The 56,176-nt window shown below is 69.0% G+C and carries 56 protein-coding genes and 1 tRNA gene (2 of these 57 running past the window's edge); 28 read left to right on the top strand and 29 right to left on the bottom strand.

The window, feature by feature from the left end; all coding sequences use genetic code 11:
- Positions 1-407, bottom strand: the 5' portion of a protein-coding gene (locus tag WBG06_RS06555) for an SDR family NAD(P)-dependent oxidoreductase (RefSeq protein WP_336735756.1). It extends 331 nt beyond the left edge of the window; only the first 407 of its 738 coding nucleotides appear in the window; its start codon is at positions 405-407; its stop codon lies beyond the left edge, outside the window.
- A gap of 75 nt (positions 408-482) precedes the next feature.
- On the opposite strand from WBG06_RS06555, the gene meaB reads away from it, so the two are divergent.
- The gene (meaB, locus tag WBG06_RS06550) at positions 483-1,481 is read left to right on the top strand and encodes a methylmalonyl Co-A mutase-associated GTPase MeaB (protein ID WP_442945411.1); all 999 of its coding nucleotides are present in this window, start codon (positions 483-485) and stop codon (positions 1,479-1,481) included.
- Between the two features lie 12 nt (positions 1,482-1,493).
- Positions 1,494-2,684 carry an amidohydrolase gene (locus tag WBG06_RS06545; RefSeq protein ID WP_336735754.1) on the top strand — a complete coding sequence of 397 codons (1,191 nt, stop codon included), beginning with the start codon at positions 1,494-1,496 and terminating at the stop codon, positions 2,682-2,684.
- A gap of 5 nt (positions 2,685-2,689) precedes the next feature.
- On the opposite strand, the gene WBG06_RS06540 is transcribed toward WBG06_RS06545, so the two are convergent.
- The 4 genes from WBG06_RS06540 to WBG06_RS06525 form a co-directional block, all read right to left on the bottom strand.
- Positions 2,690-3,973, bottom strand: coding sequence for an ABC transporter permease (locus tag WBG06_RS06540; protein ID WP_336735753.1), 1,284 nt, complete (start codon positions 3,971-3,973; stop codon positions 2,690-2,692).
- A 1-nt stretch (position 3,974) separates the two neighbouring features.
- Complete coding sequence (locus WBG06_RS06535; RefSeq protein ID WP_336735752.1) at positions 3,975-5,249, bottom strand: ABC transporter permease; 1,275 nt, start codon at positions 5,247-5,249, stop codon at positions 3,975-3,977.
- On the bottom strand, positions 5,246-6,760 hold the full coding sequence (locus WBG06_RS06530) for an ABC transporter ATP-binding protein (protein WP_336735751.1): 1,515 nt from the start codon (positions 6,758-6,760) through the stop codon (positions 5,246-5,248). The genes WBG06_RS06535 and WBG06_RS06530 overlap by 4 nt, the downstream gene beginning before the upstream one ends.
- Before the next feature lie 111 nt (positions 6,761-6,871).
- Positions 6,872-7,960: a BMP family lipoprotein gene (locus tag WBG06_RS06525; RefSeq protein ID WP_336735750.1), complete on the bottom strand. Its 1,089-nt coding sequence runs from the start codon at positions 7,958-7,960 to the stop codon at positions 6,872-6,874.
- A 180-nt stretch (positions 7,961-8,140) separates the two neighbouring features.
- On the opposite strand from WBG06_RS06525, the gene WBG06_RS06520 reads away from it, so the two are divergent.
- The 3 genes from WBG06_RS06520 to WBG06_RS06510 all read left to right on the top strand — a co-directional run bounded on the left by WBG06_RS06520 (position 8,141) and on the right by WBG06_RS06510 (position 11,144).
- The gene (locus WBG06_RS06520; RefSeq protein ID WP_336735749.1) at positions 8,141-8,554 is read left to right on the top strand and encodes a cytidine deaminase; all 414 of its coding nucleotides are present in this window, start codon (positions 8,141-8,143) and stop codon (positions 8,552-8,554) included.
- A gap of 59 nt (positions 8,555-8,613) precedes the next feature.
- Positions 8,614-9,897 carry a thymidine phosphorylase gene (locus WBG06_RS06515; protein ID WP_336735748.1) on the top strand — a complete coding sequence of 428 codons (1,284 nt, stop codon included), beginning with the start codon at positions 8,614-8,616 and terminating at the stop codon, positions 9,895-9,897.
- A 203-nt stretch (positions 9,898-10,100) separates the two neighbouring features.
- A complete protein-coding gene (locus WBG06_RS06510) occupies positions 10,101-11,144 on the top strand; it encodes a S66 family peptidase (protein WP_336735747.1) in 1,044 nt (347 codons plus the stop codon).
- Between the two features lie 23 nt (positions 11,145-11,167).
- Here WBG06_RS06510 and WBG06_RS06505 read toward each other — a convergent pair whose 3' ends face one another.
- Positions 11,168-11,623 carry a MaoC family dehydratase gene (locus tag WBG06_RS06505; protein ID WP_336735746.1) on the bottom strand — a complete coding sequence of 152 codons (456 nt, stop codon included), beginning with the start codon at positions 11,621-11,623 and terminating at the stop codon, positions 11,168-11,170.
- A gap of 35 nt (positions 11,624-11,658) precedes the next feature.
- Between WBG06_RS06505 and WBG06_RS06500 the strand changes: the two genes are divergently transcribed.
- Positions 11,659-12,738, top strand: a complete 1,080-nt coding sequence (locus tag WBG06_RS06500) for an adenosine deaminase (RefSeq protein ID WP_336735745.1) — start codon at positions 11,659-11,661, stop codon at positions 12,736-12,738.
- On the opposite strand, the gene WBG06_RS06495 is transcribed toward WBG06_RS06500, so the two are convergent.
- Positions 12,713-13,324 carry a uridine kinase family protein gene (locus WBG06_RS06495; protein WP_336735744.1) on the bottom strand — a complete coding sequence of 204 codons (612 nt, stop codon included), beginning with the start codon at positions 13,322-13,324 and terminating at the stop codon, positions 12,713-12,715. The genes WBG06_RS06500 and WBG06_RS06495 overlap by 26 nt on opposite strands.
- A gap of 53 nt (positions 13,325-13,377) precedes the next feature.
- Complete coding sequence (gene deoC / locus WBG06_RS06490) at positions 13,378-14,046, bottom strand: deoxyribose-phosphate aldolase (protein ID WP_336735743.1); 669 nt, start codon at positions 14,044-14,046, stop codon at positions 13,378-13,380.
- 92 nt (positions 14,047-14,138) lie between these two features.
- On the opposite strand from deoC, the gene WBG06_RS06485 reads away from it, so the two are divergent.
- The gene (locus WBG06_RS06485; protein ID WP_336735742.1) at positions 14,139-14,705 is read left to right on the top strand and encodes a hypothetical protein; all 567 of its coding nucleotides are present in this window, start codon (positions 14,139-14,141) and stop codon (positions 14,703-14,705) included.
- Between the two features lie 13 nt (positions 14,706-14,718).
- Here WBG06_RS06485 and WBG06_RS06480 read toward each other — a convergent pair whose 3' ends face one another.
- The 3 genes from WBG06_RS06480 to WBG06_RS06470 are packed head-to-tail and all read right to left on the bottom strand — an operon-like array spanning position 14,719 to position 17,684.
- Positions 14,719-16,368 carry a phospho-sugar mutase gene (locus tag WBG06_RS06480; RefSeq protein ID WP_336735741.1) on the bottom strand — a complete coding sequence of 550 codons (1,650 nt, stop codon included), beginning with the start codon at positions 16,366-16,368 and terminating at the stop codon, positions 14,719-14,721.
- A gap of 34 nt (positions 16,369-16,402) precedes the next feature.
- Positions 16,403-17,200, bottom strand: a complete 798-nt coding sequence (locus WBG06_RS06475) for a purine-nucleoside phosphorylase (RefSeq protein ID WP_336735740.1) — start codon at positions 17,198-17,200, stop codon at positions 16,403-16,405.
- 31 nt (positions 17,201-17,231) lie between these two features.
- Positions 17,232-17,684, bottom strand: coding sequence for a gamma-glutamylcyclotransferase family protein (locus WBG06_RS06470; RefSeq protein ID WP_336735739.1), 453 nt, complete (start codon positions 17,682-17,684; stop codon positions 17,232-17,234).
- Between the two features lie 72 nt (positions 17,685-17,756).
- Between WBG06_RS06470 and lpdA the strand changes: the two genes are divergently transcribed.
- The 3 genes from lpdA (at position 17,757) to WBG06_RS06455 (ending at position 21,276) form a co-directional block, all read left to right on the top strand.
- Positions 17,757-19,160 carry a dihydrolipoyl dehydrogenase gene (lpdA, locus tag WBG06_RS06465; RefSeq protein ID WP_336735738.1) on the top strand — a complete coding sequence of 468 codons (1,404 nt, stop codon included), beginning with the start codon at positions 17,757-17,759 and terminating at the stop codon, positions 19,158-19,160.
- Between the two features lie 146 nt (positions 19,161-19,306).
- Positions 19,307-19,840, top strand: coding sequence for a DinB family protein (locus WBG06_RS06460; protein ID WP_336735737.1), 534 nt, complete (start codon positions 19,307-19,309; stop codon positions 19,838-19,840).
- A gap of 35 nt (positions 19,841-19,875) precedes the next feature.
- Positions 19,876-21,276 (top strand): NAD(P)H-quinone dehydrogenase, encoded by a 1,401-nt coding sequence (locus WBG06_RS06455; RefSeq protein WP_336735736.1) that lies wholly within the window; start codon positions 19,876-19,878, stop codon positions 21,274-21,276.
- 278 nt (positions 21,277-21,554) lie between these two features.
- Here the strand turns inward: WBG06_RS06455 and WBG06_RS06450 are convergent, their stop codons facing one another.
- Positions 21,555-24,932 (bottom strand): pyruvate carboxylase, encoded by a 3,378-nt coding sequence (locus WBG06_RS06450; RefSeq protein WP_336735735.1) that lies wholly within the window; start codon positions 24,930-24,932, stop codon positions 21,555-21,557.
- Positions 24,933-25,069: 137 nt separating this feature from the next.
- Between WBG06_RS06450 and WBG06_RS06445 the strand changes: the two genes are divergently transcribed.
- Positions 25,070-25,990, top strand: coding sequence for a hypothetical protein (locus WBG06_RS06445; RefSeq protein WP_336735734.1), 921 nt, complete (start codon positions 25,070-25,072; stop codon positions 25,988-25,990).
- 4 nt (positions 25,991-25,994) lie between these two features.
- Here the strand turns inward: WBG06_RS06445 and WBG06_RS06440 are convergent, their stop codons facing one another.
- From WBG06_RS06440 to WBG06_RS06430, 3 genes are all read right to left on the bottom strand, one after another.
- Positions 25,995-26,660, bottom strand: a complete 666-nt coding sequence (locus WBG06_RS06440; protein WP_336735733.1) for a hypothetical protein — start codon at positions 26,658-26,660, stop codon at positions 25,995-25,997.
- The gene (locus WBG06_RS06435) at positions 26,660-27,829 is read right to left on the bottom strand and encodes a hypothetical protein (protein ID WP_336735732.1); all 1,170 of its coding nucleotides are present in this window, start codon (positions 27,827-27,829) and stop codon (positions 26,660-26,662) included. The genes WBG06_RS06440 and WBG06_RS06435 overlap by 1 nt, the downstream gene beginning before the upstream one ends.
- A 93-nt stretch (positions 27,830-27,922) precedes the next feature.
- Positions 27,923-28,810, bottom strand: a complete 888-nt coding sequence (locus tag WBG06_RS06430; RefSeq protein ID WP_336735731.1) for a LysR family transcriptional regulator — start codon at positions 28,808-28,810, stop codon at positions 27,923-27,925.
- Positions 28,811-28,924: 114 nt separating this feature from the next.
- On the opposite strand from WBG06_RS06430, the gene WBG06_RS06425 reads away from it, so the two are divergent.
- Together WBG06_RS06425 and WBG06_RS06420 are read left to right on the top strand one after the other, a co-directional pair.
- The gene (locus WBG06_RS06425; RefSeq protein WP_336735730.1) at positions 28,925-30,298 is read left to right on the top strand and encodes an MFS transporter; all 1,374 of its coding nucleotides are present in this window, start codon (positions 28,925-28,927) and stop codon (positions 30,296-30,298) included.
- On the top strand, positions 30,295-31,080 hold the full coding sequence (locus tag WBG06_RS06420) for a 3-hydroxybutyrate dehydrogenase (protein WP_336735729.1): 786 nt from the start codon (positions 30,295-30,297) through the stop codon (positions 31,078-31,080). The genes WBG06_RS06425 and WBG06_RS06420 overlap by 4 nt, the downstream gene beginning before the upstream one ends.
- A gap of 16 nt (positions 31,081-31,096) precedes the next feature.
- Here WBG06_RS06420 and WBG06_RS06415 read toward each other — a convergent pair whose 3' ends face one another.
- The 3 genes from WBG06_RS06415 to WBG06_RS06405 all read right to left on the bottom strand — a co-directional run bounded on the left by WBG06_RS06415 (position 31,097) and on the right by WBG06_RS06405 (position 33,337).
- Complete coding sequence (locus WBG06_RS06415) at positions 31,097-31,786, bottom strand: hypothetical protein (RefSeq protein ID WP_336735728.1); 690 nt, start codon at positions 31,784-31,786, stop codon at positions 31,097-31,099.
- A complete protein-coding gene (locus tag WBG06_RS06410; protein WP_336735727.1) occupies positions 31,787-32,290 on the bottom strand; it encodes a hypothetical protein in 504 nt (167 codons plus the stop codon).
- 117 nt (positions 32,291-32,407) lie between these two features.
- Entirely contained in the window at positions 32,408-33,337 is a 930-nt protein-coding gene (locus WBG06_RS06405) for an NAD-dependent epimerase/dehydratase family protein (protein ID WP_336735726.1), read from the bottom strand.
- Positions 33,338-33,507: 170 nt separating this feature from the next.
- On the opposite strand from WBG06_RS06405, the gene WBG06_RS06400 reads away from it, so the two are divergent.
- Positions 33,508-34,206 (top strand): TetR/AcrR family transcriptional regulator, encoded by a 699-nt coding sequence (locus WBG06_RS06400; RefSeq protein WP_336735724.1) that lies wholly within the window; start codon positions 33,508-33,510, stop codon positions 34,204-34,206.
- A 104-nt stretch (positions 34,207-34,310) separates the two neighbouring features.
- Here WBG06_RS06400 and WBG06_RS06395 read toward each other — a convergent pair whose 3' ends face one another.
- Both WBG06_RS06395 and WBG06_RS06390 read right to left on the bottom strand, forming a co-directional pair.
- The gene (locus tag WBG06_RS06395) at positions 34,311-36,074 is read right to left on the bottom strand and encodes an acetyl/propionyl/methylcrotonyl-CoA carboxylase subunit alpha (RefSeq protein WP_336735723.1); all 1,764 of its coding nucleotides are present in this window, start codon (positions 36,072-36,074) and stop codon (positions 34,311-34,313) included.
- Between the two features lie 81 nt (positions 36,075-36,155).
- Positions 36,156-37,118: an N-acetylglucosamine kinase gene (locus WBG06_RS06390; RefSeq protein ID WP_336735722.1), complete on the bottom strand. Its 963-nt coding sequence runs from the start codon at positions 37,116-37,118 to the stop codon at positions 36,156-36,158.
- A 112-nt stretch (positions 37,119-37,230) separates the two neighbouring features.
- Here WBG06_RS06390 and WBG06_RS06385 point away from each other — a divergent pair, with 112 nt between their 5' ends.
- The 6 genes from WBG06_RS06385 to WBG06_RS06360 all read left to right on the top strand — a co-directional run bounded on the left by WBG06_RS06385 (position 37,231) and on the right by WBG06_RS06360 (position 43,400).
- A complete protein-coding gene (locus tag WBG06_RS06385) occupies positions 37,231-38,010 on the top strand; it encodes an SIS domain-containing protein (protein WP_336735721.1) in 780 nt (259 codons plus the stop codon).
- Positions 38,011-38,060: 50 nt separating this feature from the next.
- Complete coding sequence (gene ngcE, locus WBG06_RS06380; protein ID WP_336735720.1) at positions 38,061-39,473, top strand: N-acetylglucosamine/diacetylchitobiose ABC transporter substrate-binding protein; 1,413 nt, start codon at positions 38,061-38,063, stop codon at positions 39,471-39,473.
- A 25-nt stretch (positions 39,474-39,498) separates the two neighbouring features.
- Complete coding sequence (locus tag WBG06_RS06375) at positions 39,499-40,521, top strand: carbohydrate ABC transporter permease (protein WP_336735719.1); 1,023 nt, start codon at positions 39,499-39,501, stop codon at positions 40,519-40,521.
- Positions 40,518-41,408, top strand: coding sequence for a carbohydrate ABC transporter permease (locus tag WBG06_RS06370; protein ID WP_336735718.1), 891 nt, complete (start codon positions 40,518-40,520; stop codon positions 41,406-41,408). Before WBG06_RS06375 ends, WBG06_RS06370 begins: the two co-directional genes overlap by 4 nt.
- A gap of 124 nt (positions 41,409-41,532) precedes the next feature.
- Positions 41,533-42,711 carry an acyl-CoA dehydrogenase family protein gene (locus tag WBG06_RS06365; protein WP_336735717.1) on the top strand — a complete coding sequence of 393 codons (1,179 nt, stop codon included), beginning with the start codon at positions 41,533-41,535 and terminating at the stop codon, positions 42,709-42,711.
- An 80-nt stretch (positions 42,712-42,791) separates the two neighbouring features.
- A complete protein-coding gene (locus WBG06_RS06360; protein ID WP_336735716.1) occupies positions 42,792-43,400 on the top strand; it encodes a GtrA family protein in 609 nt (202 codons plus the stop codon).
- On the opposite strand, the gene WBG06_RS06355 is transcribed toward WBG06_RS06360, so the two are convergent.
- Positions 43,357-43,956: a Maf family protein gene (locus tag WBG06_RS06355; RefSeq protein WP_336735715.1), complete on the bottom strand. Its 600-nt coding sequence runs from the start codon at positions 43,954-43,956 to the stop codon at positions 43,357-43,359. The genes WBG06_RS06360 and WBG06_RS06355 overlap by 44 nt on opposite strands.
- Before the next feature lie 93 nt (positions 43,957-44,049).
- Here WBG06_RS06355 and WBG06_RS06350 point away from each other — a divergent pair, with 93 nt between their 5' ends.
- From WBG06_RS06350 to WBG06_RS06340, 3 genes are all read left to right on the top strand, one after another.
- Positions 44,050-44,484, top strand: a complete 435-nt coding sequence (locus WBG06_RS06350) for a DUF805 domain-containing protein (protein WP_336735713.1) — start codon at positions 44,050-44,052, stop codon at positions 44,482-44,484.
- Positions 44,485-44,534: 50 nt separating this feature from the next.
- A tRNA-Leu gene (locus WBG06_RS06345) sits at positions 44,535-44,616 on the top strand.
- A gap of 110 nt (positions 44,617-44,726) precedes the next feature.
- On the top strand, positions 44,727-45,128 hold the full coding sequence (locus WBG06_RS06340; RefSeq protein WP_336735712.1) for a hypothetical protein: 402 nt from the start codon (positions 44,727-44,729) through the stop codon (positions 45,126-45,128).
- Between the two features lie 2 nt (positions 45,129-45,130).
- On the opposite strand, the gene bcp is transcribed toward WBG06_RS06340, so the two are convergent.
- Positions 45,131-45,601: a thioredoxin-dependent thiol peroxidase gene (bcp, locus tag WBG06_RS06335; protein ID WP_336735711.1), complete on the bottom strand. Its 471-nt coding sequence runs from the start codon at positions 45,599-45,601 to the stop codon at positions 45,131-45,133.
- Between the two features lie 81 nt (positions 45,602-45,682).
- Here bcp and WBG06_RS06330 point away from each other — a divergent pair, with 81 nt between their 5' ends.
- Together WBG06_RS06330 and WBG06_RS06325 are read left to right on the top strand one after the other, a co-directional pair.
- A complete protein-coding gene (locus WBG06_RS06330) occupies positions 45,683-45,940 on the top strand; it encodes a DUF3618 domain-containing protein (protein WP_336735710.1) in 258 nt (85 codons plus the stop codon).
- Between the two features lie 28 nt (positions 45,941-45,968).
- Complete coding sequence (locus WBG06_RS06325; RefSeq protein ID WP_442945410.1) at positions 45,969-46,295, top strand: GroES family chaperonin; 327 nt, start codon at positions 45,969-45,971, stop codon at positions 46,293-46,295.
- Here the strand turns inward: WBG06_RS06325 and WBG06_RS06320 are convergent.
- The 4 genes from WBG06_RS06320 to WBG06_RS06305 form a co-directional block, all read right to left on the bottom strand.
- Positions 46,292-46,897, bottom strand: coding sequence for a class F sortase (locus WBG06_RS06320; protein WP_336735708.1), 606 nt, complete (start codon positions 46,895-46,897; stop codon positions 46,292-46,294). The two genes, WBG06_RS06325 and WBG06_RS06320, sit on opposite strands and share 4 nt — an antisense overlap.
- A complete protein-coding gene (locus WBG06_RS06315) occupies positions 46,890-48,131 on the bottom strand; it encodes a hypothetical protein (RefSeq protein ID WP_336735707.1) in 1,242 nt (413 codons plus the stop codon). The genes WBG06_RS06320 and WBG06_RS06315 overlap by 8 nt, the downstream gene beginning before the upstream one ends.
- Before the next feature lie 103 nt (positions 48,132-48,234).
- Entirely contained in the window at positions 48,235-49,086 is an 852-nt protein-coding gene (locus WBG06_RS06310) for a GmrSD restriction endonuclease domain-containing protein (RefSeq protein ID WP_336735706.1), read from the bottom strand.
- Positions 49,087-49,306: 220 nt separating this feature from the next.
- Positions 49,307-50,632, bottom strand: coding sequence for a hypothetical protein (locus WBG06_RS06305; protein ID WP_336735705.1), 1,326 nt, complete (start codon positions 50,630-50,632; stop codon positions 49,307-49,309).
- Positions 50,633-51,067: 435 nt separating this feature from the next.
- Here WBG06_RS06305 and WBG06_RS06300 point away from each other — a divergent pair, with 435 nt between their 5' ends.
- Both WBG06_RS06300 and WBG06_RS06295 read left to right on the top strand, forming a co-directional pair.
- Positions 51,068-51,739, top strand: a complete 672-nt coding sequence (locus tag WBG06_RS06300; RefSeq protein WP_336735704.1) for a biliverdin-producing heme oxygenase — start codon at positions 51,068-51,070, stop codon at positions 51,737-51,739.
- Between the two features lie 14 nt (positions 51,740-51,753).
- A complete protein-coding gene (locus WBG06_RS06295; RefSeq protein ID WP_336735703.1) occupies positions 51,754-52,323 on the top strand; it encodes a TetR/AcrR family transcriptional regulator in 570 nt (189 codons plus the stop codon).
- A 249-nt stretch (positions 52,324-52,572) separates the two neighbouring features.
- On the opposite strand, the gene WBG06_RS06290 is transcribed toward WBG06_RS06295, so the two are convergent.
- The 3 genes from WBG06_RS06290 to WBG06_RS06280 all read right to left on the bottom strand — a co-directional run bounded on the left by WBG06_RS06290 (position 52,573) and on the right by WBG06_RS06280 (position 55,610).
- A complete protein-coding gene (locus WBG06_RS06290) occupies positions 52,573-53,763 on the bottom strand; it encodes an MFS transporter (RefSeq protein ID WP_336735702.1) in 1,191 nt (396 codons plus the stop codon).
- 508 nt (positions 53,764-54,271) lie between these two features.
- Positions 54,272-54,427: a hypothetical protein gene (locus WBG06_RS06285; protein ID WP_336735701.1), complete on the bottom strand. Its 156-nt coding sequence runs from the start codon at positions 54,425-54,427 to the stop codon at positions 54,272-54,274.
- 337 nt (positions 54,428-54,764) lie between these two features.
- Positions 54,765-55,610 carry a hypothetical protein gene (locus WBG06_RS06280; RefSeq protein ID WP_336735700.1) on the bottom strand — a complete coding sequence of 282 codons (846 nt, stop codon included), beginning with the start codon at positions 55,608-55,610 and terminating at the stop codon, positions 54,765-54,767.
- A 210-nt stretch (positions 55,611-55,820) separates the two neighbouring features.
- Between WBG06_RS06280 and WBG06_RS06275 the strand changes: the two genes are divergently transcribed.
- Positions 55,821-56,176, top strand: partial view of a helix-turn-helix domain-containing protein gene (locus WBG06_RS06275; RefSeq protein WP_336735699.1) — the beginning only. 484 nt of this gene lie beyond the right edge of the window; only the first 356 of its 840 coding nucleotides appear in the window; its start codon is at positions 55,821-55,823; its stop codon lies beyond the right edge, outside the window.

The raw sequence follows: 56,176 nt of genomic DNA, 5'->3' as shown, positions 1-56,176 counted from the left end.
ATCGCGACGATCCGGCCGCCCGGCCTGGCCAGCCGGGGGAGCAGCGCCTCGACCGGGAGCACCGCGGTGAGCACGTTGAGCCGGTAGTCGGCCGCCCAGTCGCGCGCCAGTGCCTCCAGGTCGTCGCCGCTCGCGGGCGTGTTGCCGCCGGCGTTGAGCACGAGCACGTCCAAGCGGTCCGGGCAGGCACTCGCCAGGGCACGGACGTCGCCCGGGTCGGCGCAGTCCGCGACGACGTACGTCACCTGGTCGGCGCCGACGGTGGCGTTGATCTCCGTGGCCGCCGTCTCCAGGGTCTCCGCTCGACGTCCGACGATGGTCACCGCGAGCCCGTCGGCCGCCAGCCGCTCGGCGATCGCACGTCCGAGTCCGGTTCCGCCGCCGGTCACCACTGCTGTTCTCGTCATCTCGGTCACGGTGGTCGAGCGTACTGGCGCCCGCCAGGCTCGCTGGTCGAGTCGGAACGCTTGGGGCTCGACGAGTTGGCTAAGGTGCTGGCCATGCCAGGGCCCGACGTACAAGACCTTCTCGACGGCATCCGCGACGGCAAGCGGGCGGCGGTGTCACGGGCGATCACCGTGGTGGAGTCGACCAAGCCCCAGCACCGCGAGATCGCGCGCGAGCTGCTCACCAAGCTCCCCGCGGGCGACACCGTGCGGGTCGGGATCTCCGGCGTCCCCGGCGTCGGCAAGTCGACCTTCATCGAGGCGCTCGGCAGCCGGCTGACCGCCAACGGCCTCAAGGTGGGGGTGCTGGCCGTCGACCCGTCCTCCGTACGCACCGGCGGCTCCGTCCTCGGTGACAAGACCCGCATGGCCCGGCTCTCCGTGGACCCCCACGCCTTCATCCGGCCCTCTCCGAGCGCCGGCACCCTCGGCGGAGTCGCCCGGGCGACCGTGCAGGCGATGGCGGTGCTGGAGGCCGCCGGCTACGACGTGGTGCTGGTCGAGACGGTCGGCGTCGGGCAGTCCGAGGTGACCGTGGCGGGGATGGTGGACACCTTCCTGTTCCTCACCATCGCGCGCACCGGCGACCAGCTGCAGGGGATCAAGAAGGGCATCCTGGAGATCTCCGACGTGATCGCGGTCAACAAGGCCGACCCCGACGACCCGGCTCGCGCCCAGGAGGCGCGGGCGGCCGCGCGGGAGCTCGCCGGCGCGCTCCGACTGGTGCGCTCGCGTGAGGAGTGGGCCCCGCCGGTGATCACCGCGTCGGCGCTCCACGACGAGGGGGTGGACGCGGTCTGGGAGCAGGTGATGGCCCATCGCGCCCATCTCGGCCAGGACGGGCTCCGTACGAAGCGCGCCGAGCAGCAGCTCGACTTCACCTGGGCACTCGTCCGTGACGAGCTCGACCAGCGGCTCAAGCACTCTGCGGGCGTGAAAGCGATCCGTGACGAGGTGCGTGCCGAGGTGCTCTCGGGCGAGCTTCCGGCGACCGTGGCCGCGGACCGGATCCTGGCCGCCTACGACAGGGATTAGTCTGGCCAGACCATGGATCCTGCTGCCTTCCTCGCCGAGCGAGTCGATGCCTACGACGCCGAGCTGACCGACCTGCGCCGGGACATCCACGCGCACCCGGAGCTCTCCTGGCAGGAGCATCGCACCACCGAGCTGATCGCCGAGCGGCTGGAGAAGGCGGGCTGGCAGGTCGACCGCCCGTCCGCGACCGGCCTGATCGCCGACCTGGGCGGCGCCGGGAAGGGCTCGACGGTCGTCGCGCTCCGCGGTGACATGGATGCGCTTCCCGTCGAGGACGTCACCACCGACATCTGGGCGAGCACCGTCCCCGGTGTCGCCCACGCCTGCGGCCACGACGTGCACACCACGGCCCTGCTCGGTGCCGGTCTCGCCCTGGCCGATCTGTATCGGGAGTCACCGCTGCCGGGCGGCGTACGCCTGCTCTTCCAGCCAGCCGAAGAGGTCATGCCCGGCGGGGCGCTGCACCTGATGAGCCTGGGCGCGCTCGACGACGTGGAGCGGATCTTCGCGCTGCACTGCGACCCAACCGTGGACGTCGGACGGGTCGGGCTCCGTTCCGGCTCGCTGACCAGCGCCTCCGACGTGATCGACGTGCATCTGAGCGGCACCGGCGGCCACACCTCGCGCCCGCACCTGACCGGCGACCTGGTCTTCGCGCTCGCGAAGGTGACCACCGAGCTGCCGGTGATCCTGAGCCGGCGGATGGACCCCCGAGCCGGCATCAGCGTGGTGTGGGGCAAGGTCTCGGCCGGCCTCGCCCACAACGTGATCCCTGCCCACGGCTCGGTCGGTGGGACCGTACGCATCCTCGACAGCGACGCCTGGAGCGAGGTCGAGCACGTGGTGCGCGAGGTCGTCGCCGAGATCATCGCGCCCTACGGCGTGACGGCTGCCGTCGACTACACCCGCGGCGTACCGCCGGTGAGCAACGACGAGACCTCCCACCAGATCCTCGTGGACACGGTCCGGGACGTACTCGGCGAGCGGGGCGCGGTCGTCTCCGCGCAGAGCCTCGGGGGCGAGGACTTCGGGTGGTATCAGGAGCAGGTCCCGGGGTCGATGTTCCGTCTCGGCGTACGCACTCCCGGCGGTCCGACCTATGACCTTCACCAGGGCGACCTGCGCATCGACGAGCGTGCGGTGGGCGTCGGCGCCAAGGTCCTGGCCGCCGCCGCCCACCGCACGTTGAGCACGCCGAGCTAGTCGAGCTAGCCCTTTCGGTAGGGCACGCCGTCGGCGGCCGGGGCGCGTGAGTGACCGACGAGGCCGGCGACGGCGAAGATCGTCACGACGTACGGCAGCATCAGCATGAACTGGCTCGGCACCGGCGAGCCGATGACCGAGAGCACCGACTCGACGTTGGTGGCGAAGCCGAACAGCAGCGCCGCCAAGGTCGCCTTGATCGGGTCCCACTTGCCGAAGATGACCGCTGCCAGGGCGATGTAGCCGGCACCGCCGGTCATCTCGCGTCCGAAGGACGGCACCGAGACCAGCGTGTACGTCGCCCCGCCGATGCCCACGATCGCGCCCGCCAGCAGCACCGTGCGGTAGCGGGTGGCGATGACGTCGATGCCGACCGTGTCGGCGGCCTTCGGGTGCTCGCCGACGGCACGCACGCGCAGGCCCCACTTCGAGCGGTAGAGCGCCCAGGCGACGAGGAAGACCGCCGCGTACATCACGTAGACCAGGATGGTCTGGCGGAAGAAGATCGGGCCGAGGACCGGGATGCCGGACAGCAGCGGGATCTCCAGGCGCGGGAAGTGCGGAGGGTTGTTGAGCGAGGCGGCGTTCTCCGAGAGGACCTGGGAGAACATGAAGCTGGTGAACCCGATGACCAGCACGTTGAGCACGACGCCGACGATGACCTGCTCCACCCAGTAGGTGATCGCGAACAGGCCGAGCAGCAGCGCGACGAGCATCCCGGCGACCATCGCCGCGACCAGCCCTGCCCACGGCGAACCGGTGATCGAGGCGGTGATCGCGGCACCGAAGGCGCCGAAGAGCAGCTGCCCGTCGATCGCGATGTTGACCACGCCGGCTCGCTCACCGAGCACGCCGCCCAGAGCACCGAACACCAGCGGCACCGCCAGCGCGAGCGCGCCGGCGAGCAGGCCCACCACGGGGAGGGTCTTGCCCGCGACCGCCCACGCCAGGAAGCCGCTCACCGCGAACACGGCGAAGGCGGCGATCACGACCAGGGGCGTCTTCTGCCGGGAGTAGGACCGCCAGGCCGAGTAGGCCGTGCAGAGCAGGCACAGCGCCACGGCCGTCCACACGACGCCGTTGGCGGGAAGGCTGATGTCCGGGATGGTGAACCAGTCGCTGTCCCGGCTCCAGCGGAAGGTGGAGTCTCCCTCGCGCGGCCCGAGCACGACCAGCAGCGCGACCAGGACGGTAAAGACACCCATCACGATCGGGGCCTTCCACAGGCCGGGGACCCGCTCTGCGACACCCTGGGCGTCGGCCTTGACCGGAAGGTCTACGGCACTCATCTCAGGCCTCCTTCGTAGGGAGTCGGAAGATCGCCTTCACCAGTGGCGGCGCGGCGAGGAACAGGACGATCAGGGACTGCACCACCAGGACGATGTCGACGGGGATGCCTTCGGAGGCCTGCATGAAGAAGCCGCCGGACTTGAACGCGCCGAACAGGATCCCGGCGGCCAGGATGCCGAACGGCCGCGACCGTCCCAGCAGGGCGACGGTGATCGCGTCGAACCCGATCGCGGCGTCGAGTCCGCTGGTCGCGCCGTCGGTCACCGAGCCGAGCACCTGGTTGACACCGGCCAGGCCGACCAGAGCACCCGAGATCATGAAAGCGCTGACGTAGGCGACCCCGACGTTGATGCCGGCCGCCTTCGCCGCCGCGGGGTTCTCACCCACGGCACGGAACCGGTAGCCGAGGGAGGAACGGTTGAGGATCCACCAGACCAGGAACGTTGCCAGCACGGCGAGCAGGAACCCGGCGTGCAGGTTGAACTGCGGCCCGAGCAGGTCAGGCAGGATCGCCGACTCCGGCATCGGTGCGGACTTCGGGTTGGCCGAGCCGGGTGCCTGGAGCAGCGACTCGCGGGTCAGCGCGTAGAAGACCAGGTAGTAACCGACGTAGTTGAGCATGATCGTGACGATCACCTCGTGGGCGCCCGTGAGCGCCTTCAGGACCCCGGCGATCCCGCCCCACAGGGCGGCGACCAGCGCGCCGACGAGGATCGCCAGCGGCAGGTGCACGATCATCGGCAGGTCGAGCTTGACCGCAACGAACGCGGCCGCGGCTCCGCCGAGCAGCATCTGGCCGCGGCCACCGATGTTGAACAGTCCGGCACGGAAGGTCAGGCCGATGCCGAGCCCGGCCAGGGTCAGCGGCGCCGCGAACTTCAGCGTCTCGGTGATCGGCTTGATCTGCTGGGTGAACGTGCCGCCCAGATCGTTGAAGACCGCACCCCGCCACAGCGAGACGTACGCCCCCGAGATGGCCTCCCACGCGTAGTAGAACGTGTCGGAGGGGCGGGCGAAGAAGTAGGAGAGCCCGTAGCGGACGTCCTCGTCGGTGAAGAGGATCATCAGCGATCCGAAGAACATCGCCAGCAGCACCGAGAGCACCGCGACGAGCGCGTTGCCCGTGGTGATCTCCCGCAGCGCGACGTGCCAGCGGCTCGCCTCCGGCACCCGGTCGGCGTCCGAGGCCGAGTCCTTGATGCCCTCACCGACGCGGTCGTCCGTCGTCACCTCTGTCGTCTCGGCCGGCTCGTTCTCCGGCCCCTTCTCACTCACGAGTCGATCCCTTCAGGAGATTCGCCGGCCATCATCAGGCCGAGGGTGTCGCGGGAGGTGTCGGCGGGGACGATGCCGACGACCCGTCCGCGGTAGAGGACCATGATCCGGTCGGCGAGAGCGGCGATCTCGTCGAGCTCGGAGGAAACGACGAGCACGGGGACACCCGAGTCCCGTGCCGCCACGATCTGCTTGTGGATGAACTCGATCGAGCCGACGTCGACGCCGCGGGTCGGCTGCGAGGCGACGAGAAGTCGCAGGTCACGGGAGAGCTCCCGGGCGACGACGACCTTCTGCTGGTTGCCGCCCGACAGCTGCCCAGCCAGGGTCGAGACCCCGGGGGCGCGGACGTCGTACTCGGCCAGCTTCTCCTTGGCGAAGGTGTCGAGCTTCTTGAGGTTCAGCGATCCGCCGGAGACGAACGGCTTGTCATAGCTGCGGTTGAGCATGAGGTTCTCGGCGATGGTGAAGTTGCTGACCAAGCCGTCGACCTGGCGGTCCTCGGGGATGAACCCGATGCCCGCCTCGAGCGCCTTGCGCACCGAGCGACCCACGATCTCGCGGCCGTCGAGCTCGATCGAACCCTCGACGTGCGGGGCCAGCCCGACCATCGCCTCGGTGAGCTCGGTCTGGCCGTTGCCCTGGACGCCGGCCACAGCCAGGATCTCGCCGGCGTCGATGTGGAAGCTGACGCCGTTGACGTGGACGTGACCGTCCTCGTCGGCGACGACGAGGTCGGAGACGACCAGCGCACGCTCGCCCGGCTGCGCGGGTTCCTTGTGCACCTTGAGCTCGACCGGGCGGCCGACCATCAGGGCCGCGAGCTCGGCGTTGGAGGCCTCCGGGGAGGCCTCGCCGACCACGGTGCCGCGGCGGATGACCGTGATCCGGTCGGCCACCTCGCGCACCTCGCGGAGCTTGTGGGTGATGAACACGATGCCGGTGCCGGACTCCTTGAGCTGGCGCATGATCGCCATCAGCTCGTCGGTCTCCTGCGGGGTCAGCACTGCGGTCGGCTCGTCGAAGACGAGGACCTCGGCTTCGCGGGAGAGCGCCTTGATGATCTCGACGCGCTGCTGCACACCGACCGGGAGGTCCTCGACCAGCGCGTCGGGGTCCACGTGGAACCCGAAGCGCTCGGAGATCTCCCGGACCTGCTTGCGGGCGGCGTCGAGGTCGAGCTTGCCGGCGAAGCCGGTCGCCTCGTGGCCAAGCATGACGTTCTCGGCGACGGTGAAGACCGGGATGAGCATGAAGTGCTGGTGCACCATGCCGATGCCGGCGGCCATCGCGTCGCCGGGTCCCTTGAATCGCTGCGGCACGTCGTCGATGACGATCTCGCCCTCATCGGCCTGGTAGAGCCCGTAGAGCACGTTCATCAGCGTGGACTTGCCCGCGCCGTTCTCACCGAGGAGACAGTGGATCTCACCTGGCTCGACGGTCAGGGAGATGTGGTCGTTGGCGACCAGGGAGCCGAAGCGCTTGGTGATGTCGCGAAGCGCGAGTCTCATGGCACGGATCATTCCTTGCAGGGGTGGAGAAATTCCAGAAGGTACGTGGCGAGGGGGCCGGGTTCTCCGGCCCCCTCGTCGTGCGGTCCCGACGAGCGGAACCCGGGTGGCTTACTTAGCCAGGTAGGAGTTGACCTTGATCGAGCCGTCCTTGATGCCCGCGGTCACTTCCTCGATCTCGGCCGGAAGGGTGTCGGAGACCTTCGACTCGAAGTTGTGGAACGGCGCCAGGCCGACCCCGTCGTTCTCGAGGGTGCCGACGTACGGCGTCGCGTCGAACTCGCCCTCACCCGCAGCCAGGACGACGTCCTTGGTGGAGGTCTTCATGTTCTTGAGGATCGAGGTGAGCACGACGTCCTGGGTCTTCGGGTCGGTCTCGTAGAAGTCGGCGTCGACACCGATGAGCGCGACGTCCTTGCCGGAGTCCTCGATCGCGGTGAGCGCGCCCTGGTAGATCGGGCCGCCGACCGGCAGGATCACGTCGGCGTTCTGGTCGATGATCTGGCGGGCGGTGTTGGTGGCCTTCTCGTTGGCGACGAACTCGCCGGTGAAGGAGCCCTTCTCGCCGCCCTCGTAGCCGACGACCTTGACGTCCTTCTTCTTCGTCTTCGCGTAGTACTCCACGCCCTGCTTGAAGCCGTCCATGAAGATCGTCACGGTCGGGAAGGGCTGGCCACCGTAGGTGCCGACGACGCCGGTCTTGGTGTAGTCGGCGGCGACGTAGCCGGCCAGGAACGCGGCCTGCGCGGTGTCGTAGAGGATCGGCTTGATGTTTTCGGCGTCGGTCTTGCCGTCGAAGTCGGCGTCAGCCGCGTCGTCGATCAGGACGTACTCGGTCTCCGGGTTGGCCTTGGCGGACTCGATGGTCGCGGCGGAGAGCGCGAAGCCGACGGTCACGATCGTGTCGCAGCCCTGGCCGACGAGGCTCTCCAGGTTGGAGGTGTAGTCGTTGGGGCTGTTGGACTCGACGGGCTTGGCCTTGGTGCCGAGCTCGTCGGCCGCCTCCTCGATGCCCTCGAAGCTGAGCTGGTTGAACGACTTGTCGTCGAACCCGCCCTCGTCGGAGACGATGCAGGGAAGGTAGTCGCTGTTCCCCTCCCCGGCGCGCTCGGCCGGCGCCTCTCCGCACGATGCGAGGGCGGCAGCGGACAGGACCGCGGCGACGCCGCCGGCAGCGGCCTTCTTGATGTTCTTCTTCACTGGTGCCTCCAGGTCGTTGCTCCGCGAATCGCGGTGCAAAGGACGTTCATGTCCGAACGCTCTCCCTATTGACCGAGCAACGCCAGGGATTCCGCGAACGGTTACCAACTTTTGATCTCGACGAAGCCTAAGCCTCCAGGCGCGTAATCCAGATGTCCGGACAGGCTTTAAGGTCGAACCATGACCGAGAAGCAGACGTACGCCGTAGACGGCTTTGACTGGGAAGGCCTGCGTGCGCATGCCCTCGAGGCCGCAAAACGTGCGTACGCGCCCTACTCCAACTACCCCGTCGGAGCCGCCGGCTATGCGGACGACGGGCGCCTGCTGCAGGGGTGCAACGTGGAGAACGCGGCCTATGGCGTGACGCTGTGTGCCGAGTGCGGGCTGGTCTCCGCCCTGCACATGACCGGCGGCGGCCGGCTCACCCACTTCGTCTGTGTCAACGGCTCCGGCGAGGTCATCATGCCCTGCGGCCGCTGCCGCCAGCTCCTGTGGGAGAACGGCGGCCCCGAGCTCCTGCTGATGACGGTCTCGGGTGTGAAGCCGATGACCGAGGTCCTTCCCGACGCCTTCGGGCCGGAGGATCTCGCCTGATCTCTGGCCGAGAAGCGCTCCAGTAGGGACCTGGGAGGGTCGCACCTTACGCTGTCCGCATGGCGGAACATGATGCGGTCGAGGTGATCCTCGCCAAGCGCGACGGTGGCGAGCTGAGCGACTCGCAGATCGACTGGATGATCAGGTCCTACACGGCCGGGACGGTTGCCGAGGAGCAGATGTCGGCGCTCAACATGGCGATCCTGCTCAACGGGATGTCGCGGCGCGAGATCGCGCGGTGGACGGCGGCGATGATCGCGTCCGGGGAGCGGATGTCGTTCGATTCTCTGGACCGGCCGACGGCCGACAAGCACTCGACCGGCGGTGTCGGCGACAAGATCACGCTGCCGCTGGCGCCGCTGGTCGCCGCGTGCGGGGTGGCGGTCCCGCAGCTGTCCGGACGCGGTCTCGGCCACACCGGCGGCACGCTCGACAAGCTCGAGTCGATCCCCGGTTGGCGCGCCTCGCTGACCAACGAGGAGATGCTGGCGCAGCTCGGGTCGGTCGGCGCCGTGATCTGTGCGGCGGGTGAGGGGCTGGCCCCGGCCGACCGCAAGCTCTACGCGCTGCGCGACGTCACCGGCACCGTCGAGTCGATCCCGCTGATCGCCTCCTCGATCATGTCCAAGAAGATCGCCGAGGGCACCGGGGCGCTCGTGCTCGACGTCAAGGTCGGCGCCGGAGCCTTCATGAAGACGCTTCCCTCCGCGCAGGAGCTGGCGCGCACCATGGTCGACCTCGGCACCGACGCCGGCGTCAACACCGTCGCGCTGGTCACCGACATGTCCACCCCGCTCGGCCTGACCGCCGGCAACGCGATCGAGGTCGCCGAGTCCGTCGAGGTCCTCGCGGGCGGCGGCCCTGCCGACGTCGTCGAGCTCACCGTGGCGCTCGCCCGGGAGATGCTGGCGGCCGCTGGCGTGTCCGGGCCGGACCCCGCCGACGTACTCTCCTCCGGCAAGGCCATGGACGCCTGGCGGGCGATGATCTCCGCCCAGGGCGGCGATCCGTCGGCGCCGCTGCCGGTCGCGAGGGAGACCCAGATCGTCACCGCGCCGACCTCAGGTGTGCTGACCCGGCTCGACGCGATGGCCGTCGGTCTCGCCGCCTGGCGTCTCGGCGCCGGGCGTGAGCGCAAGGAGGACGCCGTCCAGGCCGGTGCCGGGGTCACCTGGCACGCCCGCCCGGGCGACTCGGTCGCTGCTGGCGCACCGCTGTTCACGCTCCACACCGACACGCCGGAGCGCTTCGACCGTGCCTTGGCCGCGTTGGAGGGTGGCTACGAGATCGGCGACGGGGCTGCGTACGAGGCGACGCCGCTGATCCTCGACCGGATCAGCTGAGGGGTGGCGGGTCGGCCTGCTCGTGGCCGCCCCGCGAGCTGTAACACGTCGTTCGTGGTACTACTCGCCCGTTGTAACGACCGGAAAGAGGGTGTAACAGCGTGTTACACCTCGGTCGCCGGGCGGGATCCGGCTCCATCGGCGACTCCGGGGGCGGCGATAACTGTTCGCTTCTCCCGTCCGTCAACCGTCAGACTTCGGCAATGGAGATCGTCACACCACCCAAGGCCGTCGCCGGCGACAAGGTCGCCGTGCTCTCACCGTCGTTCGCTGCGCCCGGGGTCGGGGCGGCGGTCCACGAGCAGGCGATGAGGCGGCTGACCGAGGTGACCGGGCTGGTGCCGGTGGAATACCCGACGACCAGGAAGCTGGGCGCCACGGCGCAGGAGCGCGCGGCGGACGTGAACGCTGCGTTCGCCGATCCGGAGATCCGGGCGGTGCTGGCGACGATCGGCGGCGAGGATCAGATCACCGTGATCCCGCACCTCGACGCGGATCTCGTCCGGAAGGACCCGAAGCCGTTCCTCGGCTACAGCGACAACACCAACCTGCTCAACTGGCTGTGGACCAACGGCGTCGCCGCGTTCCACGGCGGGTCGACGCAGGTCCACCTCGGTCCGGGGCCGGGGCTCGACGAGGTCCACGAGGCCTCGCTCAAGGCCGCTCTCCTCACCGGTGAGACCCTCGAGATCACCGAGCCGGGGGAGTCCGAGGACATCGGGCGCGACTGGCAGGACCCGCGTGCGCTGACCGAGTACGGCGAGCGCGAGGCGACCGAGCCGTGGACCTGGGCGGGTCCCGAACGGAAGGTCACCGGCCGCACCTGGGGTGGTTGCATCGAGATCCTGCAGTGGGTGCTGACCGCCGGTCGCTTCCCGGTCGACCCGGGGGTGCTGGCCGGCGGCGTACTCCTGCTGGAGACCTCCGAGGAGCTCATCCCGGCGCAAGAGTTCGGCTGGATCGCACGGGCCCTGGGCGAGCGGGGGCTGCTGGAGGCGGTCGACGCGGTCGTCGTCGCGCGCCCGCCGACCTCCGACTTCGAGCGACAGCCCAGCGCCGAGGAGCGTGCCGCCAAGCGCGCCGAACAGCGCGACGTGGCGATCGAGACCGTCGCCCGCTACAACCCGGACGCGGTGGTCGTCGTCGGTCCGCCGTTCGGGCACACCCGACCGCAGTGGATCCTGCCGTACGGCGGTGAGATGACCGTCGACGGCACGACCCGGCGACTCTGGGCCGACTACTCCTGAGGTCAGCCCGGACGCCTTCGGCGTCAGCCCTCGAGGAGCAGGACGACGGACTCCGCGACGCAGGCAGGCTTGGCGGAACCCTCGATCTCGATGGTGGTCTTCACGACGAGCTGCAGCCCGGTGGGCAGCTCGGTGACGTCACCGAAGGAGATGACCGGCCGGATCCGGGAGCCGACCAGGACGGGCGTGGGGAAGCGGACCTTGTTGAGACCGTAGTTGAGCTTCGCCCCCGGGGTCTCCAGCGAGTAGACGCTCACGCCGAGGTAGGGGATCAGCGACAGCGTCAGATAACCGTGGGCGATGGTCCCGCCGAACGGCCCCTCCTTCGCCCGCTCCTCGTCGACGTGGATCCACTGGTGGTCGCCGGTCGCGTCGGCGAACGCGTTGACGCGGTCCTGGTCGACCTGGAGCCATTCGCCGGTGCCGATCTCGGTGCCTGCGGCGGCGGAGACTTCTTCGAGAGTGGTGAAAGTGCGCACGCCCGGAATCTAGTCCCATAAGGAACAATAAGCCCATGGAACCGTCCGACATGCAGATCAAGGCCGCGCCGAAGGTGCTGCTCCACGACCACCTCGACGGTGGCGTACGTCCTTCGACGATCGTCGAGCTCGCCGCCGAGGTGGGCCACCAGCTCCCGGAGGGGACCCAGGACGACCCGGTCGCGCTGGAGGAGTGGTTCGTGACCAGTGCCGACTCGGGATCGCTGGAGCGCTACCTCGACACCTTCGCGCACACCCTCGCGGTCATGCAGACGCTGCCCGCGCTGACCCGGGTGGCGCGTGAGTGCGTCGAGGACCTGGCCGAGGACGGCGTCGTCTACGCCGAGGTCCGCTGGGCGCCGGAGCTCCACGTGGCCAACGGCCACGAGCTGGACGAGGTCGTCGCAGCCGTCCAGACCGGGTTCGACGAGGGGATGGCGGCGGTCGCGGCGAACGGTCGGAAGATCGTCGTACGCCAGCTGCTCACCGCCATGCGCCAGGCCGCGCGCGCCGCCGAGATCGCCGAGCTCGCGGTGGCCTGGCGCGACCGTGGCGTCGCCGGGTTCGACATCGCCGGGCCGGAGAAGGGCTTCCCGCCGAGCAGGTTCCTGGCTGCGTTCGAGCAGCTCGCCGCCGACAACATGCGCTTCACCATCCACGCGGGCGAGGGTTTCGGCCTGCCCTCGATCTGGGAGGCCGTGCACCCGTGCGGCTGCGACCGGCTCGGTCACGGCGTGCGCATCGTCGACGACATCACCCTCGAGGAGGGCGAGGCGCCGCGGCTCGGCCGGCTGGCCGCGTACGTCCGGGACCGGCGGATCCCGCTCGAGCTCTGCCCGCGCTCCAACGTGCAGACCGGTGCCGCGAAGTCGATCGCCGAGCACCCGATCGGGCTCCTCTACGACCTCGGCTTCCGGGTCACGATCAACACCGACAACCGGCTGATGTCACGGACCTCGATGTCGGCGGAGATGGCCGGCATCGTGGAGGCCTTCGGCTGGGGGCTGCCCGAGCTGCAGCGGCTGACGACCAACGCGATGAAGTCCGCGTTCCTGCCCTACGACGAGCGGGTCGACCTGATCCACGAGATCAAGGACGCGTACGCGGCCCTATGAGGCGCCGGATCGCGATGTAGCCGTGCTTCGGGTAGACCGCGGTGCACCCCTTGGCGACCGCGTCGGCGACGACCTGCGGCTGCGCGCGCATCAGTGCCAGGCCCCGCTTGACCAGCACGAACGGGGGCTTGCGGTGCTCGCGGAGGTCGCGGGTGAGACGACGCCAGAAGGTCACCGTCGGTGACTGGGTGACACAGTACGCAGCGGCGAGCAGCCCCGCGGCGCGGCAGTCGGCCACGATGTCCTGGGCGAAGATCCCCTCGGCGACGAAGAACGCCTCGTCGCCGAGGGTCAGCTCGTGCCAGCCGGTGCGGCCGTCGTGGGCGATGTCGTAGACGGGTACGTCGACGGTGCCCGTCTCGCAGAGCGCGGCGATCGCCTTCATCGCGTCGTCGGGAAGCCAGGAGTCGGGGTGGTCCCAGTCGACCAGACCCGCGTTGGGACCTTCGGTGATCCGCGGGAGCGTGGGGTCGGAGCCGTCCTTGTAGAAGTCGTCCAGCCGGAGGACCGGCAGGCCCAGCCGCTCGGCTAGGCGGGACTTGCCGGCACCCGAGGGACCGGCGAGGACGATGACCTGAGCGCGCACCGGAGCATTCTCCCCGAGAGTGGCCGAAACCCCGTAGCCGGCGGCCGGGGCCCTCAGTAGCCGGCGCCGGGGGTCGTCCCGGCCAGCAGCGCGCGCGAGCCGGAGACGCCGAGCCGGGTCGCACCGGCGGCGATCATCTGCTCGGCCTGCTCCAGGGTGCGTACGCCGCCCGAGGCCTTGACGCCGACATCGGGGCCGACGGTCTGGCGCATCAGCTCCACCGCGTGGACGGTGGCGCCGCCGGCGGGGTGGAAGCCGGTGGAGGTCTTCACGAAGTCGGCGCCGGCACGGACCGCAGCCTGGCAGACGCCGATGATCTCGTCGTCCTCGAGCGCGGCGGACTCGATGATCACCTTCAGCACGGTGGGATCGGGGACGGCAGCCCGGACGGCCGCGATGTCGGCCTCCACGTCGGCGTACCGCTTCTCCTTCGCGGCCCCGACGTCGATGACCATGTCGACCTCGTCGGCGCCGGCCTCGACCGCGGCGGCCGCCTCGGCTGCCTTCACGGAGGAGATGTGCTTGCCGCTCGGGAAGCCGCACACGACGGCGATCTTCAGCTCGGCGGGCGCGTTGACCGGCAGCATGGAGGGCGAGACGCACACCGAGTAGGTGCCGAGCTCGGCAGCTTCCACGATCAGCGCCTCGACGTCGGCGTGGGTCGCTTCGGGCTTGAGGAGGGTGTGGTCGATCAGCTTGGCGATCTCGGACGAAGTAGGCACGGCCTCAGCATAGGCATCTCCATGCCCGGGCCTCACGCCCCCATGGCTCACTCGCTGACGCTTGCTCGCTGTCGAGGGCTAAGGTGTGCGCCGTGAATGACGATCAGCCCGAGGAGTGGTTCCGCAACTCCAGCAGCACCGTTTGGGGCGTCCTCTCGATAGGCGCCGCCGTCGCGGTCATCGTGGTCGATGCCGCCACCGGGTGGCACCCCGAGACGACGGCAGGCGGGCTGCTCTTCGCGCTGGTGGCGTACGCGGCGTTCATCCGCACCAAGGTCGGGGTCAGCGAGGGCGACTTCGTGCTCCACCACCTCTACTCGACGGTGCGCTTCCCGATGGCCGCGCTGGAGAGCGTCTCTGTCGGCCGCACCCTGGGCGCCTACGCCGGCGGCCGGACCTTCGTCAGCGGTGCCGTCGGTCGTCCGATGCGCGAGGCGGTCAAGGGGAAGCGGGAGCACAAGCCGCTGAGCAACCACGCCGACTTCGTCGAGGAACGGCTCAACTCGCTGGCTCAGGACGCCCGTGACCGCCGCCGCATCAAGCGCGACTCCGACGAGCAGTTCGCTCTCGCCGAGGACATCCGCCGCAGCTGGGACTGGCCGCTGATCGCTGTCACCGTCGCGGTTGCCGTCCTCTTCGCCGTCCTGCTCGTTCTCTAGCCGACTCGGCGGGTCAGACGCCGAGGGCGGCGCGGATGTCGACCTTGAGGGCGCCGAGGGCGATCTCGGCGTCGGCACGGGCGTCCGCCAGCGCCGTCACGTCGGCGACCGGCTGGACGACCTCGAGATAGCACTTGATCTTCGGCTCGGTGCCGCTGGGCCGCACGATCACCCGTGACCCGCCGGCCAGCTGATAGCGGATCCCGTCGGTCGGCGGCAGCCCGCCCTCGCCGGCCGCCAGGTCGTCCATCTGCTGCACGGTGGCTCCGGCCAGGGCAGTCACCGGACGGTCGCGCAGCCGCTGCATCGCGCCCGCGATCTGGGCCGGGTCCTCGAGCCGGACGGAGAGCTGGGAGGTGGCGTGCAGACCGTGTGCGACCGCGATCTCGTCGAGCAGGTCGGCCAAGGTCCGCCCCTCCGACTTCAGCGACGCCGCCAGCTCACACAGGAGCAGCAGCGCGGAGATGCCGTCCTTGTCGCGTACGTGGCCGGGGTCGACGCAGTAACCAAGCGCCTCCTCGTAGCCGAAGGCGAGACCGGGTGCCCGCGAGATCCACTTGAACCCGGTGAGCGTCTCGGCATAGGGCTGTCCGGCGGCCGCGGCGATCTTGCCGAGCAGCGAGGAGGAGACGATCGAGGCGGCGTACGTCCCGGTCACGCCCTTGCGGATCAGGTGGGTCGCCAGCAGGGCGCCGACCTCGTCACCGGTCAGCATCCGCCACTTCTTGCCGACGGGGATCGCCGCGGCGCACCGGTCGGCGTCAGGGTCGTTGGCGATGACCAGGTCGACGTTCTTCTTGCTGGCCAGGGCCATCGCCCGGTCCATCGCGCCCGGCTCTTCGGGGTTGGGGAAGGCGACCGTCGGGAAGTCGGGGTCGGGCCGCTCCTGCTCCTTGACCACGACAGGCGCGGGGAAGCCGGCGAACTTCATCGCCAGCTGCACCAGGTCGCCGCCGACACCGTGCAGCGGGGTGTAGACCGTCTCGAGGTCGCGCGCGCCGCCCTCGGCGAGCAGGCCGACGACCGTGTCGAGGTAGCTGTCGACCAGGTCCTCACTGATCGTCTGGCCGACCGGGCCACGCGGGACCGAGCTCACCGAGGCCACGGCCGCGATCCGGTTCGCGATCTCGGCGTCGGCCGGCGGCACGATCTGCGACCCGTCACCGAGGTAGACCTTGTAGCCGTTGTCCTGCGGCGGGTTGTGGCTTGCCGTCACCATCACGCCGGCGCTCGCGCCCAGGGCCTTGACCGCGTACGCCAGGACCGGCGTCGGCAGCGAACGAGGCATCACCAAGGCGGGCAGCCCTGCTCCGGTCATCACTTCGGCGGTGTCCTGTGCGAAGACGTCGGAGTTGTGCCGGGCGTCGTAGCCGATCACGACCGGACCCTGTGCACCGGTGGCGAGCAGGTAGCGGGCCAGCCCCGCGGCGGCCTTGATCACGACCGCCCGGTTCATCCGGTTGGGCCCGGCCCCGAGCGCGCCCCGGAGCCCGGCGGTGCCGAACTGGAGCGTGCCCGAGAACCGGTCGGCCAGGTCCTCCGCGGCACCGGGGGCCGTGGAGGTGAGAAGACTCTCGAGCTCTGCTCGGGTTTGCGCGTCCGGGTCATCGGCAAGCCATTCCCGGGCCTGCACGAGAAGCGCCGATCGATCGGTGGGGACCATGGTTCAGACCCTAGGTCATCACGTGCCCGGAGGCTCAGATCTTGGGGATCAGGTCGCCGAGGAGCGCGCCCATCCGGGTGGCTGCGTTGCGGCCGGCCTCGAGGACCTCGGCGTGGTCGAGGGGCTGGTCGGAGATCCCGGCGGCGAGGTTGGTGACCAGCGAGATGCCGAGGATCTCCATGCCGGCCTCGCGCGCCGCGATCGCCTCGAGAGTGGTCGACATGCCGACCAGGTCGCCGCCGAGGATCCCGGCCATCTTCACCTCGGCAGGGGTCTCGTAGTGGGGGCCGGTGAACTGGACGTAGACGCCCTCGTCGAGCGAGGAGTCGACCTCCTTGGCGAGGCCGCGCAGACGCGGCGAGTAGAGGTCGGTGAGGTCGACGAAGTTCGCTCCGACCAGGGGAGATGCCGCGGTCAGGTTGATGTGGTCGCGGATCAGGACCGGGGTCCCCGGCGACCAGGACGGGTTGAGACCGCCGCAGCCATTGGTGAGCACCATCGTCGAGCAGCCCGCGGCCGCAGCGGTGCGGACCGGGTGCACGACCGCGGCCACGCCCTTGCCCTCGTAGAAGTGCGTACGGCTCAGGAACAGCAGCAGGTTGCGACCGTCGCCGGCACGGATCGAGCGGATCTTGCCGCTGTGACCGGCGACCGCGGCGGCGCTGAAGCCGGGCAGGTCGGTGGTGTCGATCTCGGTGTAGTCCTCGCCGAGAGCGTCGGCGGCGGGCAGCCAGCCCGAGCCCAGCACCAGGGCGATGTCGTGCTTCTCGACACCGGTCTTCTCCGCGAGAGCGGCAGCGGCATCCTTGGCGAGTTCGTAAGGCGTGGTCACTCGCTGAGTCTAGACGGGGCTCCGGATCGGGTCAGTCGTTGGACCGGCACGGCCGCGTACGCAGCGCATGCACGTAGTCGTCGGGTGCGCCGGCCGCCTCGGCGGCATCGGCCACAGCGCCCAGGTAGCGGGCGTCCGGGATCCCACCCTCGTACGTGTCGAGCACGTAGGCCTCGCAGAGCAGGTCCTCGGCGAGAGCGGAGATCCGCACCTTGGTCTTGAAGTAGAGGCCGATGTCGGCCAGTTCCCACTTCTCCAGCGCGTCCATGTCCTGGTCCACGACGTCGTAGACAGCGACGAAGACCTGCTCGAAGGGGTCCTGGACGATGGTGACCATCGGTCCCTCGCTCAGCGCGTTGTCCTCGCCACCGAAGGTGAGTCGCCAGCCGCTGAGCCAGCCGGTGGTGCGCAGCGGTGAGTGCGGGCAGCGTTCGCTCATCAGCGCCGGGTCGAGATTGACGCCATAGGCCGCGTAGAGAGTCACGGGTCACGAGGTTACCGCCCAGTCCTCACCCGCTTGGGATCTATCTGGTATTGCCGGTCTACCCTTGGAGGCGTGACCCACTTTGATGTTCTCGTCCTCGGCGCTGGCCCCGGTGGCTACGTCGCCGCCATCCGTGCCGCTCAGCTCGGCAAGTCCGTCGCCGTCGTCGAAGACAAGTACTGGGGCGGCGTCTGCCTCAACGTCGGGTGCATCCCGTCCAAGGCGCTGCTGAAGAACGCGGAGCTGGCCCACACCCTCAACGACCCGAAGGAGAAGCAGAAGTTCGGGATCGTCGGTGACGCCCACCTCGAGTTCTCCACGACCCACGCGCGCTCCCGCCAGGTGAGCGCCGGGATCGTCAAGGGCGTCCACTTCCTGATGAAGAAGAACAAGATCACCGAGATCGACGGCTGGGGCACGCTGACCGGCCCGAAGTCGATCTCGGTCGCCAAGGACGGGGCGTCGACGGACTACACCTTCGACAACCTGATCATCGCGACCGGCGCCACCGTCCGGTCGGTCCCGGGTGTCGTGCCGAACGGCAAGAACATCGTCACCTACGAGGAGCAGATCCTCGACGCGGAGCTGCCGAAGTCCATCGTGATCGGCGGCTCGGGCGCGATCGGTGTGGAGTTCGCCTACGTCATGAAGAACTTCGGTGTCGACGTCACCATCGTCGAGTTCCTCGACCGGATGGTGCCCACCGAGGACGCCGACGTGTCCAAGGAGCTCGCGAAGCACTACAAGAAGCTGGGCGTCAAGGTCCTGACCTCGACCGCCGTCAAGGGCGTCGAGGACACCGGCTCGGGCGTCAAGGTCACCGTCGCGCCGGCAGCCGGTGGCGAGGAGACCGTCATCGAGGCCGACAAGTTCCTGGCCGCCTTCGGTTTCGCGCCGCGGGTGGAGGGCTACGGCCTGGAGAACGTCGGCATCGAGCTCACCGACCGCAAGGCCATCGCGATCGACGGCCGCGGCCGCACGAACGTCGAGAACGTGTACGCCATCGGTGACTGCACCGGGAAGTTCATGCTCGCCCACGTGGCCGAGGCCATGGGCATCGTCGCCGCCGAGACCATCGCCGGCGCCGAGACCATGGAGATCAACTTCGACATGGTCCCGCGGGCGACCTACTGCCAGCCGCAGATCGGCTCCTTCGGCTACACCGAGGCGCAGGCCAAGGAGAAGGGCTACGACGTCAAGACCGCGTCCTTCCCGTTCTCGGCCAACGGCAAGGCCCAGGGCCTGGGCGACGCGGTCGGCTTCGTGAAGATCGTCGCCGACGCCGAGCACAACGAGATCCTCGGTGCTCACATGATCGGCCCCGACGTGACCGAGCAGCTCCCGGCGCTGACCCTCGCGCAGCAGTGGGACCTCACCGCCGACGAGATCGGGCGCAACATCTTCGCTCACCCGACCCTCTCCGAGGCCGTCAAGGAGGCCATCCACGGCATCGCGGGGCACATGATCAACCTCTGATCCGACGTACGAGGCCCGGATCGCGCAACGGCGCGGTCCGGGCTTCGTCGCAATCTGGACGCCGGATCTATTGCGGACAGAAACTGACCTGATGGGCTCCTAACGTTGGTGGTGTCAGAGGGAAACATCACCAAGGAGTCCAAGACATGACCACAACCGCCGTGAAGACCAGCGCCACCGCCACCCTGAGCCGCGAGCGTGCCGACCTGCTGGAGACGCTGGCGAAGCACCGTGGCTTCCTGCGCTTCGCCGTCCGCGACCTGACCGACGAGCAGGCGCGGCTCACCCCGACCGCCTCGGCGCTGAGTCTCGGCGGCCTGATCAAGCACGTCGCTGCCGGCGAGCGAGGCTGGGCCGACTTCATCGTCCGCGGCGCGGTGGCCCAGGAGCTCACGCCGGAGAGGTACGCCGAGTTCGCTGCCGACTTCGTGCTCGCCGAGGACGAGACGCTGGAAGGGGTGCTCGCGGCGTACGAGAAGGTGGCCGCAGCCACCGACGAGCTGATCCGCACCGTCGACCTCGACGCGGACCACGCCCTTCCCGAGGCGCCGTGGTTCGAGGCCGGCGCCACCTGGTCCAACCGACGCGTCCTCGCCCACATCCTGGCCGAGACCGCACAGCACGCCGGCCACGCCGACATCATCCGGGAGACCATCGACGGCCAGAAGACGATGGGCTGACTCTGGCCCGCGAGGGGCGTGGAAGAATGCGGCCCATGGCGCGGGTGACGATCATTGGTGGGGGTCCAGGCGGATACGAGGCGGCGCTGGTCGCGCAGCAACTCGGCGCGGAGGTGACCGTCGTCGACCGTGACGGCCTCGGCGGCAGCGCGGTGCTCACCGACTGCGTACCCAGCAAGACCCTGATCGCCACCGCCGAGCTCATGTCGGACATGTCGCTCGCCCGCGACCTGGGCATCCACTTCCGCGACCACCAGGGCGACCCGGCCACCGAGCTGTACGCCGACCTCGGCGTGGTCAACAAGCGGGTCAAGTCGCTTGCGCTGGCCCAGTCGAGCGACATCGAGAGCCGGCTGGCCCGCCGAGGGATCCGGATCGTCAAGGGCACCGGCCGCATCGACGCCGACAAGCGTCAGGTGATCGCGACCCGGGCCGACGACGGCAGCGAGGAGGCCATCGAGAACGATGCCGTCCTGATCTCCACCGGCGCCCGGCCGCGGGTGCTGCCCACCGCACAGCCCGACGGCGAGCGGATCCTGACCTGGGAGCAGGTCTACGACCTCGACGAGCTGCCCTCCCACATGATCGTGGTCGGCTCGGGTGTCACCGGCGCGGAGTTCGCCAGCGCCTACCTCAACCTCGGCTCCCAGGTCACCCTGGTCTCCTCGCGCGACCGTGTCCTCCCCGGTGAGGACGCGGATGCGGCGACGGTGCTCCAGGACGTACTCGAGCGTCAGGGCATGAACATCCTCAGCAAGTCGCGGATGGAGTCGGTGACCCGCTCGGGCGATGTCGTCACCGTGAAGCTGACCGACGGCCGCGAGGTCACCGGCAGCCACTGCATCCTGGCGCTCGGCTCGATCCCCAACACCGAGGGCCTCGGTCTGGAGGAGGCCGGCATCGAGCTCGACGAGGGCGGGTTCATCCGCACCGACAAGGTCTCGCGCACCTCCGCCTACGGTGTGTACGCAGCCGGCGACTGCACCGGCGGCTTCATGCTCGCCTCGACGGCCGCCATGGCCGGCCGGATCGCGATGCGCCACTTCCTCGGCGACGCGGTCATCCCGATGGACCTCAAGGAGGTCGCGGCCAACGTCTTCACCTCGCCCGAGATCGCCACCGTGGGCTACTCCCAGGCTCAGGTCGACTCCGGCGAGGTCGTCGCCGACACCCTGCGCCTCGACCTCAAGGGCAACCCGCGGGCCAAGATGCAGGGCATCTCGGACGGCTTCGTGAAGCTCATCTCGCGCCCCGGCACCGGCGTCGTCATCGGCGGTGTCGTCGTCGGCCCGCGCGCCTCCGAGCTCATCCACCCGATCACCCTCGCCGTCTCCACCGGGCTGACCGTGGACCAGATCGCCAACACCTTCACCGTCTACCCGTCGATCTCCGGCTCCACCGCCGAGGCCGCCCGCCGCCTCCACCACGTCGAGTAGTCGCCTAGGTCGGCCGAGGCGTCACGTACGTCGGGCGAGGCGTCACGCGCGTCGGGTGAGATGGCGCGGCGTACGTGGCGGCCTGTTTCTCCATCAAGGTATGCAGAGAAGTGCCCACATCCCGTGCGGAGCTCCACTAGGGATGTGAGCCTTCGGCTGCGTACCTTGATGGAGAAACCCCGCCCGCCGAGACGTCACTCCCGTCGGACGAGTTGGCACCGCGGTGCCAACTCGCCCGACGTAGCTGACGCCTCGGTCGGCGTAACTGACGGCTCGGCTCAGCCGAGAACCAGGACCAGGTCGCCGCCGTCGACCGCCTGGGTGCCCTCGAACGCCAACCGGGAGACGGTGCCGTCGACGGGGGCGGTGATGGCGGCCTCCATCTTCATCGCCTCGATGGTGGCGACGGTGTCGCCGGCCTTGACCGACTCGCCGGCTGCGACGGTGAGGGTGACGACGCCCTGGAACGGCGCCGCGACCTGGCCGGGTACGGCTGGATCGGCCTTCTCGGCGGCCGCGACCTCGGCGGCGACGGAGCGGTCGCGTACAGCGATCGGGCGCAGGTGGCCGTTGATCGTCGCCATGACGGTGCGGATGCCGCGCTCGTCGGGCTCGGAGACGGCGGTGAGCCCGAAGATGACGGTCTTGCCCTCGGCGATCTCCACGACGTGCTCCTCGCCCTCGCGCAGACCGTAGAGGTAGTCGAGCGTCGAGATCACCGACACGTCGCCCCACTTCGAGCGGGCCTCGGTGAAGTCCTTCGTCGGGCCGGGGAAGAGCAGCCGGTTGAGCGTGCCGCGACGGTCCGACTTCAGGCCGGCGGCGTCCTCCTCCGACAGGGTCGGCGACGGCGACTTCCAGGTGCGTCCCGCGATCGCCTTGCTGCGGAACGGCTCGGGCCAGCCGCCCGGCGGGTCGCCGAGCTCGCCGTTGAGGAAGCCGATGACCGAGGCCGGGATGTCGTACGCAGCAGGGTCGGCCTCGAACGCCGCCGGGTCGGCACCGGCCGCCACCAGCGACAGCGCCAGGTCACCGATCACCTTCGACGACGGGGTGACCTTCGGGACCCGGCCGAGGATGGAGTTCGCGGCGGCGTACATGTCCTCGATCTGCTCGAACTTCTCACCCAGCCCGAGCGCGATCGCCTGCTGGCGCAGGTTGGAGAGCTGGCCGCCCGGGATCTCGTGGCGATAGACCCGCCCGGTCGGCGCGGGCAGCCCGGACTCGAAGGGCGCGTAGACGCGGCGTACGGCCTCCCAGTAGGGCTCCAACGAGTTGACCGCCGCCAGCGAGAGGCCGGTGGCGCGCGGAGTCTGGTCGGTCGCCGCTACCAGGGACGACAACGGAGGCTGCGAGGTGGTGCCGGCCATCGACGCGGCCGCGGCGTCGACGGCGTCCACACCGGCCTCGATCGCTGCCGTCAGTGTGGCCAGCTGGCCACCGGCGGTGTCGTGGGTGTGCAGGTGGACCGGCAGGTCGAACCGCTCCCGGAGCGCGGTCACCAGGGTGCGCGCGGCCGGGGCGCGCAGCAGCCCGGCCATGTCCTTGATCGCCAGCACGTGCGCCCCGGCCGAGACGATCTCCTCGGCCAGTCGCAGGTAGTAGTCGAGCGTGTAGAGCTTCTCGTCGGGCGAAGAGAGGTCACCGGTGTAGCACAGCGCCACCTCGGCGACGGCGGTCCCGGCCGAACGCACCGCGTCGATCGCCGGCCGCATCTGGGAGACGTCGTTCAAGGCATCGAAGATCCGGAAGACGTCGATACCCGTCGAGGCTGCCTCCGAGACGAACGCATCGGTGACCTCGGTCGGGTAGGGGGTGTAGCCCACCGTGTTGCGGCCGCGCAGCAGCATCTGCAGGTTGATGTTCGGGATCGCCTCGCGCAGCTGGGCGAGCCGCTCCCACGGGTCCTCGGAGAGGAAGCGGAGGGCCACGTCGTACGTTGCCCCACCCCACGCCTCCAGCGACCACAGCTGCGGCGTCAGCCGGGCGACATGGCCGGCGACGCCGAGCAGGTCGGTCGTGCGGACCCGGGTCGCCAGCAGCGACTGGTGGGCGTCGCGGAAGGTGGTGTCGGTGACCGCCACCGCCTCCTGGGCGCGCAGCGCCGCGGCAAAGCCCGAGGGCCCGAGCTCGCGCAGGAGATCGCGTGACCCGGCCGGGGGAGCCACCGAGAGGTCGATCTTCGGCAGCTTCTCGACCGGGTGGAGCGAGACCGGTGCGGCACCGTGCGGCTGGTTGACCGTCACGTCGGCAAGATAGGTGAGCAACTTGGTGCCGCGGTCGCCGGAGGCCCGTGCGGTCAGCAGCTGCGGGTGGGTCTCGATGAACGACGTCGTGATCGAGCCCGCGATGAAGTCGGGGTCGTCGAGCAGCGCCTGCAGGAACGGGATGTTGGTCGCGACCCCGCGGATGCGGAACTCCGCCACGGCCCGGCGGGCCCGGGTGACGGCGTCCTCGAAGGTGCGCCCGCGGCAGGTGAGCTTGGCGAGCATCGAGTCGAAGTGGGGCGAGACCTCGGCCCCGGCGTACGTGGTGCCGCCGTCGACCCGGATCCCGGCGCCGCCGGGGGAGCGGTAGGTGGTGATCATGCCCGTGTCGGGGCGGAAGTTGTTGGCGGGGTCCTCGGTGGTGATCCGGCACTGCATGGCCGCGCCGCGCAGCTGCACGGAGTCCTGGGTCAGCCCGAGGTCGGCCAGGGTCTCGCCGGCCGCGATCCGCATCTGCGAGCGGACGAGGTCGACGTCGGTGACCTCCTCGGTCACGGTGTGCTCGACCTGGATGCGCGGGTTCATCTCGATGAACACGTAGTTGCCCGCGGGGTCGAGCAGGAACTCGACGGTGCCGGCGCAGGAGTAGCCGATCTCCTTCGCGAACCGCACGGCGTCGGCGCAGATGCGCTCGCGCAGCTCAGGGTCGAGGTTCGGCGCGGGCGCGATCTCGACGACCTTCTGGTGGCGGCGCTGCACAGAGCAGTCGCGCTCGAAGAGGTGGATGACCTCACCGGTGCCGTCGGCGAGGATCTGCACCTCGATGTGCCGCGGCTCGACCACGGCCTGCTCGATGAAGACGGTCGGGTCGCCGAAGGCGGCCTCGCCCTCGCGCATACATGTCTCGACGGCCTCGCGGAGCTTCTCGGGGTCGTCGACCCGGCGCATGCCGCGCCCGCCGCCACCGGCAACCGCCTTCACGAACAGCGGGTAGGGCAGCGCGGAGGCGGCCGAGACGAGCGCGTCGACGTCGGTGGAGGGCTCGACCGACTGCAAGGTCGGTACGCCGGCAGCCTTCGCCGCCGCGATGGCGGTGGCCTTGTTGCCGGTGAGCGTGAGGACCTCCGCCGACGGCCCGATGAACGTGATCCCCGCCCGGGCGCACGCCTCGGCCAGCGCCGGGTTCTCGGAGAGGAACCCGTAGCCGGGGTAGATGGCGTCCGCGCCGCACTGCTTGGCGACCTCGACGATCGCGTCGGGATCGAGATAGGCCCGGATCGGATGACCGAGCTCCCCGATCTGGTAGGCCTCGTCGGCCTTCAGCCGGTGCTCGGAGCCCCGGTCCTCGTAGGGAAAGACAGCAACTGTCTTGGCACCGAGCTCGAAACCAGCACGGAAAGCTCGGATCGCGATCTCGCCGCGGTTGGCAACCAACACCTTCTTGAACATGGCGGTCACGGTACCCATCTGGAGGGCCTCGTCCAGGGTATGGGACGTTACCGACCAGTGGATGGACGCACCGAGCGCGAGAAGTGTGCGGATTCGTTGGTCCCGCCGCGAGGGTGGAGATCCCTACCCTCGGCGGCATGAAGCTCATGACTCGACAGCGCCGTTCCGCCATGGTTGCCCTCGCGGGCGCGGCCCTGCTGGCCGGATCCGTCACCGCACTCGGAGCGGCCGGCTCACCGGCCGCTGCGGCTGGCACCGTCAACTGCTACGGCTCGATCAACGGCAAGGCAGGCGGCTACATCCAGAAGCGCGGCATCCAGAACAGCACGGTCACCGGGAGCTACCGCAGCGCGAGCACCGTCAGCTGGACCCCGCGTGCCTGGATCGAGATCGGTGGTGCCGGGGACGACACCACGTGGAAGACCAGCTACATCGTGCCCGGCACCGACGGCACCGGCCGCACCGTGACCATCGGTGGGACCACCGGCAAGGCGGTGCTGACCGAGACGAAGGTCGCCCCGTTCTACCGCACCGACGGCACCGCGGTGACCGGCTGGAACCCGAAGAAGGTCGTCAACGGCCCGACGCGGGAGCTCTACAGCGTGACGAGCACCGGCGTCGTACAGCAGAAGAAGCTGTCCTTCTCCAGCACGGGCACCCGCCTCGGCACGACCACGAACCTGCCGGTCTCGCTGCCGAGCACCACGACCGTCGCGGGCGTGTGGACGACCCACAACGGGGTGAAGTACGACCTGCTCTACTCGATCAACCCGAGCACCAGCAAGCTCGAGCAGATCGTCGTGCCCACCGACAACCCGGCGGGGGCGAAGAAGTACGTCGTACGCAGCATCGGGACGGGGTGGCGCTACATGTCGGTGCACAACTGCTTCGACGCCGACGGCGCGGTCGCGGCCAAGGACATCGTGCTGATCAACCCGACGACCGGGAAGGCCGTACGCATCCGGCAGAGCAGCGGCATCGGCCACAGCACGACATTCTCGGCCGCGACCCGGGTCGGCACCGACGGCACCTGGAAGTGGAGCGGGATCAGCAACTAGCGGCTCACCCGGGCCAGAGGTCGAGCAGGTCTCCCGGGCGGAGCCCGAGGGCGTGCTCGATGTCGCCGGGTGAGGTCTCCCGTAGATACTCGGAGACCAGCTGCGCCAGCTCCATCCAGTAGCCGCGCAACGTCGACTCGGACAGGTACATCGTCCGGCTCATCTCCGCGTACGTCAGGCCGCGGGCACGATGGGCGAGGACCTCGCGCTGCCGCGGGGTGAGGACGGTGATGCTGCGGCGGCGTACGAGCACCTCGATGAGACCGGTGATGCCCGGGGGGATCACCGGTTCCCCGTCGGCGACCGCTCGGAACGCCGCCTCGGCCTCGGCCAGCGAGGCCGCCTTCGAGACGACACCGGTCGCTCCGGCGGCGAGGCAGGCGGCGAGCACGAACCGGCGCTCCTCCTGGGAGTAGACACAGACCCGGTAGCCGGCCTCGACGACACGTCGGATGGCGTTGGTGCCCTGGGAGGCGTCGGGCTGACCGGTGTTGGCGAGGTGGAGGTCGAGGATCACCACGTCGGCTTCCGGCCGCGCGGTCAGCAGGTCCTCCACGGACTCGTGGCTGGACACGAAGGTCAGATCGGGCAGGAGCAGGCTCAGCGAGGCCCGCATCGCGGTCGCGTCGTCCACGTGGCTGAAGCGCGGCTCGGGGGTCACCTCGGACATCACGGCGCCTCCACGGCTGTCGTCTGCGCGAGCGTGACCGTCGTGCCGAGGTCGCGGATGCTGTTGATCCTGACCTCGACACCCGAGCGTGCGAGCTGCTCGACGACGACCTCCCGCAGACCCACGCCGTACGCCGTCGTGGTGGTGTCGAAGCCGATGCCGTCGTCGTGCAGGGTGACCTCCCAGCCCGAGCCGTCCTCGTCCTCGGCGGCGTGCAGGACCACCCGGGTCGCCTGTGCGTGCTGACGTACGTTGAGGAGCAGGCTGCGCAGTGCCGCCGCCAGGTCGTCGGCGAGGTCCCGAGGCAGCGTGACGTCCTGGGCGAGGTCGGCGACCACCGTGATCGGAAGGTCGTCGAACTCCGCGCCGAGAGCCGTGGCCACCGCGGCGAGGCTGGTCGCCTCGTCCAGCGGCGGTGGGGTCTGGCCGCTGAGGTAGGCGCGCATCCGGTTGAGCTCGACCTCGGCCTGCGAGCGCAGCGCGCCGTTGCCGTCGACGACGTCCGTCTCCACCAGGAGCCGCATCATCGCGGTCCCGTTGTGGATGGCCAGCCGTGCCCGGCGTTCCTCCTCGGCCTTGGCAGCTGCCGCGGCGAAGCGTCGCGCCTCATCGGCCTCGGTGCCGATCCGCACGATCGTCCGGCAGCCGAACCAGGCCAGCGGTCCGAGGATCAGCAGGGTCAGGCACGTGCCCAGGGCGTCGGTGAGGTCGGCCAGGTCGTCCACCGTCGGTGCGATGTAGACGGCCTCGGCGACCGCCAACGAGCCGAGCAGGCACGCCCACAGCCACCGCGAGCGAATCATCGACAGTGAGCACGACACGCACAGCGCATAGCCCAGCTGGAACCCCACCCAGCTGCCGGTACGCAGCTCCACCGGCACCGTCCACAGGCCCAGGAGCAGCAGGGCCACCGCCACCGCGACGTCGAGCACCGCGAGGGTCGCCCCCGGTGGTCGCTGCGTCACGAGCGTGACCACCGCCATCATGACGAGCATGACGGTCGCCAGCACCCAGGTCGCCCCGGTCAGCCAGGGATGCTCGGTCTGGGGCAGGGCCGGCATCGCGGCCAGCATCGACGGCGCCATCTGGGCCAGGGTCGCCAAGCGCATCCCGGCCACGAAGAAGGCCACCAGACGCACGGCGGCTGCTCTGGTCGAATGCGGCACCACCTGCGCATTCTCGCTGATGGTCGGGGGCGTCACGCAGCACGGGTCAAGAATGGGGGAGTCGGCGCCTGCCCGGTACCAACGAATCCGCAGGCGTCACCGGCCGATCAGGGCGTCTCGCTGACGGGCCATCTGGTCCCGGAGGCCGTCGACGACGGCGGCCACGGCGGGCCGGCGCCAGGACTCGGGGTGCACGACCGCCCAGTAGGGCAGCCGCTGGTGGATCTCGTCGTGGAGCATCCGGACGAGATCCGGGTGACGGTCGGCCATGAAGCAGGGCAGCAGACCGAGCCCGGCTCCCGCCCGGGTCGCCTCGACGTGCACGAACACGTTCGTCGAGGTGACCGCGTCCCGGATGCCTGGCAGCAGCCGCCGGGGGATGTCGAGGTCGTCGACCTGGAGCATCGAGTCGACGAAGTAGACCAACCGGTGGCGTACGGCCTCCTCGATCGTGGCGGGCGCACCGTGGCGCTCCAGATAGCCGGGGGAGGCGTAGAGACCGAGCTCGTATTCGCCCAGGTGGAGCGCACGACCACGCATGACCGCCGGCTCGCCGACCACCACCTCGATGTCGACGCCGGAGCGGTGCTGGGCCGCTTGCCGGGTCACGGTGACGATCTCGACCGCGAGCTCGGGATGGTTCTGTCGGAGCGCGGCGACCGCGGGTGAGGCGATGTAGGCGGCGAATCCGTCGGTCGTCGACATCCTGACCACTCCGGCGACCGGGTCGACAGGCTCGTCGGCGGCCAGGCGGGCCAGCGACTCGGCGACACCCTCGGCGGCCCGTGCTGCGCGCTCGCCCAGCGCGGTCAGCGCCCATCCGTCGGAGCCGCGCACCAGTACGCGGCCACCGAGGGCGCGCTCGAGGGCGGAGATGTTGCGACTGACCGTCGTGTGAGTCAGGCCCAGCGTGCGGGCGGCGGCGGTGAACCGGCCGCTGCGGGCCACCTCGAGCAGGACCAGCAGCTGGTCGGCGGACGGCATCGGCAACGGTGAAGAGGGCACAGATGATGTTAACGGGTGATGTGCATTTCCGTTCACGCCGTGTGCCAACATGCGCGTTGCAAGCACATTATGATCGCTGTCACACTCCCAGCCATGTCTACGACACAGCCGGGCGCCACCGCCGCCCCCGATGACCAGAGCCTGCTCCGCAGGACCGTGGCGGCCTCCATGGCCGGGACGGTCGTGGAGTGGTACGACTTCTTCCTCTACGCCACCGCCTCGGCGCTCGTCTTCGCCAAGGTGATCATGCCGGCCACCGGCAACGCCTACGACGCGATCATCGCCGCCTTCGTCACCTACGCGATCGGGTTCGTCGCCCGGCCACTGGGTGGCGTCGTCTTCGGCCACATCGGCGACCGCCTCGGCCGCAAGTACACGCTGCAGCTGACCATCATGCTGATCGGCGTCGCCACCGTGCTGATGGGCTGCCTGCCGACGTACGACCAGATCGGCCTCGCCGCCCCGATCGCTCTCGTCCTGCTCCGGTTCGTGCAGGGGCTCGCGCTGGGTGGTGAGTGGGGCGGCGCCGTGCTGCTGGTCGCCGAGCACGCTCCCGACGAGCGCCGGGCGACCTGGGCCGCCTGGCCGCAGGCCGCGGTGCCGGTGGGCAACCTGCTGGCCACGCTGGTGCTCACCCTGATGACCCTCACGCTCTCCGACGCCGCGTTCCTGTCCTGGGGCTGGCGGGTCGCGTTCTGGCTCTCGGCCGTCGTCGTCCTCGTCGGCTACTTCATCCGCCGCTCGGTGACCGACTCGCCGATCTTCGAGGAGGCGAAGGCGGAGCAGGGTCAGGCCGCCGAGGCCGGTTACGGCGTCTTCGAGGTGCTGCGCCGCTACCCGCTCGGCGTCCTCAAGGGGATGGGCCTGCGGTTCGCGGAGAACATCATGTACTACCTGGTGGTCTCGTTCTCGATCGTCTACCTCGTCGAGGACCAGAAGATGGACCAGGGTGCCCTGCTCGGCCTGATCGCGATCGCGCACGCTTGCCACTTCTTCTTCATCCTCGCCGTCGGCAGGCTCGCCGATGGCGTCGGCCGCAAGCCGGTCTACCTCGTCGGTGCCGTGCTCGGCGCGACCTGGGGCTTCTGGGCCTTCCCGATGCTCGACACCAAGAACAACGTCGCGATCGTGGCAGCGCTGATCGCCGGTCTGGCGATCCACGCCCTGATGTACTCCACCCAGCCCGCGATCATGGCCGAGATGTTCCCGACCCGGATGCGCTACTCCGGCATCTCGATCTCCTACCAGGTGACCTCGATCTTCGCCGGCTCGCTCGCGCCGCTGCTGGCCATCGCCTGGCTCAAGGACACCGGCACCTGGACCAACACCGCGATCTACCTCGCGGTGGCCGGCATCATCACCGCGCTCGTCGTGCTCACCCTCAAGGAGACCAAAGGCACGTCGCTGCGTGCGCTGGACCGTGCCGACGCCGACCGTGAGGCCGCACGCGAGGTGAGCCCGGCGTGAACCACGCTACGGCTGTCTCGGGCGCCGTCGATCCCGGACGTACGCTCCAGGGCCGGCGGGCCCTGGTCACCGGCGGAGCGTCGGGGATCGGCGCGGCGGTGGCCCGTGAGCTCGCCTCCCGGGGCGCGCGGGTCGTCGTCGCCGACCTGGCCGGGGACGCCGCCCACGCTCTCGCCGACGAGATCGGTGGCGAGGCGTGGGTGGTCGACCTGACCGCCACCGAGGAGCTCGACGACCTTCGTCTGGAGGTCGACGTGCTGGTCAACAACGCCGGCATCCAGCGGGTCAGCCCGATCGAGGAGTTCGACCCGGACGACTTCCGCCGGATCCACGGAATCATGCTCGTCGCGCCGTTCCTGCTGGTCAGGGCTGCCCTGCCGCACATGTATGCCAACGGCTGGGGCCGCATCGTCAACATCTCCTCCGTGCACGGCCTGGTCGCCTCCCCGTTCAAGAGCGCCTATGTCTCGGCCAAGCACGGCCTGGAGGGCCTCTCCAAGGTGACTGCCCTCGAGGGTGGCCCGCGCGGAGTGACCAGCGTCTGCGTCAACCCCGGCTACGTGCGTACGCCGTTGGTGGAGAAGCAGATCGCCGACCAGGCCGCTGCCCATGGCATCCCGGAGAGCGAGGTCCTCGAGAAGATCATGCTCAAGGAGTCGGCGGTCAAGCGCCTGGTCGAGCCCGCCGAGGTCGCCTCGCTGGTCTCCTGGCTGACTGGACCCGACGCGGCCATGGTCTCCGGGGCGTCGTGGACGATGGACGGTGGCTGGAGCGCCAAGTAGCCGGCCGGTCGAGTGGCTACTCGCCGAGATGCAGCCGCCCGAGCAGATCCGGGTCGAGCGCGCCGAACCCGGTGGCGCCCCAGACGCCGAGATCCAGGGTGAACCAGGGCCGGAGGGTGTTGTCGACCGTCAGGTCGAGGATTCCGCGGGGCTGTCGTCCCCGCGAGACGGACTTCGCGCATGCCGGACAGGTCGGGACCGGCACCGCCTTCCGGCCCCCTGCCACCATGACCAGCGAGGAGGCGAGGGGGTGGAAGGGGTTGAAGAAGCACGTACGCTGCGGCGTCCAACCCCGTCCGCGACGCGCCGACTTGAGCGCCTGCTCCCCTCGTTCGGCCAGCAGGACGACCCCGACCGCATCGGCGGGACCGTGGTCGCGGTCGAGGATCCGCTGGGCCATCTCGTAGTGGTCCAGCGCTGCCTGCCAGGCGCTCTGGGCGGCAGGCACGGACGGGTCGAGGTGGGCGCCTGCGATCGCCTTTCCGAGTGTCAGAGCAGCTGCGCGTGCTCGGGTCTCGAACCGGTCCTCCTGCGCTGACAGCACGTTCGTGACCACCGACACGGGTGGGGTGTAGGTCGGTCGACCAGGGCTGGCCGTGCGGACGGCCTCGGTCATGTCGGTGAGCTTCCGGGCGGTCAGAAAGGATGCCGCGCCGAGAGTCCCGAGCGCGACGACCACGACGGCGGAGTCGAGGAAGAGCGCCACCTACCGGCTCCCCATCCGGTCGGCCATCACCTGTGCGGCGAGATCGTCGACCAGAGCGCCGAACCCGGTCCGCGCCCAGATGTCGTCACGCTCGTAGTACGCCTGACGACGGCGACCGAGCCGAAGCACCTCCGGTTCGCGTCCGGCACGGATGGCCGTCAGGCACGTCGAGCACGCCGGGAGCGATACGGTCGCGTGGCCGACCCTCCAGGTCGCCCGGTCGTAGGCCGGCTGATGAACCGGGTTGAAGAAACACGGTCGGTAGGCCTTCAGCGTGCGTTTGGTGCGGAGCTGCTCGAGGTCTCGTAGCCCCGTGCGGGCGACCACGACGGCTCCGATGAGATCGGCGACGTTGTCGGAGCGCAGCAGCGTCTCGGCCACGGTCCGCGCGAGCAGCACCGACTCGATCCCGTCGGGTGACTCGGTGTCTCGTGAGTGCCCACGAGCCAGCGCTCCGGTCAGCGTCGTGAGGTGGGTCGACGCGTCGCTACGCAGCGTCTCCACGTCGGGCTGCCTCAGATCCCGTGCACGCCGCCGCTCTCGTCCCCAGTGTCGACCCAGCAACCGCCCTCCTCGCTCTCGGGGAACGTAGTATGCCGACCGCGTTGCGGGTCTGCGGGGTCAGCCCTGCGTACGCCACCAGTCGACGGTCGCCTTGGTGCCGATCTCGATCGGGGTGGGGGACAGGCCCAGGCGCTCCTCGCTCGCCGAGGAGTCCATCACGAACGGCCGGTCGAACTGGTAGGCCAGCTCGGCCAGCTCCCGTGTGCCGGCGTGCACGGTGCCGATCGCCTTCATCGTCCAGGTCGGGATGCCGCTGACCCGGGGCGCGGCCACGCCGGCCGCGTCGGCGTACGCCTGCACGAGCCGGCGCTGGGAGAGCGGCGGCGCGGTGGGGGCGTGCAGGAAGGAGTTCCACAGGGTCTCGTCGTCGGCCGCTCGGATCATCGCGGCGGCCAGGTCTGGGACGTACGTCCAGGAGTGGGCCGCGTCCGGGTCGCCGATGACCCGCATCGTACGGCCGGCGAGGACGGTCGGGACCATGCGCTCGCCGGCATGAGCGGTGCGCACCAGCGGGCCGTAGAAGTCCGAGGCGGCGACGCTCACGGTCGGCGTCGGGGAGGCGTCGCGGGCGCGGAGCAGCTCGACACGGACCGCTGGCTTGCCGAAGTCGGCGGTCCGCGGCGTCTGCTCGGTCATCGGCCCGCTGACCCGGCCGTAGGCGTAGAGGCTCTCGGGGAAGACGACGACGGCGCCGGCCCGGCCGGCGGCCTCCAGCACGACCTTCTCGGCCTGCGGGAGCTCGGCCCGCCAGGTGTCGGCGGCATAGGCGCTGCCGTGCATGCAGTGGAAGACGGCCTGGGCCCCGGAGGCGGCCCGGACGATGGTCTCGGCGTCCGTGGCGTCGCCGCGAAGCCGCTCGATGGACGCGTGCGCCGGGCCGCTGCCGGAGCGGGTGAGAAGGCGTACGCGGTCGCCGCGGTCGGCGAGCTGCTGAGCGATGGTCGCGCCGACGGGGCCGGCGCCGATGACGAGGTGCGTGCTGTTCATGGGGGTCTCCTGTTTCTTCGGTGATCGAGCCCATCGGCGAGCTCGGGAACCCTCTGTCGAGGTTCCGAGAGCAGTGCTCTCGGAATGAGTCTGACGCGTGTCGCCGACAAAAGCAAGAGCACTGCTCTCTTTTGTTGACGGCGCTCTCTTTTTCGAGGCACGATGACGGCATGGCAGGAACGACTCCCCGCGAACGGGCGCGGGCACAGACCATGGACGAGATCGTTCGGATCGGCCGCGAGCACCTGGCGGTCGACGGTGCCGCCGCGCTCTCGCTGCGCGCCGTCGCCCGGGACCTCGGCGTGGTCTCCTCGGCGGTCTACCGCTACGTGAAGAACCGCGACGAGCTGCTGACCCTGCTCCTGGTCTCGGGCTACGACGAGCTCGGGGATGCGGTCGACGCTGCCGTCGCCACCGCTGCGGAGGACGACCACCGTGCCCAGTTCCTGGCGCTCGGCCGCGCGGTCCGGACCTGGGCGCTCGCCGAGCGGGCGACGTACGCGCTGCTCTTCGGGTCACCCGTGCCCGGTTACGCCGCCCCGGACGAGCGGACCAGCGTGCCCGGCACCCGCGTCCCGACAGCGATGCTGCGGATCTGCGCCGGTGCGCTCGCCGCCGGCCGGCTGGTCGTGCCGGCGGAGCCGCTGGAGATCTCGCCGGACCTGGCGACCGGGCTGCAAGGCATCCGCGACCAGCTCGGCCTCGACCTCCCCGACGCCCTGCTCACCCGCGGCGTACTCGTCTGGACCAGCCTCTTCGGCCGCATCAGCTTCGAGGTCTTCGGCCAGTTCGGCCCGGATGCCTTCGGTGACCCCGCCACCCTCTTCGAGATCCACCTGGCCGTGCTGGCCGACGAGCTCGGGTTGTAATGCTCGTCAAGGTATGCAGGAAAAGGCGCACATCCCTAGCGGAACTCCGCTAGGGATGTGCGCCTTCGGCTGCATACCTTGATGAAGGAGCAGCCCTCAGTCAGCTACTTGATCTCGGCGATGACCGCCCCGTTGGTGACCGTCTCGCCGACCGTGGCGTTCAGGCCGGTGATGGTGCCGGCCTTGTGAGCCTTGAGCGGCTGCTCCATCTTCATCGCCTCGATGACCACGACGACGTCGCCCTCGGCGACCTCCTGGCCCTCCTCGACGGCGATCTTGACGATGGTGCCCTGCATCGGGGAGGTGACGGAGTCGCCGGAGGCGGCTGCGCCGGCCTTCTTGGCGGAGCGCTTCGGCTTCTTCGCGGCGCCGGCGCCACCGCCGACGGCGAGGCCGCCGAGCCCGGCGGGCAGGGAGACCGAGAGGCGCTTGCCACCGACCTCGACCACGACGGTCTGGCGCTCGCCGGCCTCTTCGGCCTCGCCGACAGCACCGGCGTACGGCGTGATCTGGTTGTCGAAGTCGGTCTCGATCCAGGTCGTGTAGACGTCGAAGGAGCCGTTCTCGGCGGTGTAGGCGGGGTCGGTGACGACGGCCTGGTGGAACGGGATGACGGTGGGCATGCCGTCGACCTTGAACTCGTCGAGCGCGCGCCGCGAGCGCTCGAGCGCCTGGGTGCGGTCGCGGCCGGAGACGATCAGCTTGGCGATCAGCGAGTCGAACGAGCCCGGGATGGTCTCGCCCTTCTCGTAGCCGCCGTCGAGGCGCACGCCGGGGCCGGCGGGCGGCGCCCACTCGGTCAGGGTGCCGGGGGCCGGCATGAAGTTGTTGCCGCCGTCCTCGGCGTTGATGCGGAACTCGATGGAGTGGCCGCGGACCTCGGGGTCGTCGTAACCCAGCTCCTCACCTGCGGCGATGCGGAACATCTCGCGGACGAGGTCGATGCCGGTGACCTCCTCGGAGACGCAGTGCTCGACCTGGAGGCGGGTGTTGACCTCGAGGAAGGAGATGGTGCCGTCGGCGGCGACGAGGAACTCACAGGTGCCCGCGCCGACGTAGCCGGCCTCGCGCAGGATCGCCTTGGAGGACTCGTAGAGACGCTTGTTCTGCTCGTCGGTCAGGAACGGCGCGGGGGCCTCCTCGACCAGCTTCTGGTGGCGACGCTGCAGCGAGCAGTCGCGGGTGGAGACGACGACCACGTTGCCGTGCTTGTCGGCCAGACACTGGGTCTCGACGTGGCGCGGCTTGTCGAGGAACTTCTCGACGAGGCACTCGCCGCGACCGAAGGCGCCGATGGCCTCACGAACGGCCGACTCGTAGAGCTCGGGGATCTCCTCCAGCGTCCGCGCGACCTTCAGGCCGCGACCGCCACCACCGAAGACCGCCTTGATCGCGACCGGGAGGCCGTGCTCCTGCGCGAAGGTGACGATCTCGGAGGCGTCCTTGACCGGGTCCTTGAGGCCGGGAGCCAGCGGGGCGCCGGCCTTCAGTGCGATCTGCTTGGCCTTCGCCTTGTCGCCGAGGGCGTCGATCGCCTCGGGCGAGGGACCGATCCAGGTCAGGCCGGCGTCGATCACGGCCTGGGCGAAGTCGGCGTTCTCGGCGAGGAAGCCGTAGCCCGGGTGGACCGAGTCCGCGCCGGACTGACGTGCCACATCGATGATCTTCTCGATGGACAGGTAGGACTCCGCCGGCGTGGCTCCGCCGAGTGAGTAGGACTCATCGGCCAGGCGCACGAAGAGCGCGTCACGGTCGGGGTCCGCGTAGATCGCTACGGAGCCGATTCCGGCGTCCTTGCACGCGCGGATCACTCGGACGGCGATCTCACCGCGGTTGGCGATCAGGACCTTGGTCAGTGGCTTGCTCAACGAGAACTCCTCCGTCGTGGATGCAAGGACATGCTAGGGGAGCCCTTCCGGCCTGGCTCCAGGCATCCGTAGTAACGATTGTCACACTCCGGTGAGCTGGGCGAGCGACGAGGTTACCCGTGCGTAGACCGCGTCGTCGACGTGGACGCCCGCATGCCGCAGCGCCAGCACCGCCGCGCCCGCCAGCCCGTCGTGGGCGACGACGGCCCCAGGGGCGACCCGGGCGGCGAAGTCGGGCTGTCGGGCCAGGACGCTTCCGGCAGCGACCAGCGGCCCCTCGACATCAGGCGTACGCACCGCCGCCAGCGTCTCCGCCAGCCCGGCCGCCGCCCGGTCGAGGATCTCCGCGGCGACCCCGTCGCCACCGGCTGCCGCGGTGAACACGAGCGAGGCGAAGTCGGCCAGCCGCAGCGGCGGCATCGCGTAGAGAGCCGCTGTGGCTGCGACGAGGGTCCCGGTCCGTCCGCCTTCGCGGTGGTCGACCGGCGAGATCCCGAGCCGGTCCAGCAGCAGACCGGTCAGCGGGGTCGTGGCGCCGCGCCCGTCGAGCGGGGCGAGCCCGGCGCGGACCGCCTCCCGGCCCAGCCAGAAGCCCGAGCCGACGTCCCCGAGCAGCCAGCCCAGACCGTCCGAGATGGCCGCGAGTTGGCCGTCCTCGACGCGTACGGCCGAGGCGCCTGTGCCGGAGAGCAGCACATATCCGTTCGGGGACGCCGTCCCCGAGAAGTACGCAGCCAGCACGTCGAAGTCGAAGACCGGCTCGCTCGCGACCAGGTCGGAGAGGGTGGCCACGATCGTCGCCCGGTGGCCGGCCCCGCCCGCACCGGCCACCGCCAGCGCAGCGCCGGCGACAGCCCCGGTCCCTGCGGAGGCGAGGGCCTGGGTGACCGCAGCCCTGATTGCCGTGGTGGCAGCGTCGATTCCGGCGGAGGTCGGGTTGCCGCTGCCGGCCTTCCCGATGCCTCCGCATCGTCCGTCGGAGGAGACGACGACGGCGCGAGTGCTGGTGCCTCCCGCGTCGAGTCCCAGATAGTTGTGAGTCATTGACACCGTTTCGTAACAGAAAACCATTGCCAGGCGTACTCTCTCCAAATAGTTTTCGTGCGCAGGGCTCGTCATACGGTCGCGGCCCGAGTTTGCAAAGTGGGTGGACTAATTGATCAGTGACGTGTTCGGAGCCTTCGACGAGCAGGTTCGCACACGCCTGTCCGAGCTGCAGGCCATTGCGCAGTCCGGTGGCCTCGACGAGGCGATCGAGCTGATGGTCCACAGCATCCGCAACGGCGGTGTCCTGCAGGCATTCGGCACCGGTCACTCGCAGGCGTTCGCGATGGAGGTCGCCGGTCGTGCCGGTGGCCTGATCCCCACCCACGCCATCGCGCTGCGTGACACCGTCCTCATCGGGGAGCGTCCGGCCAGCGATCTCGCGGGCGGCCTCCTCGAGCGCGACACGAACATCGCGAACGAGCTCTGGGAGCTCCACGAGTTCCACCCCGAGGACGTCTTCCTGATCGCGTCCAACTCAGGTGTCAACGGCTCGATCGTCGGCATCGCGCTGCGTGCGAAGGAGGAAGGCCACAAGGTGATCGCGGTGACCAGCCTCGAGCACACCAACGCGGTCACCCCCAAGCACCCGAGCGGAAAGCGCCTGGCCGACATCGCCGACGTGGTGATCGACAACCTGGCTCCGTTCGGCGACGCGACGGTGCCCGTCGGTGCCGTGGGCCCTGAGGGCGACGCGGGTGTGATGGGTGGAGCCGTCTCCTCCATCACCGCGGCCTACATCGCTCAGCTCCTGACGATCGGCGCCGCCGCCACGCTTCAGGCCGCAGGCGAGACCCCGCCCCTGTATCTCTCCGCCAATATCCCGGGTGGCGATGAGCACAACGATGCGTTGAAGGCTCGCTACGGCGAGCGCATCGGAAGCATGGCCTGAAAACCGTAAGAAGAAGTAACGAGGAATCCCACCCGAAAGAAGGCAGCACGATGTCCCAGCAGCTTCACGGCCGGCTCGATCGCCGGACCCTCCTGCGCGGCAGCCTCGCCGGCGCGGCGCTCCTGTCGTTCTCCGGAGCGCTCGCCGCCTGTGGCGCGCCCGGTAGCGACTCCGACAGCTCCGGCGGTGGCACCAAGTCCGACTCCAACCCGTTCGGCATGGCCAAGGACGGCACCGTCGACGTGGTGATCTTCGACGGTGGCTACGGCTACGACTACGTCGAGTTCGCCGCCGGCGTGGTCGGCAAGGAGTTCGCCGACGCCGACCTCAAGGTGAGCGCGACCACCAAGATCGCCACCGAGCTCCAGCCGCGGTTCGTCGGCGGCACGCCGCCGGACCTGATCGACAACTCCGGCGCCGACCTGATCGGCTTCAACACGATCGCCGACCAGCTGGAGGAGCTCGACGACGTCTTCGAGGCCGACAGCTACGAGGGCGTCAAGATCGCCGACACCCTCTACCCCAACGTCAAGGCACCGGGCACCTACAGCGACCGGTTCGTGGCGATCAACTACGTCATGACCCTCTACGGCGTGTGGTACTCCGCCTCGCTCTTCGCGGAGAACGGCTGGACCGCGCCGAAGACCTGGGACGAGGCGCTCGAGCTCGGCGCCCAGGCCAAGGCCAAGAAGAAGTACCTCTGGGTCTGGGGCAAGGAGGCGGCGACCTACTACCGCACCCTGGTGATCGACTCGGCGGCGAAGGAGGGCGGCGACGAGGTGCGCCTCGCGCTGGAGAACCTCGAGAAGGGCGCCTGGTCGCACCCGGTCATCCAGGGAATCCTGGAGAAGCTCGGCGAGATGGTGAAGCAGGACATGTTCGTCCCCGGCGGCGCCGGCACCCAGTTCACCGCTGCGCAGGCCAAGTGGTCCAACGACCAGCAGGCGCTCCTCTACCCGAGCGGTGGCTGGATCGAGAACGAGATGAAGGACGCCACCAAGGAGGGCTTCGAGATGACCGGCATCCCGGAGTTCGTGCTCAGCGACAGCCCGGCGCTGCCGTACGAGACGATCCGCGCGGCGGCCGGCGAGTCGTTCATCGTTCCCAGCAAGGCGAAGAACCCGGCCGGCGGCAAGGAGATCCTCCGCGCCATGCTGTCCAAGGAGGCCGCCACCAACTTCTCCAAGACGAAGCTGGCGCCGACCATCGTCAAGGGCACCGTCCCGGCCGACGGCTTCGGCTCCGCGGCGCTGAAGTCGCAGAGCGCGATGCTCGACGCCGCCGGCGAGAACACGTTCAACTACCAGTTCTACGACTACTACGGCACCAACGCCGACGAGCTCGTGGTCTGGAACTCGTTCCTCTCCGGTGACCTGGACGTCAAGGGTCTGACGAAGGCCGTCCAGGGCATCTTCGACAAGGTCGCCGACGACTCCTCGATCGAGAAGCTCAAGATCACCTGATCCCTCTCACAGATCGCGAACCACCATGTCTGCATCAGTCACTGATGCGACGACGGCGGGCGGGCTCCCCGAGGAGAACCCCTGGGGAGCCCCACCGCGCCGTCGCCGCTCCAAGCTCACCCTCGACAGGGCCGTGTTCATGGCCGTCTTCCTCGGCCTCCCTGTCGCGGTCTTCGTCATCTTCGTCGTCATCCCGATCGCCCAGGCCCTCTTCTACTCGCTGACCGACTGGACGGGGTTCTCCCCGGTCATGAACGTCATCGGGCTGGACAACTACACCAAGCTGCTCCAGGACGAGACCTTCCTCAAGGCGCTGCGCAACAACCTGCTGCTCACGCTCGTGGTGCCGCTGGTGACGCTGGTCGCGGCGCTGGCGATCGCGGTCGTCGTGACCACGGCCGGACCCAGCACGGGTCAGGTACGCGGCCTCAACGGCTCCGGCTTCTACCGGGTCGTCTCGTTCTTCCCCTACGCCGTCCCGGCCATCGTCATCGGCCTGCTCTGGGCGCAGGTCTACGACCCCGCCGCGGGCCTGTTCAACGGTGTCCTCACCGGCATCGGCCTCGACGGTTTCGAGAACTACGCCTGGCTCGGGGAGGTGCGTGCGGCCATGCCGGCCTCGATGTTCGTGATGATCTGGGCGAGCATCGGCTTCTACACCGTGCTCTTCGTGGCCGCGATCAAGGGCATCCCTGCGGAGATCTACGAGGCCGCCCGCATCGACGGCGCCGGCCGGTTCCGCACGGCGATCTCCATCACGCTCCCGTCGATCCGTGACAACGTCCAGACCGCCTACATCTACCTCGGGATCCTCACCCTCGATGCGTACGTCTTCATGGCAGCGCTCAACCCGGGCGGCGGACCCGCGAACTCGACGCTGACGATGAGCCAGCACCTGATGAACACCGCCTTCAAGAAGGGCCAGTTCGGCTACGCCACCTCGATGGGGGTCGTGCTCGCCCTGGTCACGCTGCTCTTCGCGGCGCTGATCTTCGCGATCTTCTACTTCGCCGGTGGACGGGACAAGAAGGCAGAGGTGGCCCGATGAGTGCTGTGACTCTCGACGAACAGGTCGCTCCGGCGCGCACCGACGGCGGTCGACGTACGCCGGGTGACGCCCTGGTCGCGGGCACCTCGCACACGTTGCTGATCCTGTGGTCGGTCATCGTGATCGTGCCGTTCTGCTGGGTGCTGCTCTCCTCGTTCAAGACGTCGAAGGAGATCCTGTCCTCGCCGTTCTCGCTGCCCGCGGAGTGGAGCTTCGAGAACTACACGAGCGCCTGGACGAAGGCCGGCATCGGGACGTACTTCTTCAACACCGTCATCGTCGTCGGCGCCGCGCTGGTGCTGGTGATGCTGCTGGGGGCGATGTGCGCCTACGTGCTGGCGCGGTTCGAGTTCTTCGGCCGCAACTTCATCTACTACTCGATGCTCGGCGGGCTGACCTTCCCGGTCTTCCTGGTCATCGTGCCGCTGTTCTTCGTGCTCCAGGGCTTCGGGCTGCTCAACACGCTGCCCGGCCTGATCCTGACGTACGTCGCCTACGCGCTGCCGTTCACCGTCTTCTTCCTCTACGCCTTCTTCAAGACGCTGCCCGACGACGTCTACGAGGCCGCGATGATGGACGGTGCGGGAGAGTGGCGCACGTTCTTCCAGATCATGCTGCCGATGGCGGCGCCCGGGATGGCCGGCGTGGCGATCTTCAACTTCCTCGGTCTGTGGAACCAGTTCCTGCTCCCGGTGGCGCTCAACACCGACCGGAACAACTACGTGCTCACCCAGGGCATGGCGTCGTTCTCCTCGCAGGCGGGCTACAACGTCGACTTCGGCGCGCTCTTCGCCGGCGTGGTGATGACCGTGCTGCCGGTGCTGGTCGTCTACCTGATCTTCCAGCGGAGGATCGCCGGGACGGTCTCGACGGGTACGTTCCGCTGAGGCTGCGCCAGCTGTAACACGCTGTTACATGCACTATCCGGTCGTCACAAACGACCGGATAGTGCTACGAACAGCGTGTTACAGGTCTCGCGCCTGAGGTTAATAAGCGCTAACCTTGGGCGGCATGACCGCCTTTCTCCAGCCCGAGCACGAAGAGCTGCGTGCCGTCGTCCGTGACTTCGCCCAGAAGGAGATCGCGCCCCACGCCTCGCAGTGGGACCGCGACCACCACTTCCCCGTCGACGTGGTGCACAAGATGGGTGAGCTGGGCCTGTTCGGCCTGACCGCCCCCGAGGCGTACGGCGGGGGTGACGGCGACCTCGTCGCGCTCTGCGTCGCGATCGAGGAGCTCGGCCGCGTCGACCAGTCGATCGGGATCACGCTCGAGGCCGCGGTCGGCCTGGGCATCAACCCGATCCTCACCTACGGCACCGACGAGCAGAAGGAGCGGTGGCTCCCCGACCTCGTCGCGGGCAAGAAGCTGGCCGGGTTCGGTCTCACCGAGCCGGGTGCCGGCTCCGACGCCGGCGCGACCGCCACCAAGGCCGTTCTCGACGGCGACGAGTGGGTCGTCGACGGCGCCAAGCAGTTCATCACCAACTCCGGCTCCTCGATCACCTCGGTCGTCACCGTCACCGCGCGCACCGGCACCCGCGAGAACGGCAAGCCCGAGATCAGCACGATCATGATCCCCTCGGGCACGCCCGGGTTCACCGCCGAGAAGGGCTACGACAAGCTCGGCTGGCACGCCTCCGACACCCACCCGCTCTCCTTCGACGGCGCCCGGGTGCCGGCCGACCACCTTCTCGGTGAGCGCGGCCGCGGCTATGCCCAGTTCCTGGCCACCCTCGACGACGGCCGGGTCGCGATCGCCGCGCTCGCGGTCGGCTGCATCCAGGCCTGCCTCGACATGGCGCTCGAGTACGCGGGGGAGCGCCAGACCTTCGGTGGACCGATCGGGCGCAAGCAGGGCGTCGCCTTCCAGATCGCCGACCTCGAGGTCATGCTGCGCGCCTCGCGCCTGCTGACGTACGAGGCCGCGGCGATGAAGTCCGGCCTCGACTCGGGTGCTGTGACGATGAAGGAGTTCAAGCAGGCGGCTGCCGCCGCCAAGCTCTACGCCACCGAGTCGGCCGTCACCGCGACCCGGATCGCCACCCAGATCTTCGGCGGCTACGGGTTCATGGAGGAGTACCCGGTGGCCCGGTTCTACCGTGACGCGAAGATCCTGGAGATCGGTGAAGGCACCTCGGAGGTGCAGCGCATGCTGATCGCCAGAGGTCTCGGTCTGCCGGTCGAATGAGCGTGAATCTTCCGGGGGACTGAACAAACCTCGCGAAGTAATCAAGGGCCATCTCACCATTGACCGTTTACTGTGGCTCCATGGTGTTCGGGGGACAGCTGCTGGGACGGCTGCGTCGCACACGCCTCCTCGGGGAGGTGGTCCGCTTCATGATGGTCGGCGGAATCGCGACCGCAGTCGCCTTCGTGCTGTTCAACGGGCTCGTGCACGGCTTCTTCATGGGTGCGGGTCCGATGAACGGGCAGCCGATCCCGGCCTACGTCATCGCCAACACCGTCGGCATGCTGATCAGCTACGAGCTGAGCCGGCGCTGGACCTTCCGCCACCGGGTCTCCGACCATGCTGACGGCGGTTTCACCGCCTACGTCATCATCAACGCGGTCACGATGCTGCTGCCGATCGGTTGTCTCTACGTCACCCGCAGCATGCTCGACTGGGACAGCGCGATCGCCGACAATCTCTCGGCCAACGTCGTCGGGGTGCTCCTGGGGCAGATCGCCCGGTTCTTCCTGTTCCGGAAGTTCGTCTTCGGCCGGCCGATCCGCTACACGGAGGTCTACGGCAGCGTCGAGGAGGAGGCAGCCGCGCTCCGCGCCGCCTCCGACGGCGGGACGATCCTGGTGGTCCCGGACAGCGGTGAGCAGCTCACCGGTTCCACAGATCCGGCCACGCGTGACCAAGCCGTCTGAGCAGGTCACGCAGCAGCGGCAGGCTCAGCCCGACCACGTTGTGGTGGTCTCCCTCGATCCCGGTCACGAACGCTCCGCCGAGCCCGTCGATCGTGAACGCACCGGCGACGTACAGCGGCTCGCCGGTGGCCACGTACGCAGCGATCTCCTCATCGCTCACCTCGGCGAAATGCACAGTCGTGGCGGCGGTCTGCGACACCTGCCGACCCGTCGCCGTGTCTGTCAGCGCATGCCCTGAGACGAGTACGCCGCTGCGTCCCCGCATCTCCCGCCACCGCTGAGTCGCCTCCTCGGCGTCGTGCGGCTTGCCCAGGGGTTTCCCGTCCAGCTCGAGCACGCTGTCGCACCCCAGCACGAGCGCCCCGTCAGGGACCTCCGGACGCCCGGCGACCGCGTCCCGTTTGAGCTCGGCCAACCCCAGCGCGAGCTCGGTCGGAGGCAGCCCGTCGAGCTTGCTCTCGTCGACACCGGAGACGATCACGACCGGCTCCACGCCTGCGCTGCGCAGCGTCTGCAGCCGGGCGGGGGACTGGGAAGCGAGGACGAGCGTGGTCATGGCTCAACCCTAGGGGCCCCGGTCCTTTACGTGGATGCCGGTGCCGACTAGGTTTCGCACATCCAACCCCATCTCTATGAGGAGAATTCCGACGTGGCTGATTACTCGCCGCCCCCGCCCCCGCAGCAGCCGTACGGCGCTGGTCCCGTGGGTGAACTTCCGCTGAGCCAGCCGCTCCGCGGCGCGTCGCCCCGCGACGCCATCGTGCGCTTCTTCAAGAAGTACGCCACCTTCGAGGGCCGCGCCAGCCGGTCCGAGTTCTGGTGGCCTTGGCTGTTCGCCGTGGTCGTCAACATGGCGATCAACCTGATCCTCGGTGCCGACTCGACGGCCGGATCCATCATCGGCGGCATCTTCGCGCTCGCCATCCTGGTCCCGCAGCTCTCCGTCGGCGCTCGTCGCCTGCACGACACCGGCCGCTCCGGCTGGTGGCAGCTGCTCTACCTGACCTGCGTCGGCATCATCGTGCTGATCATCTTCTGGGCCCTCCCGGAGAAGGCCGAAGGCGACAAGTACAACGTCGCCTGACCGGCGGCTAACCACGAGCGGCGATCAGTCTCTAGACTGATCGCCGCTCGGCCGAAGTGGCGGAATTGGCAGACGCGCAGGATTTAGGTTCCTGTGTCTTAGGACGTGCGGGTTCAAGTCCCGCCTTCGGCACGCAGAATCCGGGTCTCACCCGGGACGTCCCAGGGTCGATCCTGATGGACTTTGGGCACCCGACCCTCAAGGATGGAAGAACAACACCCCATCCATGAAGGGATGAACCCATGTCGTTCAAGGACAACGCGTCCACCTGGCGCGATGGCGTCCAGAAGGGCGTCGAAGGCGCCAAGCCTGCTGTCGAGGACGCCAAGGTGAAGTCAGCACCTCACCTTGTCACCGGCGGCGAGAAGACCATCGAGAAGGCCGGCGAGTTCAAGGCGCAGATCGAGGCCAAGCGGGCCCAGATGGCGTCCGCGCCCGACGCCGACACTCCGCGCAACCAGGCGATCTCCGGCCTGCTCCAGGTCGGCGCTGCCGCTACCGAGGCCGCTGCCCACGCGGGCGAGTGGCTCAAGGAGACGGGCGCCAAGTGGGGCGCCGGCCCCGTGGTCGTCGAGCCTCCGAAGGAGATCCCGGGGGACGTACCTCCTCCGCCGGACTTCCAGAAGCCCGACGACCAGCAGTAGGACTACACCGCCAGGTTGAGGTCGCGGCGGAGCTTGGCGACGTGACCGGTCGCCTTGACGTTGTACTGCGCGACCTCGATCTTGCCTTCCTCGTCGACCACGAACGTCGAGCGGATCACGCCCTCGACGACCTTGCCGTAGAGCTTCTTCTCGCCGTATGCGCCATAGGCCTGGTGCACCGAGAGGTCCTCGTCGGAGGCCAAGGTGATGGTGAGCCCGTCACGCTCGCGGAACTTCGCGAGCTTGGCGGGCTTGTCCTTCGAGACGCCGACGACCTCGTAGCCGGCGGCCTTCAGTGAGTCGATCGAGTCGGTGAAGTCGCAGGCCTGCTTGGTGCAGCCCGGGGTCATCGCGGCGGGGTAGAAGTAGACGATCACCTTGCGGCCTCGGAAGCTGCTGAGCGAGACCTCCGCTCCGGTGTCGTCGGGAAGGGTGAAGTCAGGGGCCACATCGCCCGGCTCGAGACGCGTCATGTCGACAACCTACCCAAGAGATCGAGCGAACCGCAGCGGTGGAGCACGCAGTGGACGTACGCCGGTTGCTAAGGTCTGCGCATGTCCAAGGACCAGACTTCCTCGCTCGAGTCCGAGATCGAAGAGATCCGCGAACGACTCGCAGGCACCATCGATGAGCTGATCTACCGGGGCAGCCCGAAGACGATCGCCCAGCGCCAGATGGCGGCCTTCAAGGCGGTCTACGTCGACCCCGTCTCCGGTGAGCCGAAGATGGGCAACATCGCCAAGACCGTCGGCGGGGTGGTGGGCACGCTCGTGCTCATGGCGACGCTGCGTAAGATCACCAAGGTCAACTGACCATCCCCCACCGGCAAGGCAGCAGGACGTGACCGACAAGACCCCCATCAAGATGCTCCATGACCGGGTGCTGGTCGAGGTCGGGGCCGACGCCGGTGAGCGCCGCTCGTCCGGCGGCATCGTGATCCCGGCGACGGCCGCCATGGGGGCGGCCCGGCGACTCACCTGGTCGCGTGTGGTTGCCGTCGGCCCGCACGCGCGTGCGGTCGAGATCGGTGACCGGGTGCTCTTCGACGCCGACGACAAGCCCGAGGTCGAGGTCGCTGGTGAGGTCTACGTGCTGATGCGCGAGCGCGACGTGCACGCTGTCGCAGCGGAGCGGATCGCCGACGAGTCGACGGGACTCTATCTCTAGCTCTTCGGGACCTTGGGCAGCGCGTTGAAACGATGCGCGAACACGACGATGTTGCTGTCGTAGCTCGACCCGTTCCAGTCGGTGCAGGTGATGACCACCAGCCTGCCGTCGCCGTGGTCCTGCCCGAAGATGCGCTGAGCCTGCTGGGCGAGCTCCTTGCGGCTGAGCACCTCGACGGAGTCGACCTGGTGCTGGAAGGTCCCGTCCTTGGTGACGATGTCGACCTCCTGCCCCTTCTCGATGTGATCGAGCTTGTTGAGGCTGCCGCCGCCGGTGTGCACGGTGTGGCCGGTGACCACGGTCTGACCCTGCGCCGAGCCCGGCTTGGCGCTGCCGACCCACCAGCCGATCTCACGCGGGTTGCGCGGCGGGTCGAGCACCTCGCCGTCGAGCCGGATCGGGACGACCCTGGCCTTCGTCTTCAGCCCGGGCAGCTCCAGGCGCTGCGGGGCGCCGGGAGGCACCTCCACCGCGGCGCTCCCGCTCGGCCAGAGCAGCCCTGCCGCGACGAGCGCGACTGCGAGGACGACCAGTGCCGTCCACAGGCCACCCGCCGCCGCGGTGATCCGCGACGGCGAGTGGGTCTGAGGGGATTCAGCCACGGCGCAGCATGCGGACGTACGTCGCCGCGCCGGCGCCCGCGGCCGCGAGGAGCAGCAGCGTGACGAGAGCGATACGCCCGGCGCTGCCGTCGTCATAGCTCTCCATGCCGGCGGTCACCACGGTCGGGACCGAGGCCGGCGGGTTGGCTGCCTTGGGCGGCTTGTTGGCCACCGTCTTGGTGACCGGGCTGTTCGGGCCGCAGCTGCTGGTGCCGATGGTGAGGTGAGTCAGCGGGCCCCCGACGAACGACTCGGCCGCAGGCAGGATCTTCGCGTCGAGTGCGGTCACGGTGATCGCGCCGGGAGAGGTCTCCTGAGCGTTCAGGGTGATGTCGAGGAGGTTGTCCTCCAACGGCGCGAGCTGACCCTCGATCGAGGTCAGCAGCGTGTTGAGCACCTGCTTCTGCAGCTCGACGACGACGGGATCGATGGGCTGGAGCGCACCGCCGAGACCGTTGGCCAGCTGCGTGCGCAGGCCCTTGATGACGACGTCGACCACGCCGGAGAGATCGGTGACGACCTTCTGGTTCACCGCGGGGTCGACCGGGAGGTCGACGATGGTCTCGCGCTTGCCGCCGGGCAGGACCACGTAGACGGACGAGCTGGCGATGGTGCTGTCGCCTCGCGCGGTGTCGTCGTCGGCGGTGCAGTGGCTCTGCACGGCGCCGAGGTCTACGTAGAGACCAGCGCCGTCCAAGCCCTCGACCACGGGGGCGAGGAGCTGGTCCAGCGCAGTGGTGATCTGTGTCTGGAACGGCTTCAGCGCTTCCTGGACCTTGACGTCCATGCCCTGGAAGAGATCGGACTGGATCACCCGCAGGTTGCTGAAGTCGAGGCTGGCCGCGTCGAGCTTGATGTTGTCGCCGCCGCTGAGGCAGTCGCCCGAACCGGCGGCGACCAGCGTCGCGCCATCGCCGGCGACGCCGGCACATGCCGCTGAGGTGGCGTTGCGGTTGGCGACCGCGTCCTGGGCCAACGTGCCCACGTGGATCGCGTCCTGGCCTGCGAGCAGGTTGACGACTGGCTCGTTGGTGCCCTCGGAGGACTCGGTGGAGCCGTCGTTGGTGACGCGGTAAGTGCCTGAGTCGGTCGCCGCGCTGCCGGCCGGCGTGAAGCTCAGCGCAGTTGCGGACGCCTGCGACACCGTGGCGGCGCTCGCGGGTGCGGCCGACAAGGCGACCATGGCGGCCGCGGCTGCCACCGCGGTCCCTCGCGCAATGAGATGTGTGCGCACGTAAATCTCCCCTCCCTTTGACCTTCGTCACACTCAACGGACGAGTGACCCCGCACGTTACGGCCTGGGGTATGCCTTGACCTGCGGAATCCCAGTATCTGGGTCAACTGTCGCAGACAGTTCCGTCTTTGTCGCCGTCGCGATACCAGGCGTACTCCAGGTCACGACCCTTTCGGTACGGCCCGTACCCCTCCGAGACGGCCTTGGCGCAGGTGTCGAAACGCGGGTCCTCGCTGCTCGGCTCACTGCTGGGCTCGCCGCCAGCGGGCGGGTTCACCTCGGCCAGCCGCACGGTGACCTCGGGGTCGCCGCAACCGGAGGCGACGCCTTCGAGCGCGGCCTTCTCCGCACGGTCGGCGACGAGACTCCACCGGATCTTCACGGCGACCCAGTCGGCGACGTACGTGCAGTGGTAGCTCGTCGCGTCGGGCATCCAGTCCGCCGGGTCCTGGTCTGCTTTGCTGCGGTTGGTCGCGGCGGTGACGGCGATGAGGGCACGGGGATCACCGAGGTCGTTGGCGTACGCCTCCCGCTCCTCGTCGCTCCATGCGTCGGCGCCGGACTCCCAGGCCTCCTTGAGCGGGACCATGTGGTCGATGTCGAGGCCGCCGGGGCGCTTGAGGGTGACATCGTCATAGGCGGAGAACCACTCGCCCCGGGTCGCCTCGCAGCGGCCGCGCACCTTCTTCTTCGCTTCCTCGAAAAGCACCTCGTCGCGAGCGTCCTGGCAGTCGCCGTCGGCGTCGACCCAGTGGTTGAACTTCTCCCGGTCGTAACCGGAGGTGACCTCCTCGGCGACCGGCAGCCGGTCGACTGCCTCGGTCAGTGGGAGGCTGACCTCTTCACCGTGGTCGGCGCCGTATCCGGCCTGGGCGGCGGTGTCGGGCTCGGGGATCTCGGCGCAGCCGGCGCAGAGGAGTACGGCGGCGAGCAGGGTCGCCAGCGGGCGCAGCATGGGGGGACTCCAGAGAGATGGGGGAAGAGCTCTGGGGAGCATCGGGGGCGGCTCAACCTTGTCGGATCCCTCAGCGGCCGGCACGCAGGCGCGCCGCCGGGACGTCCGGGGTTCGTCGTCCCGACGAGAAGGATCCCGGACCGAGGCGTGGAGCCTCGGCCCGGGACCCCGGGTGCTGCAGGTTCTAGAACGTTCCTAGAGGTGAGTCCTGATCAGCGGATCAGGCCTGTGCGCGGCGCAGCAGGAACCACCGGGTGGCGGCAGCGGCGGCGACGAGCAGCGCGAGCGCGCCGGCGGCGAACCCGCCCTTGGCGGCCGGGGACGAGAGCAGGTTCAGCTCAGCGTTGGCCGCGGCGTTGTCGGGCTTCGCCTGGATGCTGGTGTCCGGATCGGACTTGTCGCCGGAGACCACCACGTCGACGTTCTTCTTGTCACCGCTGGCCGCGGCCTTCTCCTCGGAGACGGTGAGGCCGTTGGTGCCGCAGGTGCTGGTGCCGATGGCGACGTCGGCAGCGGTCGGGGCGCCGACCTTCTTCACGGCGTCGAGGACCTTGATGTCCAGGGCGGACACCTCGAGCGACTTCGCGGTCCCGGCCTGCTTGTTCAGAGTCTGCTTGTTCAGGGTGAGCTTGACCAGATCGGTCTCGAGACCCTTGAGAAGCACGGCGAGCTGCTCCTTGATGTGCTCGATGAGGTCGACGCGGATGGAGACGTCCAGGACGCCCGGCGCGATCTTGCTCTTCAGGCCCGACTGGAGCAGCGTGTCGACGCGACCGAGAACGGCGTCGGTGACCGGGGAGAGGTCGGGGACGACGGTGGTGTTCTTCTTCGGGTTGGTCGGCAGGTCGGCTACCTTGATGTCGCCCTTGCCGGGGACGTTCACGGTGACGGCGGCGTTCTTGAGCTGGGTCTTGCCGTCGAACGTGGTGCCCTGCGCCATGCAGGTGCTCTCCGCGGCGTCGAGGTCGACGCCGACCGAGAGGCCACCGACCTTCGTGAGCACGCCGGAGACGATGGCCTGGACCAGGTCGTTGACCGGTCCGAGCTTCACGTGGACCGACTTGCTCTGGTCGGTGAGCAGGTAGTCGGTGGTCGCGCCCAGCTTCTGGAGGTCGAGCTCGGCGAGGTTCACCGTGACGGCCTCGCCAGGCTTGACGCAGCTGGAGCCGTCGCCGATCGCGACCAGGGTCGCGCCCTTGCCGGCGAGGGCCGAGCAGGCGCCGGAGTAGGCAGTGCCCTTCCGGAGGGCAGCTGCCGCGTCCTGGGCGAAGACGCCGACCGAGAGCAGCTTCTGGTCGCTCTTGAGCAGCGGCAGGGCCGGCTTGTTGGTGCCGGAGTTGACGGTCTTCTTGCCGTTGTAGGTGGCGGTGTAGCGACCGGTGTCCACCTTGACCTTGTCGGACACGTTGACGGTCAGCGCGACCGAGGATGCCTTGGCCTGGGGCTTCTCCGCCGACGCAGTCGCCGGGGCCGCGGTCACGGTGAGACCGATCATCGCGGTCGCCGCAACAAGGGCGGCTCCGCGGACCGAGAATGGGGAGCGCAAGTGACTTCTCCAATGGTGTTGATATCTGTCGATGACAGGGCACGACGAGTAGAAGTCAGCCTCTGCAGCCCCCCGGTTGCTGTGACTCGCCGTGACGAAGCGGGGAGTCTAGCCACGTCGATTCGCCCTCGCCTAGCACCGACTTCATGCCCGAGGTCACACAATCGGCCCGTAACTTCGCCGGTAACAGGTCGTGTCCGACGTCGATCTCCGCGCGAAAATGGCGAAGGTCCCCGACGACGTCCTGGCTATGGGTCTGACGTGTGAAACCTGTGCCCGGATTGTGTCCACGGCGCCTGTTGGCAAAAACTCGGCCTCAATCGTGATGTCGTGGTTAGGTTGACCTAACTTCAGGGTTGAACGCTTCCTGACAACGTGTCAGTATCCTGGCTTGGAACAACGCCCGCCTGCTGCCGACCTCACTGGAGCGCCCCCATGTCTGCCCTTCTCGTCGACGAGACCTCCGGCGGTCCGCTCTCCGCGCTGATGCGCGAGGGGTCGCGGGTCCAGCACACCGCAGCCGAGAGCTCGTCCTTCATGGAGGAGCTGCTGGCCGGGCGGGTCAACGAGCAGGGTTACGCCGACTATCTGCTGCGCCTGCGCAGGGTCTATCTCGCGCTCGAGACCGTGGGTCATGACCTGGCTGCCACGGACCCCGTCGCCGCCGCCGTCCACGACGTGGCCCTGGACCGTCTGGCCGCGATCGACGCCGACCTGGACGTGTGGGCGCCGGACGTCGACGGCGATGCCGTGGAGTCGGCGGCCGCCGATGCGTACGTCGCTCGGATCGAGGCCACCCGAGCCTGGGGCGGCCTCTACGCCGCCCACCACTACACCCGCTACCTCGGGGATCTCTCCGGCGGCCAGGCGATCGGCCGGCTGCTCGAGCGATACTTCGACCTCGAGGGCGAGGGGGTGGCGTTCTACGAGTTCACCGAGATCCCCAAGCCGAAGCCCTACAAGGACGGCTACCGCGCCCGCCTCGACGCGCTGGACCTCGATCTCGCGGAGAAGACCCGTATCGTCGAGGAGGTCCAGGTCGCCTTCGGTCTCAACCAGGCCCTCTTCGAGGAGCTCGGAGCTCGCCTCGACCTCTATCGCCGTTGATCTGAGAGTCCCTCGTGCCCCGTATCGCTGCCGAGAACGTCGCCGAGCACCGCAGGCTGGTCCGCGAGCGGATCTACGCGGCGTTCGCGGAGCTGATGGCCGAAGGCAGCTATGACGCCATCACCATGTCGAGGCTCGCGCAGCGCGCCGACATCGGCCGCACCGCGATCTACCACCACTTCAAGGACCGCGACGCGGTGATGGTCGCGTTCGCGACCCACGAGACCGCTGCCTACGTGGCGTCCCTGCGGGCCCAGCTCGCTGCGAGCGACCAGCCGGCGGAGCGGCTGCGGATCTACGTACGGAACCATCTCGCCCGGGGCGAGAAGTTCCACATGGGCTTCGGGCCTCAGGTATACGGCGCGCTCCCCGAGGAGTCCCGCCGGGAGATCCGGGAGCACGTCGTCGCTGTCGAGCAGGTCCTCGCCGAGATCCTCGAACAGGGCGCCGACCAGGGAGTTTTCGTCGTCACCGACATCGATGCCACCCTGGCTCTGGTCCACTCCGCCCTCGGCACCCGCCATCTCCCCGCCGAACGGATCGAGGAGTTCGTGCTGAGGGGCGTCGGGGTGTCGGTGGGCTGAAGGCGTCGGCCTTCCGCGCGAAAGATTTCGCCGTCGGGTGCATACCTGGCTCCTGGTGGTTACCGTGGTGCGCACCGATGGGACAAAGTCAGGGTGACTTCGGGACATGATCTTCCGGGCCTACGGGGCGGACGAGCGTGCAGGATGACACCACGAATGTGTGCTATCGGTGCCGCGGCCTCGAGCATCGACTCGGGGTCGCGGTCTAGTCTGCGGCGCCCAGCACCCAGCGCCGACAGGCCGGCGGGGCTATCCCCGGCGTAGGAGCATGGTGAGCGTCGCGGCGACCCCGATGGCGGCTGCGGCGATCGCGGCCGTACTCAGCCAGCCGAACCATTCCACCGTCGCGGCCCCGGCGGCAGTCCCCAGGCTGCCGCCCACGAAGTAGACCAGCATGTACGCACTGTTGAAGCGCGCCGGTGCCGACGGGTCGATCGCCAGGACGGTGCTCTGGTTGGCCACCTGTGCCGCGAACAGCCCGGCATCGAAGATCGCCAGGCAGATCAGCGCCACGGCCACGTTCTCGAGACTGAAGCCCAACGTGACCGCGGCCGAACCTGCCAGGGCAAGACCGACAAGGATCACCGGGCGGGCGCCGACACGGTCCGTGGCGTGCCCGGCGGCCTGGGTGGCAAGGATGCCCGAGAGGCCGGCCAGCGAGTACAAGCCGATGCGCTCAGCCGAGAATGAGAAGGGCGGCTCCGAGAGCGCGACCGCGATCCCTGCCCACACGACGCAGAACGCGAAGAACCACAGTGAGCCGCACACGGATGCGAGGCGAAGCGCCGGGTGACGTACGAACAGGCCAGGCAGCGATCGCAACGTGGCGAGATAACCCCGCTCCGCCGTCCCGCGCGTGGACGGGAGAGCCAGCAGACAGCACACTGCGACCACGCCGCAGGCGGCCGCGAATGTCAGCAGCATCTCGCGCCAGCCGATCTCGTCCGCAAGCCATCCGCCCACCGTCCGGCCGGCAAGCACCCCGGCTGAGATCCCGGCGGTCACCAACCCCAGCGCCGCCCCTCGCTGCTGAGGAGGCGCCAAGCGGCCGGTGACGGAGCTCAGACTGGCGCCGACCGCTGAGCACGCTCCGACCAGGCCGACCGCTGCCCCCAGCAGCATCGCGCCGGGTACGACCGCGCTCGCCCCCAGCGCACACGCGAGCACCCCGAACTGAACGGCCAGCACCCGTGCCGGGCTGAACCGGTCGACGAGCGGCACGAGCAGTCCCAGCCCGATCAGGTAGCCGACCGGTCCGAACGCGAGGGCGATCCCGATCGCCGGGATCTGCGTGTCCAACGACCTCGCAACATCCGCGATCGCGGGTTGCATCGGGTAGATGGTCGAGGTTCCGAGAGCAGCAGCAACCGACATGAACAGGACGGCGGGGGCACTCAGCGCGGTACGGGTGGGAGTCAGGGAAGCGGTATCTGTGGACACCTGATCGACCGTAGGGAAGCGCGGATCGCGCTGCTGGCGGGAATGCGACCTCACCGATTCCTCGGCTCGGCGCCGAAAGCAGCCGAAATGCAAGAAACTCCCGACCGTTTGTGCTGGTCGGGAGCCTTGTTTGGTACGCCATGTAGGACTTGAACCTACAACCCGCTGATAAATCCGAGTCGCCGTGTACGAGCAGACGTTGAGCGGGGGAGCGAGTATGAGTTGGTCCGGTTCTTTGTGGTTGATCGTGGGGTGCTGCGGGGCACTCCTTACGCAATTCCTTACGCATTTCGTCCCTGCCCGTGCGCTGGTCTGCATCGCGGGGGCGGAGCGCAACCCTGTCCGGCATCTGGCCCCCTTGGCGGGGGTCTGGGGGCTTGCCCCCACGCTGCCCAACACCATCAAACATAGAGGCGTCGCGGGGAGTGTCCCTTCCGGCAGCAGCGCCTACCTCCCCCTCGTCATCGGCCGAGGTCCTGGAGCGGGCTGGTTCGTGTTGACGACGACGCTAGGACTTCCGCTGTTTGCGCCGTTCGATGAACTTGCGTCCGTTGTCGCGGAGACGGTCGTAGCGGGTGCCGACGTACAGGAGGGCGAACCCGAGGGCGACGACGCCGGCCAGGCCGAGGGGGTCGGACATGAGGTCGACGAGTGGGTTGTACATGACCGAGGAGGTTAGCGGTCGGTAGGGCTCGAGACGGCGGGTATGGCTGATCCGGCATCGCGAGCTGGGTCGTCTGGAGAGTGAGCGCTTGGTCTACGGACTGGGCGCTCTTCTTCATTTGCGCGGCGCGTAGGGGGACCGGCCGCCAGGCCGCACGCCCCCGGAGGCCGCGCTCGCGGCCGGAGGCCGCCTTGAGCCAGTAGAGAAAGTTCTCACGGGACTCCCGCTCGACAGGTGTGCTCCGTCGATAGATGTGCGACACGCGTCCATCAGCTGATCTGCGACGCCTAGATCGCTCTCAAAGCGGCAGTTGAGGGTGCACAGGGCGTGCCCGAGTTCAGCCGCTTCCCTTCGCCCGGAATAGCTCTGGAGCTCGTGGCCTCGCGGGCAACCAGTTGATCCGGTCAAGCGCCGCCAGATCCCGCAGAACCACAACCGATTCGTCTAGGCGGTGCCACTCATCAGGCCCGTACGCCTCGCCAGCGAGCAGCGGAACCAGCTGGCCATCGACCGTGAGGAACACCTCGGCAACCACGGCGTCTGTGCCTGGGTCATCCATGACCGTCGTATCCAGAGTGACAGTCACTGATTCGATGAGGCCGGTCGGTAGGTCGGCGCGCTCGTGAATCCTGAAATAGGCGGGGTCGTAGTCAGACAAGACCCCCTTCGATGCTTGAGCAATATGCAGCCCAAAGTACGCGTCGTCTTGGTAAACACCGACCTCTGCTTCACCGACGTCGAGGGCCAATGCCAGCCATGCAAACGGCACAGCGGCCGCCGCCTCCTCGGCATACAAGTCAGCGGTACCGTCGGCTCGTTCGGACAGGGGCCATTCAGGGCCCGACCATCGCGACACCCGGCGCCCCGAAAGCGAGAGGAAGGCGGCGACGTTAGTCGGGAGCCAATCAGTCCCGTCGTCCAGCACGACGCCCTCGAGCAGATCGAGGACCGCAGCCTTGACGAAGCGCTCGATGAGACTGACCGGAACCGGCTCAAAGGAGCTGGCGCTGACCGTCGGAACCTCGCCGGAGTCCTCTCTGAACACTTCGAAGACCTGCCCCCGTCCTTGAGTCGGGGCGACGTCAGCCAACTCCCAACCGAGTCCGTCCCGCGCAGCGACGTCACTGAAGATCGTGACGTCGAAGAACCTGCCTTCCGCTATCCACTCTCCGGTTCCGGGCACACACTGATCCTCTCGCAGTGCGAGCGGAACCGCGCTCAATTCGGCAGGAGAGTGCAGTTGGTGTGGCACATCAACTGACGGACGAATGGCGCACATCTCTTGACGGGACACACGGTTCGGCATAGCACGCGAACCGATCGGCGCGCGGGCTGTCGCGGATCGCTCCTGAGGGTCTACGCTCGTTATGCAGGAATGAATGAAGGAGTGAGGGTGACAGACGCAGCGCTCGTACGGATCGGCGGCGAACTCCGCCGTTATCGCGAGGACGCCGGGCTCTCGGGCTCTGCGGTGGCACGCGAGCTCGGGTGGTCTCAGCCGAAGGTGTCCAGGGTGGAGACTGGTCGCTTTGCCGCCTCGCTCGAAGAGATCGCGACGATGCTCGACTACTACGGTGCTCCTGAAGAGGTCAGGGCGGAACTTCTAGCGACCGTGGCGCGACGGGAAGGACTGGCCGGGGCCTGGGTAGTGCGTGCTGGAGGGGCTCGCCGTCGTCACGGTGAGCTGCGCGCCATCGAGCAACGCGTCACCCGACTACGCCAGCACCAAGGCCTGATGGTCCCTGGCCT

Origin of the sequence: Nocardioides sp. CCNWLW239 (assembly GCF_037137035.1) — a bacterium.
GTDB lineage: Bacteria > Actinomycetota > Actinomycetes > Propionibacteriales > Nocardioidaceae > Nocardioides.
Note: the sequence above shows the minus strand (reverse complement) of the source record. Positions and strands in the feature narration are given on the sequence as shown.

Excerpts from the sequence above, each read along its gene's own strand:
- WBG06_RS06500 (WP_336735745.1), top strand. The coding sequence starts at position 11,659 with ATGGAACCGTCCGACATGCAGATCAAGGCCGCGCCGAAGGTGCTGCTC.
- WBG06_RS06450 (WP_336735735.1), bottom strand. The coding sequence starts at position 24,932 with ATGTTCAAGAAGGTGTTGGTTGCCAACCGCGGCGAGATCGCGATCCGA.
- WBG06_RS06430 (WP_336735731.1), bottom strand. The coding sequence starts at position 28,810 with ATGCCGTCCGCCGACCAGCTGCTGGTCCTGCTCGAGGTGGCCCGCAGC.
- WBG06_RS06405 (WP_336735726.1), bottom strand. The coding sequence starts at position 33,337 with ATGAACAGCACGCACCTCGTCATCGGCGCCGGCCCCGTCGGCGCGACC.
- WBG06_RS06355 (WP_336735715.1), bottom strand. The coding sequence starts at position 43,956 with ATGACCACGCTCGTCCTCGCTTCCCAGTCCCCCGCCCGGCTGCAGACG.
- bcp (WP_336735711.1), bottom strand. The coding sequence starts at position 45,601 with ATGACGCGTCTCGAGCCGGGCGATGTGGCCCCTGACTTCACCCTTCCC.
- WBG06_RS06300 (WP_336735704.1), top strand. The coding sequence starts at position 51,068 with ATGTCTGCCCTTCTCGTCGACGAGACCTCCGGCGGTCCGCTCTCCGCG.
- WBG06_RS06460 (WP_336735737.1), top strand. The coding sequence starts at position 19,307 with ATGACCACAACCGCCGTGAAGACCAGCGCCACCGCCACCCTGAGCCGC.
- WBG06_RS06390 (WP_336735722.1), bottom strand. The coding sequence starts at position 37,118 with ATGACTCACAACTATCTGGGACTCGACGCGGGAGGCACCAGCACTCGC.
- WBG06_RS06445 (WP_336735734.1), top strand. The coding sequence starts at position 25,070 with ATGAAGCTCATGACTCGACAGCGCCGTTCCGCCATGGTTGCCCTCGCG.
- WBG06_RS06455 (WP_336735736.1), top strand. The coding sequence starts at position 19,876 with ATGGCGCGGGTGACGATCATTGGTGGGGGTCCAGGCGGATACGAGGCG.
- WBG06_RS06370 (WP_336735718.1), top strand. The coding sequence starts at position 40,518 with ATGAGTGCTGTGACTCTCGACGAACAGGTCGCTCCGGCGCGCACCGAC.
- WBG06_RS06375 (WP_336735719.1), top strand. The coding sequence starts at position 39,499 with ATGTCTGCATCAGTCACTGATGCGACGACGGCGGGCGGGCTCCCCGAG.
- WBG06_RS06360 (WP_336735716.1), top strand. The coding sequence starts at position 42,792 with ATGGTGTTCGGGGGACAGCTGCTGGGACGGCTGCGTCGCACACGCCTC.
- WBG06_RS06515 (WP_336735748.1), top strand. The coding sequence starts at position 8,614 with ATGGCGGAACATGATGCGGTCGAGGTGATCCTCGCCAAGCGCGACGGT.
- WBG06_RS06400 (WP_336735724.1), top strand. The coding sequence starts at position 33,508 with ATGGCAGGAACGACTCCCCGCGAACGGGCGCGGGCACAGACCATGGAC.
- WBG06_RS06480 (WP_336735741.1), bottom strand. The coding sequence starts at position 16,368 with ATGGTCCCCACCGATCGATCGGCGCTTCTCGTGCAGGCCCGGGAATGG.
- WBG06_RS06310 (WP_336735706.1), bottom strand. The coding sequence starts at position 49,086 with ATGCTGCGCCCGCTGGCGACCCTGCTCGCCGCCGTACTCCTCTGCGCC.
- WBG06_RS06510 (WP_336735747.1), top strand. The coding sequence starts at position 10,101 with ATGGAGATCGTCACACCACCCAAGGCCGTCGCCGGCGACAAGGTCGCC.
- WBG06_RS06425 (WP_336735730.1), top strand. The coding sequence starts at position 28,925 with ATGTCTACGACACAGCCGGGCGCCACCGCCGCCCCCGATGACCAGAGC.
- WBG06_RS06530 (WP_336735751.1), bottom strand. The coding sequence starts at position 6,760 with ATGAGACTCGCGCTTCGCGACATCACCAAGCGCTTCGGCTCCCTGGTC.
- WBG06_RS06540 (WP_336735753.1), bottom strand. The coding sequence starts at position 3,973 with ATGAGTGCCGTAGACCTTCCGGTCAAGGCCGACGCCCAGGGTGTCGCA.
- WBG06_RS06340 (WP_336735712.1), top strand. The coding sequence starts at position 44,727 with ATGTCGTTCAAGGACAACGCGTCCACCTGGCGCGATGGCGTCCAGAAG.
- WBG06_RS06440 (WP_336735733.1), bottom strand. The coding sequence starts at position 26,660 with ATGTCCGAGGTGACCCCCGAGCCGCGCTTCAGCCACGTGGACGACGCG.
- WBG06_RS06520 (WP_336735749.1), top strand. The coding sequence starts at position 8,141 with ATGACCGAGAAGCAGACGTACGCCGTAGACGGCTTTGACTGGGAAGGC.
- ngcE (WP_336735720.1), top strand. The coding sequence starts at position 38,061 with ATGTCCCAGCAGCTTCACGGCCGGCTCGATCGCCGGACCCTCCTGCGC.
- WBG06_RS06285 (WP_336735701.1), bottom strand. The coding sequence starts at position 54,427 with ATGTACAACCCACTCGTCGACCTCATGTCCGACCCCCTCGGCCTGGCC.
- WBG06_RS06330 (WP_336735710.1), top strand. The coding sequence starts at position 45,683 with ATGTCCAAGGACCAGACTTCCTCGCTCGAGTCCGAGATCGAAGAGATC.
- WBG06_RS06365 (WP_336735717.1), top strand. The coding sequence starts at position 41,533 with ATGACCGCCTTTCTCCAGCCCGAGCACGAAGAGCTGCGTGCCGTCGTC.
- WBG06_RS06545 (WP_336735754.1), top strand. The coding sequence starts at position 1,494 with ATGGATCCTGCTGCCTTCCTCGCCGAGCGAGTCGATGCCTACGACGCC.